This is a genomic window from Sphingomonas hylomeconis (assembly GCF_025370105.1).
Classification (GTDB): Bacteria; Pseudomonadota; Alphaproteobacteria; order Sphingomonadales; family Sphingomonadaceae; genus Sphingomonas; species Sphingomonas hylomeconis.
The window spans coordinates 1-56,453 of record NZ_JANQBK010000006.1 but is presented as its reverse complement, the minus strand read 5'-3'; the positions used below and the strand labels follow the sequence as shown (position 1 = coordinate 56,453).

54 protein-coding genes, 2 tRNA genes and 1 pseudogene (1 of these 57 running past the window's edge) are annotated in these 56,453 nt (G+C 67.0%); 42 read left to right on the top strand and 15 right to left on the bottom strand.

Annotated elements, in window-relative coordinates; all coding sequences use genetic code 11:
* The 6 genes from gspL to NV401_RS10525 all read left to right on the top strand — a co-directional run.
* On the top strand, positions 1-412 hold the 3' portion of the coding sequence (gspL, locus tag NV401_RS10550) for a type II secretion system protein GspL (protein WP_261294385.1). The gene continues 683 nt to the left of window position 1, outside the view; 412 of the gene's 1,095 nt are visible here — the last part of the coding sequence; its start codon lies beyond the left edge, outside the window; it ends in the stop codon at positions 410-412.
* Complete coding sequence (locus NV401_RS10545) at positions 409-888, top strand: type II secretion system protein M (protein WP_261294384.1); 480 nt, start codon at positions 409-411, stop codon at positions 886-888. The genes gspL and NV401_RS10545 overlap by 4 nt, the downstream gene beginning before the upstream one ends.
* Positions 889-899: 11 nt before the next feature.
* Entirely contained in the window at positions 900-1,604 is a 705-nt protein-coding gene (gene gspN / locus NV401_RS10540; protein ID WP_261294383.1) for a type II secretion system protein N, read from the top strand.
* 139 nt (positions 1,605-1,743) lie between these two features.
* Entirely contained in the window at positions 1,744-2,283 is a 540-nt protein-coding gene (locus NV401_RS10535) for a phosphatase PAP2 family protein (RefSeq protein ID WP_261294382.1), read from the top strand.
* 74 nt (positions 2,284-2,357) lie between these two features.
* Positions 2,358-2,434, top strand: a tRNA-His gene (locus NV401_RS10530).
* Between the two features lie 22 nt (positions 2,435-2,456).
* Entirely contained in the window at positions 2,457-3,509 is a 1,053-nt protein-coding gene (locus tag NV401_RS10525) for a Leu/Phe/Val dehydrogenase (protein WP_261294381.1), read from the top strand.
* Between the two features lie 118 nt (positions 3,510-3,627).
* Here the strand turns inward: NV401_RS10525 and NV401_RS10520 are convergent, their stop codons facing one another.
* Complete coding sequence (locus NV401_RS10520; protein ID WP_261294380.1) at positions 3,628-4,374, bottom strand: HAD-IIB family hydrolase; 747 nt, start codon at positions 4,372-4,374, stop codon at positions 3,628-3,630.
* Positions 4,375-4,490: 116 nt separating this feature from the next.
* Between NV401_RS10520 and ccmC the strand changes: the two genes are divergently transcribed.
* The 6 genes from ccmC to NV401_RS10490 all read left to right on the top strand — a co-directional run bounded on the left by ccmC (position 4,491) and on the right by NV401_RS10490 (position 9,392).
* Entirely contained in the window at positions 4,491-5,213 is a 723-nt protein-coding gene (gene ccmC, locus NV401_RS10515) for a heme ABC transporter permease CcmC (protein ID WP_261294379.1), read from the top strand.
* A gap of 100 nt (positions 5,214-5,313) precedes the next feature.
* Positions 5,314-5,760, top strand: coding sequence for a cytochrome c maturation protein CcmE (gene ccmE / locus NV401_RS10510; RefSeq protein WP_261294378.1), 447 nt, complete (start codon positions 5,314-5,316; stop codon positions 5,758-5,760).
* A complete protein-coding gene (locus tag NV401_RS10505; protein WP_261294377.1) occupies positions 5,757-7,721 on the top strand; it encodes a heme lyase CcmF/NrfE family subunit in 1,965 nt (654 codons plus the stop codon). The genes ccmE and NV401_RS10505 overlap by 4 nt, the downstream gene beginning before the upstream one ends.
* Positions 7,718-8,245 carry a redoxin family protein gene (locus tag NV401_RS10500; protein ID WP_261294376.1) on the top strand — a complete coding sequence of 176 codons (528 nt, stop codon included), beginning with the start codon at positions 7,718-7,720 and terminating at the stop codon, positions 8,243-8,245. Before NV401_RS10505 ends, NV401_RS10500 begins: the two co-directional genes overlap by 4 nt.
* Positions 8,246-8,349: 104 nt before the next feature.
* Positions 8,350-8,751, top strand: a complete 402-nt coding sequence (locus tag NV401_RS10495) for a cytochrome c-type biogenesis protein (RefSeq protein WP_261294375.1) — start codon at positions 8,350-8,352, stop codon at positions 8,749-8,751.
* The gene (locus NV401_RS10490) at positions 8,751-9,392 is read left to right on the top strand and encodes a tetratricopeptide repeat protein (protein WP_261294374.1); all 642 of its coding nucleotides are present in this window, start codon (positions 8,751-8,753) and stop codon (positions 9,390-9,392) included. Before NV401_RS10495 ends, NV401_RS10490 begins: the two co-directional genes overlap by 1 nt.
* A 127-nt stretch (positions 9,393-9,519) precedes the next feature.
* On the opposite strand, the gene NV401_RS10485 is transcribed toward NV401_RS10490, so the two are convergent.
* Both NV401_RS10485 and ald read right to left on the bottom strand, forming a co-directional pair.
* Positions 9,520-9,738, bottom strand: coding sequence for a DUF3072 domain-containing protein (locus NV401_RS10485; protein WP_261294373.1), 219 nt, complete (start codon positions 9,736-9,738; stop codon positions 9,520-9,522).
* 168 nt (positions 9,739-9,906) lie between these two features.
* Positions 9,907-11,019, bottom strand: a complete 1,113-nt coding sequence (ald, locus tag NV401_RS10480) for an alanine dehydrogenase (protein ID WP_261294372.1) — start codon at positions 11,017-11,019, stop codon at positions 9,907-9,909.
* Between the two features lie 181 nt (positions 11,020-11,200).
* On the opposite strand from ald, the gene NV401_RS10475 reads away from it, so the two are divergent.
* From NV401_RS10475 to NV401_RS10465, 3 genes are all read left to right on the top strand, one after another.
* Positions 11,201-13,102 (top strand): potassium transporter Kup, encoded by a 1,902-nt coding sequence (locus NV401_RS10475; RefSeq protein WP_261294426.1) that lies wholly within the window; start codon positions 11,201-11,203, stop codon positions 13,100-13,102.
* Positions 13,099-13,620, top strand: a complete 522-nt coding sequence (locus tag NV401_RS10470) for a 2'-5' RNA ligase family protein (protein WP_261294371.1) — start codon at positions 13,099-13,101, stop codon at positions 13,618-13,620. Before NV401_RS10475 ends, NV401_RS10470 begins: the two co-directional genes overlap by 4 nt.
* Positions 13,621-13,676: 56 nt before the next feature.
* A tRNA-Met gene (locus NV401_RS10465) sits at positions 13,677-13,753 on the top strand.
* A 38-nt stretch (positions 13,754-13,791) separates the two neighbouring features.
* On the opposite strand, the gene NV401_RS10460 is transcribed toward NV401_RS10465, so the two are convergent.
* Positions 13,792-14,553 carry a FadR/GntR family transcriptional regulator gene (locus tag NV401_RS10460; RefSeq protein ID WP_261294425.1) on the bottom strand — a complete coding sequence of 254 codons (762 nt, stop codon included), beginning with the start codon at positions 14,551-14,553 and terminating at the stop codon, positions 13,792-13,794.
* Between the two features lie 107 nt (positions 14,554-14,660).
* Between NV401_RS10460 and NV401_RS10455 the strand changes: the two genes are divergently transcribed.
* From NV401_RS10455 to NV401_RS10395, 13 genes and pseudogenes are all read left to right on the top strand, one after another.
* Entirely contained in the window at positions 14,661-16,217 is a 1,557-nt protein-coding gene (locus tag NV401_RS10455) for an aldehyde dehydrogenase (NADP(+)) (protein WP_261294370.1), read from the top strand.
* Between the two features lie 52 nt (positions 16,218-16,269).
* Complete coding sequence (gene araD1, locus NV401_RS10450; protein WP_261294369.1) at positions 16,270-17,262, top strand: AraD1 family protein; 993 nt, start codon at positions 16,270-16,272, stop codon at positions 17,260-17,262.
* Positions 17,259-18,191, top strand: a complete 933-nt coding sequence (locus tag NV401_RS10445) for a Gfo/Idh/MocA family protein (RefSeq protein ID WP_261294368.1) — start codon at positions 17,259-17,261, stop codon at positions 18,189-18,191. Before araD1 ends, NV401_RS10445 begins: the two co-directional genes overlap by 4 nt.
* A 10-nt stretch (positions 18,192-18,201) precedes the next feature.
* A complete protein-coding gene (locus NV401_RS10440; RefSeq protein WP_261294367.1) occupies positions 18,202-19,761 on the top strand; it encodes an alpha-N-arabinofuranosidase in 1,560 nt (519 codons plus the stop codon).
* A 1-nt stretch (position 19,762) separates the two neighbouring features.
* Positions 19,763-20,794, top strand: coding sequence for an arabinan endo-1,5-alpha-L-arabinosidase (locus tag NV401_RS10435; protein ID WP_261294366.1), 1,032 nt, complete (start codon positions 19,763-19,765; stop codon positions 20,792-20,794).
* Positions 20,795-20,806: 12 nt separating this feature from the next.
* Positions 20,807-21,835, top strand: a pseudogene (locus NV401_RS10430) (glycoside hydrolase family 43 protein); the annotation flags it as partial.
* Positions 21,836-21,837: 2 nt separating this feature from the next.
* Positions 21,838-23,172, top strand: a complete 1,335-nt coding sequence (locus NV401_RS10425) for a glycoside hydrolase family 27 protein (RefSeq protein WP_261294365.1) — start codon at positions 21,838-21,840, stop codon at positions 23,170-23,172.
* A gap of 256 nt (positions 23,173-23,428) precedes the next feature.
* A complete protein-coding gene (locus NV401_RS10420) occupies positions 23,429-26,467 on the top strand; it encodes a TonB-dependent receptor (RefSeq protein WP_261294364.1) in 3,039 nt (1,012 codons plus the stop codon).
* 14 nt (positions 26,468-26,481) lie between these two features.
* Complete coding sequence (locus NV401_RS10415) at positions 26,482-27,051, top strand: hypothetical protein (RefSeq protein ID WP_261294363.1); 570 nt, start codon at positions 26,482-26,484, stop codon at positions 27,049-27,051.
* Positions 27,048-28,010 carry a family 43 glycosylhydrolase gene (locus tag NV401_RS10410; protein ID WP_261294362.1) on the top strand — a complete coding sequence of 321 codons (963 nt, stop codon included), beginning with the start codon at positions 27,048-27,050 and terminating at the stop codon, positions 28,008-28,010. Before NV401_RS10415 ends, NV401_RS10410 begins: the two co-directional genes overlap by 4 nt.
* Before the next feature lie 37 nt (positions 28,011-28,047).
* Positions 28,048-29,193, top strand: a complete 1,146-nt coding sequence (locus tag NV401_RS10405; RefSeq protein ID WP_261294361.1) for an aldose epimerase family protein — start codon at positions 28,048-28,050, stop codon at positions 29,191-29,193.
* 22 nt (positions 29,194-29,215) lie between these two features.
* The gene (locus tag NV401_RS10400) at positions 29,216-30,376 is read left to right on the top strand and encodes a cellulase family glycosylhydrolase (RefSeq protein ID WP_261294360.1); all 1,161 of its coding nucleotides are present in this window, start codon (positions 29,216-29,218) and stop codon (positions 30,374-30,376) included.
* 3 nt (positions 30,377-30,379) lie between these two features.
* Positions 30,380-31,393, top strand: coding sequence for a glycoside hydrolase family protein (locus NV401_RS10395; protein ID WP_261294359.1), 1,014 nt, complete (start codon positions 30,380-30,382; stop codon positions 31,391-31,393).
* A 5-nt stretch (positions 31,394-31,398) separates the two neighbouring features.
* Here the strand turns inward: NV401_RS10395 and NV401_RS10390 are convergent, their stop codons facing one another.
* Positions 31,399-32,004, bottom strand: coding sequence for a peptidylprolyl isomerase (locus NV401_RS10390; RefSeq protein ID WP_261294358.1), 606 nt, complete (start codon positions 32,002-32,004; stop codon positions 31,399-31,401).
* Positions 32,005-32,196: 192 nt separating this feature from the next.
* On the opposite strand from NV401_RS10390, the gene trxB reads away from it, so the two are divergent.
* A complete protein-coding gene (trxB, locus tag NV401_RS10385) occupies positions 32,197-33,165 on the top strand; it encodes a thioredoxin-disulfide reductase (RefSeq protein WP_261294357.1) in 969 nt (322 codons plus the stop codon).
* Here the strand turns inward: trxB and NV401_RS10380 are convergent, their stop codons facing one another.
* The 3 genes from NV401_RS10380 to NV401_RS10370 form a co-directional block, all read right to left on the bottom strand.
* Entirely contained in the window at positions 33,166-33,936 is a 771-nt protein-coding gene (locus NV401_RS10380; protein WP_261294356.1) for a hydrolase 1, exosortase A system-associated, read from the bottom strand.
* Positions 33,924-34,628: an alpha/beta hydrolase family protein gene (locus NV401_RS10375; protein WP_261294355.1), complete on the bottom strand. Its 705-nt coding sequence runs from the start codon at positions 34,626-34,628 to the stop codon at positions 33,924-33,926. The genes NV401_RS10380 and NV401_RS10375 overlap by 13 nt, the downstream gene beginning before the upstream one ends.
* A 118-nt stretch (positions 34,629-34,746) precedes the next feature.
* Positions 34,747-35,019, bottom strand: coding sequence for an acyl carrier protein (locus NV401_RS10370; RefSeq protein WP_261294354.1), 273 nt, complete (start codon positions 35,017-35,019; stop codon positions 34,747-34,749).
* Between the two features lie 165 nt (positions 35,020-35,184).
* Between NV401_RS10370 and NV401_RS10365 the strand changes: the two genes are divergently transcribed.
* The 6 genes from NV401_RS10365 (at position 35,185) to NV401_RS10340 (ending at position 40,894) form a co-directional block, all read left to right on the top strand.
* Positions 35,185-36,687 (top strand): AMP-binding protein, encoded by a 1,503-nt coding sequence (locus NV401_RS10365; protein WP_261294353.1) that lies wholly within the window; start codon positions 35,185-35,187, stop codon positions 36,685-36,687.
* A 78-nt stretch (positions 36,688-36,765) separates the two neighbouring features.
* Entirely contained in the window at positions 36,766-37,674 is a 909-nt protein-coding gene (gene chlG / locus NV401_RS10360; protein WP_261294424.1) for a chlorophyll synthase ChlG, read from the top strand.
* Positions 37,671-38,984: a BCD family MFS transporter gene (locus NV401_RS10355; protein ID WP_261294352.1), complete on the top strand. Its 1,314-nt coding sequence runs from the start codon at positions 37,671-37,673 to the stop codon at positions 38,982-38,984. The genes chlG and NV401_RS10355 overlap by 4 nt, the downstream gene beginning before the upstream one ends.
* Positions 38,981-40,168, top strand: a complete 1,188-nt coding sequence (locus NV401_RS10350) for a geranylgeranyl diphosphate reductase (protein ID WP_261294351.1) — start codon at positions 38,981-38,983, stop codon at positions 40,166-40,168. Before NV401_RS10355 ends, NV401_RS10350 begins: the two co-directional genes overlap by 4 nt.
* A gap of 4 nt (positions 40,169-40,172) precedes the next feature.
* Positions 40,173-40,655 carry a TspO/MBR family protein gene (locus NV401_RS10345; protein WP_261294350.1) on the top strand — a complete coding sequence of 161 codons (483 nt, stop codon included), beginning with the start codon at positions 40,173-40,175 and terminating at the stop codon, positions 40,653-40,655.
* A gap of 5 nt (positions 40,656-40,660) precedes the next feature.
* Positions 40,661-40,894: a hypothetical protein gene (locus NV401_RS10340; RefSeq protein WP_261294349.1), complete on the top strand. Its 234-nt coding sequence runs from the start codon at positions 40,661-40,663 to the stop codon at positions 40,892-40,894.
* Positions 40,895-40,926: 32 nt separating this feature from the next.
* Here NV401_RS10340 and NV401_RS10335 read toward each other — a convergent pair whose 3' ends face one another.
* The gene (locus tag NV401_RS10335; RefSeq protein WP_261294348.1) at positions 40,927-41,469 is read right to left on the bottom strand and encodes a c-type cytochrome; all 543 of its coding nucleotides are present in this window, start codon (positions 41,467-41,469) and stop codon (positions 40,927-40,929) included.
* Positions 41,470-41,580: 111 nt separating this feature from the next.
* On the bottom strand, positions 41,581-42,765 hold the full coding sequence (locus tag NV401_RS10330) for an MFS transporter (RefSeq protein ID WP_261294347.1): 1,185 nt from the start codon (positions 42,763-42,765) through the stop codon (positions 41,581-41,583).
* Positions 42,766-42,917: 152 nt separating this feature from the next.
* Between NV401_RS10330 and NV401_RS10325 the strand changes: the two genes are divergently transcribed.
* The 4 genes from NV401_RS10325 to NV401_RS10310 are packed head-to-tail and all read left to right on the top strand — an operon-like array spanning position 42,918 to position 47,494.
* The gene (locus NV401_RS10325; protein ID WP_261294346.1) at positions 42,918-43,592 is read left to right on the top strand and encodes a fumarylacetoacetate hydrolase family protein; all 675 of its coding nucleotides are present in this window, start codon (positions 42,918-42,920) and stop codon (positions 43,590-43,592) included.
* A complete protein-coding gene (gene otsB / locus NV401_RS10320; RefSeq protein ID WP_261294345.1) occupies positions 43,582-44,325 on the top strand; it encodes a trehalose-phosphatase in 744 nt (247 codons plus the stop codon). The genes NV401_RS10325 and otsB overlap by 11 nt, the downstream gene beginning before the upstream one ends.
* Positions 44,322-46,103, top strand: a complete 1,782-nt coding sequence (locus tag NV401_RS10315) for a glycoside hydrolase family 15 protein (protein ID WP_261294344.1) — start codon at positions 44,322-44,324, stop codon at positions 46,101-46,103. Before otsB ends, NV401_RS10315 begins: the two co-directional genes overlap by 4 nt.
* Positions 46,100-47,494, top strand: a complete 1,395-nt coding sequence (locus NV401_RS10310; protein ID WP_261294343.1) for an alpha,alpha-trehalose-phosphate synthase (UDP-forming) — start codon at positions 46,100-46,102, stop codon at positions 47,492-47,494. The genes NV401_RS10315 and NV401_RS10310 overlap by 4 nt, the downstream gene beginning before the upstream one ends.
* A 21-nt stretch (positions 47,495-47,515) precedes the next feature.
* Here NV401_RS10310 and NV401_RS10305 read toward each other — a convergent pair whose 3' ends face one another.
* From NV401_RS10305 to NV401_RS10285, 5 genes are read right to left on the bottom strand one after another with little or no spacing between them, the layout of a single operon-like run.
* On the bottom strand, positions 47,516-48,928 hold the full coding sequence (locus NV401_RS10305) for an efflux transporter outer membrane subunit (protein WP_261294342.1): 1,413 nt from the start codon (positions 48,926-48,928) through the stop codon (positions 47,516-47,518).
* Between the two features lie 11 nt (positions 48,929-48,939).
* Positions 48,940-49,815, bottom strand: coding sequence for an efflux RND transporter periplasmic adaptor subunit (locus tag NV401_RS10300; protein ID WP_261294341.1), 876 nt, complete (start codon positions 49,813-49,815; stop codon positions 48,940-48,942).
* Positions 49,812-50,027: a DUF1656 domain-containing protein gene (locus NV401_RS10295; protein WP_261294340.1), complete on the bottom strand. Its 216-nt coding sequence runs from the start codon at positions 50,025-50,027 to the stop codon at positions 49,812-49,814. The genes NV401_RS10300 and NV401_RS10295 overlap by 4 nt, the downstream gene beginning before the upstream one ends.
* A complete protein-coding gene (locus NV401_RS10290; protein ID WP_261294339.1) occupies positions 50,024-52,069 on the bottom strand; it encodes an FUSC family protein in 2,046 nt (681 codons plus the stop codon). The genes NV401_RS10295 and NV401_RS10290 overlap by 4 nt, the downstream gene beginning before the upstream one ends.
* Positions 52,066-52,518 carry a MarR family winged helix-turn-helix transcriptional regulator gene (locus tag NV401_RS10285; protein ID WP_261294338.1) on the bottom strand — a complete coding sequence of 151 codons (453 nt, stop codon included), beginning with the start codon at positions 52,516-52,518 and terminating at the stop codon, positions 52,066-52,068. The genes NV401_RS10290 and NV401_RS10285 overlap by 4 nt, the downstream gene beginning before the upstream one ends.
* A gap of 228 nt (positions 52,519-52,746) precedes the next feature.
* Between NV401_RS10285 and NV401_RS10280 the strand changes: the two genes are divergently transcribed.
* From NV401_RS10280 to NV401_RS10270, 3 genes are all read left to right on the top strand, one after another.
* On the top strand, positions 52,747-54,243 hold the full coding sequence (locus NV401_RS10280) for an MDR family MFS transporter (RefSeq protein ID WP_261294337.1): 1,497 nt from the start codon (positions 52,747-52,749) through the stop codon (positions 54,241-54,243).
* Positions 54,244-54,271: 28 nt separating this feature from the next.
* The gene (locus NV401_RS10275; protein ID WP_261294336.1) at positions 54,272-55,453 is read left to right on the top strand and encodes a DUF47 family protein; all 1,182 of its coding nucleotides are present in this window, start codon (positions 54,272-54,274) and stop codon (positions 55,451-55,453) included.
* Positions 55,454-55,466: 13 nt separating this feature from the next.
* The coding region (locus NV401_RS10270) for an inorganic phosphate transporter (RefSeq protein ID WP_261294335.1) at positions 55,467-56,453 on the top strand (987 nt) is incomplete at its 3' end.

Below are 56,453 nucleotides of genomic sequence, written 5' to 3'. Positions count from 1 at the left end.
CGTCACGCTGATCATCAGTCTGGTCTCGATCCTCAAATACAATGTCGCCGCCGATCTGCTCGAGCAGCGTGCCGAGCAGCTCGCTCGCCAGGGCCTGCCGCGCGGCGAGACGGTCAACGATGCCGATCGCCAGCTGACCGAACGGCTGGCGCGGCTGCGCGGTGGCGGCCTCGGCTTCAGCCGCACCGCCGCCGCCTTGCTTTCGGCGATCCGCGCGGTGCCGGGCAGCGAAGTGACCGCGCTGGCGTTCGACCCCAATGGCGATGTCCGCGCGACCATCTCCGCACCGGGCGAAGGCCAGGCGACCGATCTGCGTACGCGGATCGAGGCGCAGGGCTTCGTCGCCCGGCTGAGCACGCTGGAATCGGCCAATGGCCGCGTGTCGGGAACGCTGACGGTGAGCATGCCATGATCGCGCAATTCAAGACTTGGTTCGACGGCCGCTCGTTGCGCGAAAAGCGCCTGCTGCTCATCATGGCGGGGCTCGCCGCGCTGACGCTGTTGTGGGTCGCGATCATCCTGCCGGTGACCGACGGCCTGTCCTCGGCCAAAGAGCGCCATGCCGATGCGGTGGTGCGGATGGGCGAGACGCAGGCCCGGCTCAAGGTGCTGCAGGATCTGCAGCGCGATCGTCCGGCGGCACTCGGTGGTCCGCTCGACGCGATCATCCGCACCCGCGCCAACGATGCCGGCTTTCCGCTGTCGCTGGTCAATCCGGTCGGCGGCGATCGCGTCCAGATCGCCATCGGTTCGGCCCGCCCCGGCGCGTTGCTCGGCTGGATCGGTGATCTCGAACGGAGCGGCATCCTGGTCGATTCGCTGAACATCACCAATAATGGCGATCAGACGGTCGCCGCCCAGATGACCCTGAAGGCACGCGGCATATGAGGCGGATTCGCTTGACCACCGGCCCGGGGCTGCTGTTCGCCGCCGCGTTCGTCGTCGCGCTGCTGGCCTTCCTGCCGATGCGGCTGGTGCTTGGCTGGATCGGTGTCGGCGAACAGGGGCTGACGGCGCGTGCCGTCGACGGCAGCGTCTGGTGGGGCGCGCTGACCGAGGCACGGTTCGGCGAACTCGCGGTCGGCGATCTGCGCGCGCGGGTCTCGCCGCTGCACCTGCTGGTCGGCCAGGCGCGCGTCACGCTCGACGGGCGGGAAAAGACCCGCGCGTTGCACGGCGCGGTCGGCGTCAGCCGGCACAGCCTGAGCGTCGACGACATGACCGCCTCGCTCTCCGCCGGCACGGTGTTTGCGCCGGTGCCGGTCACCGCAATCGATCTCGACGATGTCAGCGTGCACTTCGCCGATGGCAATTGCGCGCGCGCCGAGGGGCGGGTCCGCGCGACGCTGGCGGGCGATGTCGCGGGCATCCCGCTCAGCCAGGGCATGAGCGGCACTGCCAAATGCGAATCGGGCGCCTTGCTGCTGCCACTGGTCAGCCAGTCGGGCAGCGAGGCTGCCACGATCCACCTGTGGCAGACGGGCCGCTTTCGTGCCGAAATCTCGGTGCGCCCGGGCGATCCGGCCGCGGGTGCCAAACTCGTACTGAGTGGCTTCCGCCCGACCGACGCCGGGTATACGCTGGCGGTCGAAGGCACATTCTGATGCACAGGCGGTGCGTATAGGCGCGTGGTTCCCCTGCGAAAGCAGGGGCCCAGAGCCCAAAGCGCCGCTTTTGCAATCCTGGACTCCTGCCTTCGCAAGAGAACGACTTGGTCATTTCCGGCGCCCGGAGACGAGGGATATGCGGCTACCGATCGGCATAGTCTGTGCAATTAGCGCGACAATCGCGCCGCCAGCGACGGCGCGCGATACCAAGGCCTGGGATACCTCCGGCAGCGTCGCGCGTGACGTGCTGGTCGTCACCGCGCTGGCGCTGCCCGCCGCCAAGGGCGACTGGAAGGGTGACCTGCAGGCGCTGGCGAGCATCGGCGGCGCCTTCGTCGTCACCACGGCGCTCAAGCAGACGATCAGGTCGCGCCGCCCCGATGGCAGCGATCAGCATAGTTTTCCCTCCGGCCATAGCTCGGCGTCGTTCGCCGCGGCGGCGACGCTGCACAACCGCTATGGCTGGAAGATCGGCCTGCCGGCGCAGGTGGTGGCGGTGTTCGTCGGCGTGTCGCGGGTCCAGGCGCGCCGGCATCGCTGGGGCGACGTGCTGGCCGGTGCGGCGATCGGCGAGGCATCGGGCCTGCTGCTCACGCGCAGATTGAACGACAATGTCCGGGTGGTCCCCTGGGGCGATACTCGGTCGGGCGGGGTTTCGGTCGCGCTGCGTTTTTGAGCGGCACTTGTAAAAGACCGTGCGCGCAATCTTGACGCCGCCACCCTGCACCCGCTAGGGGCGCTCGCTCTGCGGCGATCGTAGTTCAATTGGTTAGAGCGTCGGCTTGTGATGCCGGATGTTGCGGGTTCAAGTCCCGTCGGTCGCCCCATTCTTTTCCCCGAGATCAAATCATGACAGCCAGCTGGGGTTTCCCCGACTTCGACGCGCACGAAGGCGTGCACCTGTTCACCGACGCGGCCAGCGGCCTACAGGCGGTGATTGCGGTCCATTCGACGCATCTCGGGCCGGCAGCCGGCGGCGTGCGCTTCTGGCATTATGGCGATAGCGATCGCGCGATCACCGATGCGCTGCGCCTGTCGCGCGGCATGAGCTTCAAGAATGCGATGGCCGGTCTGCCGATGGGCGGCGGCAAGGGCGTCGTGCTCGCCGCCAATCCGGGCGACACGATCACGCAGGCGCAGCTCGAGGCGTTCGGCCGCGCGGTCGAATCGCTCGGCGGCAAATATGTCACCGCGGAAGATGTCGGCATGTCGGAAGCGCGCATGAAGGTGATCGCGACGCAGACGCGCCACGTCTCCGGCCTGCCGGTCGCGGCGGGCAGCGCTGGCGGCGATCCCGGCCCCTATACCGCGCACGGCGTCTATCTCGGCGTCAAGGCGGCGGCCAAGCGCGGTCTCGGCGCCGATTCGATGCAGGGCGTGCATGTCGCGATCCAGGGCGTCGGCAGCGTCGGCGGCGGCCTCGCCAAATTGCTGGCCAAGGATGGCGCGCGATTGACGCTGGCGGACGTCGATGCGGGCCGCGCCACGGCGCTGGCCGAACAGCTCGGCGCCCGGACCGTCGCGGCCGATGAAATCCTGGCGATCGACGCGGATGTCGTCAGCCCCAACGCGCTGGGCGCGATCTTCACCGAACAGTCGATCGACGCGCTCAACACCAAGGTCGTCGCCGGCGGCGCCAACAATCAGCTCGCGACTCGCGAGGATGGCGCCCGTCTGGCCGCGCGCGGCATCCTCTACGCGCCGGATTACGTGATCAACGCCGGCGGCATCATCAATGTCGGGCTCGAATATCTGGGGCACGGCGACGAAGCCGAGGTGATGGCGCGGATCGAGCGCATCCCGACTCGCCTGATCGAAGTGTGGGACGAAGCCGATCGCTCGGGCGCGCCGAGCTCGGATGTCGCCGACCAGATCGCGCGACGGCTGATCGGAAGGGGCTGACCTTCTCCCCTCCCTGAAAGGGAGGGGGCAGGGGGGTGGGTCGACGCCGTCGCCGACGCCTGCGTTTCGGAAAGGTCCTACCCACCCCCGCCCCCTCCCTTGCAGGGAGGGGAGTTCTTCACCCCAGGAACGCCAGCATCGCCGCGATCGCGGTCATCGTCTGCGCCGGATCGCGCACCGTCAGCGTGTCGATCCCCGCTGCCTTGACGGCATAATCGTTCCCGCCCGGATAGATCGCGTCGCCGAGGAACAGCATGTCCTGGGTGGCGATCCCCGAATGCTCGGCAAGCGCGCGCATCGCGCTCGCTTTGTCCGTGCCCTCGCGCGTGATGTCGATCGAGGTCGATCCGCCGACATTGATCGCAAAGCCTGTCAGCTGCCCCTGCACGATCGCCTGCATCCGCTTGCGCTTGGCGAAGTCCGGATCCCACGCCTTCTTGGCGTCGATCGGCGCTTCCTGGCCCAAAGCCGAGAAGGTGATCTGGCTGCCGCGATCCTCGATCTGCTGCCCCCAGGTCTTTTCCTCCGACTGCCCGGTCTGCCGGCTGGCATCGTCCAGCGCCGCGATGATGCTGTCGCGTTCCTCGGTCGTGAAGATGTCTGCATAGATCCGCGTCCAGCCGCCAGCCTGCAGCCGGTACAATTTCGTCCCCGTGGTCGGCATGATGAACAACCGGCTGAGATCGGCGTCCTGCGGCAGCCGCGCGATGATCTGCTTTTCGAACTGCGGCCAGTCCCCGCCCGAGATCACCGCGACCGCGACCTGCCCGGCAAGATCGGCCAGCAGCCCCGCCATGTCCGGCTCCAGCGCCTGCTTGCTTTCGGCGAGCGTTCCATCCAGATCAAAGGCAACCAGGCGTTTCATGACAATCCTCGGCGTATAGGGGGGAACGGCAATAACCCGCGGCGCGCGCGATGGTGCCCGCTGGCATTTCAAGCACAGTTGAGTAGCATCAAAAGTCGCTCTAGATGAGGCGCATAGTGCCCAGCATTCACGCCCTTGCCAATCCTGCGCGCTTCCTCAAGATCGCGCGACCGCTGACGCCGGTTTTGCTGCTGGCGGGGGCGGCGTTGATCCTGCTCGGCAGTTGGGCGGGCCTGACGCTCACCCCGCCCGATTACCTGCAGGGCGAGACGGTGCGGATCATGTACATCCACGTGCCGACCGCCTGGCTCGGCATGGGCGGATGGAGCGGCATCGCCATCTCCAGCATCGTCTTCCTCGTCTGGCGTCACCCGCTCGCCGCGATCGCCGCGCGCGCCATCGCGCTGCCCGGCGCGGTGTTCGCCGCTTTGTGCCTCGCCACCGGCTCGATCTGGGGCCGCCCGACTTGGGGCACCTGGTGGCAATGGGACGGGCGGCTGACCAGCATGCTGCTGCTGTTCTTCGTCTATCTCGGCTATATGGCGCTGGCCCGCGCCGACGCCGATCGCGGCGGCGATGGGCGTATCCCGGCGCTCTACGGCGTCGCCGGATCGGTGCTGCTGCCGATCATCCGCTATTCGGTCGTGTGGTGGAACACGCTACACCAGGGGCAGAGCATCGGCCTGACCAGCTCGAGCATCGACGCGTCGATCCTGTGGCCGCTCTGGCTGACGCTGATCGGCTTCACCTTGTTCTTCGCCGCGATCGTGCTGATGCGCATGCGCACGATGCTCGCTTTGGCCAAGGCCGAGGCGCGGATGCGCAGGATGGCGGCATGAACCCCTGGCCATTTGTCATCGCCGCTTATGCCGTGGTGCTCGGCGCGAGCGGGGCACTTGCACTTCTAAGCTATGCCGCGATGCGCCGGGCGGAGCGCCCGTGAAGCCCAAGCATCAACGCCTCACGCTGGCGCTGCTTGCCGTTGCCGCCGTGCTCGGCGCGAGCGGGCTGGCGCTCTCCGCGCTCAAGGATCAGGCCGCCTTCTTCTACGCGCCGGGTGACGTCGCCAAGGCCGGCCCGCCGGTCGGCCGCGCGGTGCGGCTGGGCGGGATGGTGCAGCAGGGCTCGATCGCCAAACAGCCCGATGGCGTCTCGATCCGCTTTGTCGTCACCGACGGCACGGCGACCGTGCCCGTCAGCTTTCGCGGCGTGACGCCGGATCTGTTCCGCGAGGGATCGGGCGTGGTGGCGGAAGGCATGTTCAACGCCGACCGCAGCTTCACCGCGAGCAACCTGCTCGCCAAGCATGACGAGCGCTACATGCCGCCGCAGGTCGCCAAGACCGAGGCCGGCCCGATGCACGAGACGAAGACGCTCGCGCCATGATCGCCGAAGCGGGCCTTGCCGCGCTGTGGCTGGCGGCGGCGCTGGCCGGATTGCAGCTGGTGCTGGCCGCAATCGGCCTGCGGCTCGATGCGACGCGCCCCGCTACCGGCGACGGTCCCGGTGTCGGTGCCGCGGAGATCATGGCCGCCGTGCGCCCCGTCGCGATCGTCCAGGGCCTGCTCGCCTTGCTCGCCATGGCGCTGCTGATCGCGTTGTTCGTCCGCTCCGACATGTCGGTGCAACTCGTCGTCGCGAACAGCCATTCGGACAAGCCGCTCCTGTACAAATTCTCCGGCGCCTGGGGCAATCACGAAGGCTCGATGCTGCTCTGGGTGACGATCCTCGGCCTTGCCGGCACGACGATCGCGATCGTCGAACGCCGCCTGCCGCGCGCCACATTGATCGCCACGCTTGGCGCGCAGGCGGCGATCGCGCTCGGTTTCTATGCCTTCCTGCTCTTCTCCTCCAATCCGTTCGCCCGGCTGAGCCCGGCGGCGCCAGACGGGCAGGGGCTCAATCCGCTGCTGCAGGATCCCGGCTTGGCCTTCCATCCGCCGACGTTGTACATCGGCTATGTCGGCATTTCGGTCGCTTTCTCCTTCGCGGTCGGCGCGCTGATCACCCGCGACGTCGGCCCGGCCTTCGCCCGCGCGATGCGGCCCTGGGTGCTCGGTGCGTGGATATTCCTCACGCTCGGCATCACCGCGGGCAGCTACTGGGCCTATTACGAGCTCGGCTGGGGCGGCTGGTGGTTCTGGGATCCGGTCGAGAATGCCTCGCTGATGCCCTGGCTGGCGGCCACCGCCTTGCTCCACTCGGTCAGCGTGCTGGCGACGCGTGACGGGCTGCGCGCCTGGACGGTGATGCTCGCCGTCGTCGCCTTCTCGATGTCGATGGTCGGCACGTTTCTGGTCCGCTCGGGGATCCTGACCAGCGTGCATGCCTTCGCGGTCGATCCGACGCGCGGCAGCTTCATCCTCGCGCTGCTGCTGCTGTACATCGGCGGCGCGCTGTTGCTGTTCGGGCTGCGTATCGGCACGGTGCGGCAGGGCTCGACCTTCGAACTGATCAGCCGCGAAGGCGCGCTCGTCGCCAACAATCTGCTGCTTTCGGTGATCCTCGGCATCGTGCTGATCGGCACGCTCTATCCGATCGTCGCCGCGGCGTTCGGCGTGCAGCTCTCGGTCGGCCCGCCCTTCTTCGACAAGGCGGCGGGGCCGGTCGCGCTGCTGCTCGTCGCGGTCATGGCGGTCGGCCCGCTGCTGCGCTGGCGCCGCGACGACGGCCAGGCTGCGCTGGAGCGCATGATGCTGCCGATCGCGGTCGCAGCCCTGGCCATGGCGGCGGTGTTCATCGTCACCGGGGGCATCGCGATCCTGCCGTTCCTCGGGCTGGGCTTGGCCGCCGGCCTGGCCGCGGCCAGTGTCGCGCCCTTGTGGAAGCGCAATCTGCGCCGCACGCCGTTGTTCACCTGGGGCATGGTGATCGCGCATCTCGGCATCGCGGTCAGCCTGGCCGGCATGGCGTCGGACAGTGCCTTCACCAAGGAAACCCTGGTCGCAGCGCGTGTCGGCGAACCGCACAGGGTCGGACCATACACGGTGCGGCTCGACGGCATTTCCCCGGTCATCGGCGCGAACTGGTCGGCGCTGCAAGCGCGCCTCAGCGTGCGGCGCGGCGACGACGGCGCCTGGTTCGTGCTGCGCCCGCAATCGCGCTTCTTCTCCTCGCCGCCGACCACGACGAGCGAATCCGCCATCGCTACGCGGCTCGACGGCCAGCTCTATACCGTGCTCGGCGCGCCCGACGGCGAGGGGCGCTGGCAGCTGCGGCTGTGGTGGAAACCGTTCGTCACCTTTATCTGGTTGGGCGGCGCGCTGATCGCGCTGGGCGGCGCGCTGTCGCTGCTCGGCCGGGTACGGCGCGATCGCCAGGCCGTGCTGAGGGAGGCCTATCGATGAAACGCTCTGCCGTCTGGTTGCCGCTGCTCGGCTTCGCCTTGGTCTTTGCCGTGGTGGCGATGGCGCTGGTCCGCCCCGCCGATCGCACGGTACGCTCGGCGATGATCGGCAAGCCGCTGCCGACCTTTTCGCTGGCGGCGATGGTGCCCGGCAAGCCGGGGCTGGGCAGCGCCGTCTTCACGCAGGGCCAGCCCCGGCTGCTCAACGTGTTCGCCAGCTGGTGCGTGCCGTGCATCGCCGAGGCGCCGATGCTGATGCGGCTGAAGCGGATGGGCGTGCCGATCGAGGCGGTCGCGATCCGCGACACGCCGGCGGCGGTACAGGCGTTTCTTGCGCGCAACGGCGATCCCTATGGCCGCATCGGCAATGATCGCGAGAGTTCGGTGCAACTGGCGCTCGGCTCATCAGGCGTGCCCGAGACGTTCGTGATCGACGGCAAGGGGCGGATCGTCCTGCAGCATGTCGGCGATATCCGCGACGGCGACGTGCCGGAGATCCTGGCTGCGCTCGAGAAGGCGCGGTGAGCGTCTCCTACATCCGTCATCCCGGGTTCAATCCGGGATCCAAGGTACCGCATGAGCAACCGGCGGTTGGCGTGCGGCCCGTTGGATCCCGGATCAAGTCGGGGATGACGGCGGTAATTGTGGCGCTGTTACTTGCCACCCCGGCGCTCGCCGACAGCAATCTCCCCCCTGCGCGCTACGCCAACACGCAGCTGCGCGATCCCGCCAAGGAACAGCAGGCCCGCGCGCTGATGGCCACGCTGCGCTGCCTCGTCTGCCAGGGCCAGGCGATCTCGGACAGCGATGCCGAGATGGCCGGCGACATGCGATCGCTCGTCCGCACGCGGATCGCCGCGGGCGAGAGCCCGAAGCAGATCCGCGACTCGCTGATCGCCAGCTATGGCGAATACGTGACCTATGATCCGCCGTTCAACGCGCTGACCGCGCCCTTGTGGCTGCTGCCGCTGATTCTGATCGGCATCGGCGCGTGGCTGGCGCGCGGGCTGTTCCGGCGGCAGCGCTCGTGATGGGCTGGGTCGCCCTGGCGTTGATCGGCGCCGCGAGCGCCGTGCTCCTGTGGCGGATCGGCGTGGCGCGCGGGTTGTGGTCGTTCATCGGCGCGGCGCTGATGCTCGGCGCCGCCGGCTATGCGCTGCAGGGCGAACCATCGCTCGCCGGGCATCCGGTGCGTGCCAATGCCGATCCGATCCCGGTCGATCCGGAAATGACCGCACTCCGCGATGACATGCTTGGCCGCTTCCGCGCGGACACGGCCTATCTCGTCGCTGGCGATGCGATGACCCGGATCGGCAATCCCGGTTATGCGGTGAGCGCGATCCTCGGCGGCATCCGCCATCATCCGCAATCGCTGGCCTTGTGGACCGGGCTCGGCACGGCACTGGCCACGCACGACGGCGGTCAGGTATCCCCTGCCGCGCTCTTTGCCTTCCGCCGCGCCGCGCAACTGGCGCCCAAACATCCGGCGCCGCCCTTCTTTCTCGGTCTGTCTTATGTACGATCGGGCGAGTTCGCCAAGGCGCGGCCATATTGGGCCCGCGCGCTGGCACTGACCCCGCCGGGCGTATCGTACCGCCCGCAGATCGCCATTCGGCTGGCGCTGCTCGATCGGTTCCTCGCGGAAACCGCCGGCGCCCCGCCGGGGCAGTGACAGCCAATAGCCAAATGCGTTCCCCGGCGAAGGCCGGGGCCCAGTAGCGAAACAGTACTTGCCGGGCGATGCCCGGCGTTCACCCATCCGGTATACCGAGCCCCGCGCCGCCGGGGAAAGTCGGTCGTCAGTCCGTCCCGCGCCCGGTCTTGGCCTGCAGCGCATCGATGCGCTTCGAGGCATCGGCCTTGGTCAGGCTATCATCGAACTCCTCATTGGCTTCTTCGCTCAGCGTCTTGAGATAGCTCGCCTGCGCACCGGTCATCGCTTCGTCGCCGGTGGTCCAATCATCGGGATTCTTCTCCGCGTTGCCGGTCGGATGGTCCTTGGGGTTCTGGTCGGTCATCGTTGATCTCCTTCACCGCATCGAACGTCGATGTTGCCATCTTGTTCCAAGGTCACCACCCCGGCGTACGCCGGGGCCCAGTCGGAATGGCCGCGATAACGAAGCGCTGCAGTCGCCCATCTTCAGTGTCGCAACTGGGCCCCGTTTTCTGCCGGGGTGGTGTTGAACTCAGCCCGCTGCCGCCCACGCCTCGAACGGCAGGTCGAGATCGTCCGCCACGGCCTTGAACGCGATCTTGCCCTTATAGACGTTGAGCCCGTTGGCGAGATGCGGATCCGCCGCCATCGCCGCTTCGGCGCCCTGATTGACCAGCTTGATCACGAACGGCAGCGTCGCATTGTTGAGCGCGAAGGTGCTGGTCCGCGCCACCGCGCCCGGCATGTTGGCGACGCAATAATGGATCACGCCGTCCACTTCGAACACCGGGTCCTCGTGCGTCGTCGCATGGCTGGTCTCGAAGCAGCCGCCCTGGTCGATCGCGATATCGACCAGCACGGAGCCGCGCTTCATCGTCTTGAGCATCTCGCGCGTGACGAGCTTGGGCGCTGCCGCGCCGGGCACCAGCACCGCGCCGATCACCAGATGCGCGTTCTTCACCGCCGCAGCGATCGCCGCCTTGCTGGCATAGGCGGTCTTGATCTGGCTGCCGAAGAACATGTCGAGCTCGGCCAGCCGCGCGTTCGAGATGTCGTAGATCGTGACGTCGGCGCGCATCCCGACCGCCATCTGCGCCGCGTTGACGCCGGACACGCCGCCGCCGAGGATCGCCACCCGCGCCGGCGCCACGCCGGGAACGCCGCCCAGCAGCACGCCGCGCCCGCCTTGTTCCTTCTCCAGATAATGCGCGCCGACCTGGATCGACATCCGCCCGGCCACTTCGCTCATCGGCTTGAGCAGCGGCAGCGAGCGATCGTTGGCGGTCACCGTCTCATAGGCGATGCACGTCGCGCCCGATGCCATCAGCCCTTCCGCCTGCGGCTTGTCGGCGGCGAGATGGAGGTAGGTGAACAGCAGGTGGCGCGGCTCGAGCAGCGCGATCTCGCTGGGCTGCGGCTCCTTCACCTTCACGATCATGTCGCTCGCGGCGAACACGCTGGCGGCATCGGGCAGGATCGTCGCGCCGGCGGCGATATAGTCCTGGTCCTCGAAATCGATGCCGAGCCCCGCGCCGGTCTGCACCGCCACGCTATGGCCCTGCGCGACCAGCTCGACCACCGAGGGCGGGGTCAGGCCGACGCGATATTCGTGATTCTTGATTTCCTTGGGAACGCCGACGCGCATGAGGTGTGACTCCGGTTTCGAATGTTACTATTATAGCAAAGCCTGACGCGCTTGTCCCGTTGCGGGTGCAGGGGCGCGGTGCTAGGCGCGCAAGCATGGGGCACGGAACGCGTTGCGGCTTATCCACGGGCCGGCATTTTCGATTCGCCGAAGCGATGCGCGCATCGTGAGCAGCGACAGCATAGCCTTGTCCGACGATGTCGCGCCGGACGCGCACGGCCATCATCACGACGGCGTGATCAAGCTCGCGGTCGGCGCGATCGGCGTGGTGTTCGGCGATATCGGCACCAGCCCGCTCTATGCGTTTCGCGAGACGTTCGCCGGGCACCACAAGCTCGCGCTCGATCCGCTGCACATCATGGGCGTCGTCAGTTTGATGTTCTGGTCGATGATGATCGTCGTGACCGTGAAGTATGTCAGCATCATCATGCGCGCCGACAACAAAGGCGAAGGCGGCAGCCTGGCCTTGCTCGCGCTTGTTTCGGGCAAGACCACCACCAAGCGCTGGACGCGCGGCATCATTTTGCTCGGCGTGTTCGCCACCGCCCTGTTCTACGGCGATTCGATGATCACGCCGGCGGTGACCGTGCTGTCCGCGGTTGAGGGTCTCGCCGTCGCGCAGCCGGCGCTGGCCGGGCTGGTCCTGCCGATCGCGGTGGTGATCCTGATCGGCCTGTTCTCGATCCAGCGCAGTGGCACCTCCAAGATCGGCCTGTTCTTTGGCCCCGTCATGCTGCTCTATTTCGCGGTGATCGCCACGCTCGGTGTGATCAGCGTGTGGCAAACGCCGGAGATCCTCTGGGCGCTGTCGCCGCATTACGCGGTGGAATTCTTCTACCTTGATCCGTTCCGTGCATTCCTGGCGTTGGGCTCGGTTGTGCTGGCGGTGACGGGCGCCGAGGCGTTGTATGCCGACATGGGGCATTTCGGGCGCAACCCGATCCGCATCTCCTGGCTGTTCTTCGTGCTGCCGGCGTTGATCCTGAACTATATGGGGCAGGGCGCTTTGCTCTCGCGTGTCGGTGCCCCGGCGCTGGAAAGCCCGTTTTACCTCCTGGCCCCCGAATCATTGCAGCTTCCTTTGGTGTTGCTCGCGACCGCCGCGGCGGTGATCGCCTCGCAGGCCGTCATCACCGGTGCCTTCTCGGTCACGCAGCAGGCGATCCAGTTGGGCTTCGTGCCCCGCCTGCGCATCGAACATACCAGTGCCGCGACCGCGGGGCAGATCTACATCCCGTTGGTCAATTGGCTGCTGATGGTGATGGTGCTGCTACTGGTGCTGGCCTTCCGCTCATCGTCCAACCTCACCTCGGCCTATGGCATCGCGGTGACCGGGGCGATGATGATCGACACCTGCCTGCTCGCCGTGGTGCTGTTCCGGCTGTGGAACTGGCCGACCTATTTCGCGGTGCCGCTGCTGGGCATCCTGTTCCTGGTCGACGGCGCCTATCTCGCCGCCAATCTCACCAAGGTGCCGGATGGCGGCTGGTTCCCGCTGCTCGTCGGCTTCATCATCTTCACGTTCCTGACCACCTGGTCGAAGGGGCGGCAGCTGATGATGCAGCGGATGCGGGAGGGCGCGATGCCGATCAAGGTATTCATCCAATCCGCCGCCAGCGCCGCCACGCGCGTTCCTGGCACGGCGGTGTTCATGACCTCGACCCCCGAAGGCGTGCCGCACGCGCTTCTGCACAATCTCAAGCACAACAAGGTGCTGCACGAGCGCATCATCCTGCTCACCGTCAAGATCATGGACGTGCCCTATAACCCCGATGACGGCCGCTGCTATCTCGAGGATCTCGGTCAGGGCTTTCATCGCATGGTGCTCAAATACGGCTTCATGCAGGAGCCGGACGTACCGGCTGCGCTGGCGCGGATACATCAGTGCGGCGCGGATTTCCGCATGATGGACACGAGCTTCTTCCTCTCGCGGCAGACCCTGCTCGCATCGGAGCGGCCGGGCATGATGCTGTGGCGCGAGAAATTGTTCGCCTGGATGCTGCGCAACGCGGAAAGCGCGATGGAATTCTTCCGCTTGCCGACCAACCGCGTGGTCGAGCTGGGCAGCCAGGTCGAGATTTGAGCGACGCGGCGTCGCCCCCGGCACCGATCATCGTCACCGCCTTGTTCGGCAAGGCGGACACGGCCTATTTCGATGGCCTGCGCAAAACCCACTTTCCGCCCGAGCGGAATCTGCTCGCGGCGCATCTGACGATGTTCCATCATCTGCCGCCCTCGCTCGAGGCCGAGCTGAAGCAGCGTCTGTCCGCGGAGACGCGCGGGGTGCCGGCGCCCGCGGCGCGCATCGCCGGGCTGATGTCGCTTGGCCGCGGCGTCGCCTTCCGGATCGAATCACCCGAACTCGAAGATATCCGCGATCGCTTGCGCGATTCCTTCGCCGCAATGCTGACGCCGCAGGATGCGGCTGGGTGGCGTCCGCACGTCACGATCCAGAACAAGGTCGAGCCGTATCAGGCCAAGGCGCTGCAGGCCGATCTAGAGGCAGTATTTCGTCCGCGCCCCGCGCCGATCGCCGGTCTGGCGGCATGGTGGTATCGCGGCGGCCCATGGGAAGCACTTTCCCGTCACATGTTCGCTTGACCGGCTCGGATGCGCTTCCTATAGCCCGCGCCTCGCAAGCGAAAACGGCTTGTCGTGGCGAAGTAGCTCAGCTGGTTAGAGCACGGGAATCATAATCCTGGGGTCGGGGGTTCAAGTCCCTCCTTCGCTACCATTTCCTTCCTGCCGGGCGCCCGGCCGCGGCGGGTGCGCCTAGCGCCCCATCGCCACCTTGGTATCTTCCAACGCCAGATCGACCAGGTGCCGCATCGCCGCACTGGCCTCGGCGGCATCACCCGCGGCAATCGCCTCGTAAACACGCACATGATCCGGGATTGGGTTGCGCGGCAGGGCGCGGGCGCGCTGCTTGAACTGCGTGGTCCAGCCGACCGCAGCCGCAATGCTCGCGCTCAGCACCACCAGCGTATCGTTGCGTGTCGCGCGTAGGACGGCATCGTGGAATTCGCGGTCGGCGGCGCGGCCCGCTTCGGTGGCCAGCGTGTGGCGGCGCATCGCGGCGAGCGCGTCCTTCATGATCTTCAGATCGGCGCGGTCGCGGCGTTCGGCGGCGAGCGCCGCGGCAGCCGGCTCAACGATCGCGCGCAGCTCGAACAGTCCGCGTACGAACCCGATATCCGGTTCGCCGGTGAACGCCCAGGCCAGCACATCCGGATCGAGCAGGTTCCAACGGTCGCGCGGCAACACGCGCGTGCCCGCCTTTGGCCGGCTCTCGACCAGCCCCTTGGCGGTCAGTACCTGCACCGCTTCGCGATAGGCGCTGCGCGAGACGCCCAGCGATTCGGAAAAGGCCACTTCGCCCGAAAGGATGTCGCCCGGGGCATATTCCCCCGACAAGATCGCCACGCCCAATTTGTGTGCGATTGCACCATGCAGCCGCCGGCCGGTGCCTCGTGCCGCACGCGGCGCCGGCGCTGCCGTCGCGATCTCGCTGGGTTCTGACCCGGTGTCGTCCATCATCTGCTCCCCTGTCCCAAAGGCGTAACAGCGGCCGGGCAATCGTGAAACCATAGATTGCCAGATCGCGGTGCTAGCGATATGTCGGAGTAATAAGGAATGTATTTATGACCGATACGCAATCGCCTGATTCATCGCCTGCTGCTGCCGGGTTCCATTCGATCGACGCGCATAGCGGCGCCGTCGTCGGCGCGGCGTTCCCGACGCATGGCCCGAACGACGTCGCGGCCGCCTGCGCGGCGGCCGAAGCTGCGTTCGACGTCTATCGCGCGACCGACAACGAAGCCCGCGCGACGTTCCTCGAGCGGATCGGCGAAGAGATCGTCGCGCTCGGCGACGCGCTGATCGTCACCGCGATGCGCGAAAGCGGCCTGCCGCGCGCGCGCCTTGAGGGTGAGCGCGGCCGTACCGTGGGCCAGCTCAAGCTGTTCGCGGGCGTGGTGCGTCGCGGCGGCTGGATGGGCGTACGGATCGATCCGGCGCAGCCCGATCGTGCGCCGCTGCCGCGCCCGGATCTGCGCCTGCGCATGATCCCGCTTGGTCCTGTTGCGGTGTTCGGCGCAAGCAACTTCCCGCTGGCTTTTTCGACCGCCGGTGGCGACACCGCCTCGGCGCTCGCCGCGGGCGCGACCGTGGTGGTCAAGGGCCATCCGGCGCATCCGGCAACGGGCGCATTGGTGGCGGGGGCGATCGACGCCGCGGTCGCGGCTTGCGGCCTGCCCAAGGGCCTGTTTTCGCATCTCGTCGGCCCCGGCAACGATCTGGGCAGTGCGCTGGTGCAGGATCCGCGCATCGCCGCGGTCGGCTTTACCGGCTCGCGTGCCGGCGGCCTTGCATTGGTCAAGCTTGCCCAGGCCCGTGCTGTGCCGATTCCGGTCTATGCCGAGATGTCGAGCGTCAATCCGGTCGTACTGATGCCCGAGGCGCTGAAGGCGCGCGGCGCGGCGATCGGCACCGCATTCGTCGGTTCGCTGACGATGGGGGCAGGGCAATTCTGCACCAATCCCGGGCTCGTAGTGGCGATCGACGGCGAGGGGCTCGACGCGTTCGTCGCTTCCGCGGCGACCGCAATGGCCGATGCCGCAGCGGCCACCATGCTTACCGGCGGCATCCATGCCGCGTACGAACAGGGCGTCGCCGCCCTGGCCGGCCATGCCGACGTCAAGACGATCGCGCAGGGCAAGGTCGGTGAGGGCGTCGCGCAGGGGCAGGCCGCCTTCTTCGAAACGACCGCGCAGCAGTTCCTCGCCGACAAGGCGCTTGGCCACGAAGTGTTCGGTGCCGCCTCCTTGCTGGTGCGCTGCGCCGACGAAACCGAGCTCCATGCCGTGCTGCGTGATGCCGAAGGCCAGCTTACCGCGACGATCCAGATGGACGCGGGCGATACCGATGCGGCCGCGCGTCTGATCCCGCTGCTCGAGCGGAAGGCCGGCCGCATCCTCGCCAATGGCTGGCCGACCGGCGTCGAAGTCACGCATGCGATGGTGCATGGCGGGCCGTTCCCGGCGACGTCGGACGGGCGCACCACATCGGTCGGCAGCCTGGCGATCGATCGCTTCCTGCGCCCCGTTTCCTACCAGAACCTCGCGACCGCATTGCTGCCGGCCGTGTTGCGCGACGGCACCGATGCCCCGCGCCTGATCGACGGCGTCGCCGTCCAATAATCACGACAAGGGAACGACCGTAACAACGGCGTTCGTCCAGGGAGAGAGATTGATGAACTTGCGCCTGTTGCAGCACCGCGCCGGGGATGGCACGCGATCGGTGATCGCCGCCACATCGGCCGGTGCCGCATTCGTACCGGGGATCGACAGCGTCCGCACGCTGGCCAGCAAGGCGATCGCCGCGAGCACCGACCTTGCCACCACGATCGCGGCATGCGGCGTGGGCGCTAGCGTTGATATCGCCGCGGAACTGGCGGCGGGGCGTCTGTTGGCGCCGATCGATCATGCCGATCCCGCGCATTTGATCATGTCGGGCACCGGGCTGACGCATCTCGGCTCGGCCGAGGGGCGCGACAAGATGCACCGCGATGCCGCGGCCAGCGACACGCAGACCGATTCGATGCGCATGTTCCTGGAAGGCGTCGAGGGCGGCAAGCCGGCCGCCGGGGCGATCGGCCAGCAGCCGGAATGGTTCTTCAAGGGCGACGGCAGCGGGCTGGTCGGTCCGGGCGAGCCGCTCGTCTCGCCCGCTTTTGCGCAGGACGGCAGCGAGGAGCCCGAACTGGCTGGCATCTATCTGATCGGCCCGGATGGCACGCCGTTCCGCCTCGGCCTGTGCCTGGCCAACGAATTCAGCGATCACGTTACCGAGCGGCATAATTATCTGTGGCTGGCGCATTCCAAGCTGCGCCGGGCCGCGCTCGGGCCGGAGCTGCTGGTCGGCCCGCCACCGCAGCATATCGACGGCAGCAGCCGCATCCGCCGGGATGGCGCGGTGCTGTGGGAAAAGCCGTTTCTGTCGGGCGAGGCCAACATGTCGCACACGATTGCCAATCTCGAGGCGCATCATTTCAAATACGATCTGTTCCGCCGCCCCGGTGACGTGCACGTGCATTTCTTTGGCACCGCGACACTGTCGTTCGCCGATGGCGTCACCACGCAGGAAGGCGACATCTTCGAAATCGAAGCGGCACCGTTCACGCTGCCGCTCCGCAATCCACTCGCAAGGGCGGCCGCAGCGTCGGTCGCGGTGAAGGCACTATGACCACGAACAAGATCCGCGTCGCCATCGTCGGCATGGGCAAGATCGCCGTCGACCAGCATGTCCCGTCGATCGCCGGCAACCCTGATTATGTGCTGACCGCGGTGGTGAGCTCGCGCGATCCGGCGATGCCCGGCGTCGCCTGGCACAAGACGCTGCAGTCGCTGCTCGACGACGGCCCGGCGATCGATGCCGTGGCGCTCTGCACCCCGCCGCAGGTGCGCTATGAGCTGGCGTCGCTGGCGCTGTCGCGCGGCGTGCACGTGTTTCTCGAAAAACCGCCTGGTGCCACGCTGGCCGAAGTGGGGCTGCTCGAGGCGCAAGCGACAAAGAGCGGCGCCACGCTCTTCGCCGGCTGGCATTCGCGCTTCGCCGCCGGCGTCGCGCCGGCGCGCGCCTGGCTTGCCGATCGTCGGGTCGACAGCGTGTCGATCGTATGGCGCGAGGACGTGCGTCATTGGCACCCCGGCCAGGCATGGATCTGGGAGCCGGGCGGGCTCGGCGTGTTCGATCCCGGCATCAACGCGTTGTCGATCGCCACGCATATGCTGCCCGATCCGTTCTTCCTCACCGCGGCGACGCTGTCGACGCCGGCCAACCGCGCTGCGCCGATCGCTGCCGATCTCACCTTCCGGGATTCGCGCGGTGCGCCGGTGACGATGGATCTCGATTGGCGCCAGACCGGCCCACAAAGCTGGGACATCGTCGTCGAGACCGATGCCGGTACGCTCAGCCTCGCCAAGGGCGGTGCGGTGCTGACGCTGCCGAGTGGCGTCGAGCAGCATGACGACGAGGAATATCCCGGTCTCTATGCGCGCTTCGCCACGCTGATCCGCGCCGGCGAGAGCGAGGTCGACGTCACCCCGCTGAAGCTCGTCGCCGATGCCTTCCTGCGCGGCACGCGTGTGGCTGTCGAGAATTTCGATGATTGAGGAGAAGACGATGTCCCGGACCGTACGCGGCCTCGCTGCCGCGCTGCTGCTCTCCACCGCCGCGATCGCCGGCGCCCAGACGGCGCCAGCCGCAGCGCCCGTCACCGCCACGCTGCAGGCCGACAAGCCCGGCCCGGTCTATGACAAGCGCATCTTCACGCAGTTCGCCGAGCATCTCGGCAACGGCATCTATGGGGGCCTGTGGGTCGGTAACGACAAGAAGATTCCGAACACGCGCGGCTTCCGCAACGACGTGGTCGGCGCGCTCAAGCGGCTCGGCGTACCGGTGATCCGCTGGCCCGGCGGCTGCTTTGCCGACGAATATCACTGGCGCGAAGGCATCGGCGCCAAGGCCAAGCGCCCGGTGAAGATCAACACGCACTGGGGCGGCGTGACCGAGCCCAACACCGTCGGCACGCACGAATTCATGGACCTGACCGACCAGATCGGCGCGGAGGCCTATATCGCCGGCAATGTCGGCAATGGCAGCCCGCAGGAAATGGCCGAGTGGGTCGAATACATGACCTCACCCGCCGGCACGCTGGCCGACGAGCGTGCGCGCAACGGCCACAAGGCGCCGTGGAAGGTACCGTATTTCGGCGTCGGCAACGAATTGTGGGGCTGTGGCGGCAACATGCGGCCTGAATATGCCGCCGACCTGACCAAGCGTTACGCCACCTTCATCAAGGCACCAGCCGGTACGAGAATCCTGAAGATCGCCGCCGGTGCCAATGTCGACGACTATAAGTGGACCGAGACGATGATGCGCGAGGCGATCGGGCAGATCGATGCCGTGTCGCTGCATTATTACACGATCCCCGGCAATTGGCCGCCGCGCGCCTCGCCGACCGAGTTCGACGAGGCCGCCTGGGCCGAGACGCTGGCCGGCGCGTGGAAGATGGACGAACTTATCACCAAGCACAGCGCGATCATGGATAAATACGATCCGCAGAAGCGTATCTGGCTCGCGGTCGACGAATGGGGCACATGGTTCGCTCAGGATCCGGGCACGCAGCCCGGTTTCCTGCGTCAGCAGAACACGCTGCGCGATGCGCTCGTTGCGGCGATCCATCTCAACGTGTTCGCCAAGCATGCCGAGCGCGTGAAGCTGACCGCGATCGCGCAGATGGTGAACGTGCTGCAGGCGATGATCCTGACCGACGGCAGCAAGATGGTGCTGACGCCGACCTATCATGTCTTCGAGATGTACAAGCCGTATATGGACGGCACGGTGCTGCCGCTCGAGATCAAATCGCCCTGGTACAACAAGGACCAGTGGACCATGCCACAGGTCAGCGCGAGCGCGGTGCGCGGCAAGGACGGCCTGGTGCATGTTGCTTTGGCCAATGCCGATCCCGATAAGCCGGTGACGCTCTCGGTGGCGCTTACGGGCGTGTCCGCGGGCAGCGTCGCAGGCCGCATTCTCACTGCGCCGGCGATGAACGCGCGCAACGATTTCGGCGTCGCCGAGGCAGTGACCCCGGTGGCGTTCAATGGCGCGCAGGTACAGGGCAATATGTTGACGGTCACGCTGCCGGCCAAGTCGGTCGTCATGCTTGACTTGCGCTGACATGCGTCGTCACGTGATCGGGGGAGCGCTGGCAGCAATGCTGGCGCTCGCCACCGCGCCCGCCCTTGCGCAGCAGGAACCGACCAGTCTCAATGCGCGGCTGGGAGGCGATATCGTGCCGGTGCACGATCCGGTGCTGATTCGCGAAGGGGATAGCTATCATGTCTTCTCGACCGGGATCGGGCGAGACGGGCAGGGGATCGTGTCGCATCGCACCTCGCGCGATCTCCTTCACTGGGTAAGCGCACCGCCGCCGTTCGCATCGTTGCCGGCCTGGGTGGCGGGCACGATCCCGGGGGCAACCAACCTCTGGGCGCCCGACATCTCCTACGTGAACGGTCGCTATCGGCTCTATTACTCCGCCTCGACCTTCGGATCGAACCGATCGGGGATCGGCATGGCCAGCAGCGCGACGCTCGATCCGGGGAAGCCGGGCTATGGCTGGCGCGACGAAGGTCTCGTCGTCGCATCGCAGCCGGGCGATGATTTCAACGCGATCGATCCCGCCTTCATTGCCGACAAACAGGGCCGCCACTGGCTATCGCTCGGCAGCTTCTGGACCGGGCTCAAACTTTTCGAGCTGGATCCGCGCACCGGCAAATTGCTGCACCCGGGCGCCAAGCCGGTGGCGATTGCACGCCGACCCGTGCCGGCCGGGGCACCGTCGATCGTCGAGGCGCCGTACATCTTCGAACGGGGCGGCTATTACTGGCTGCTCGCCAGCTACGACTATTGCTGCAAGGGCGTGAACAGCACTTATTATACCGTGATCGGCCGCTCGAAGACGGTCGCCGGGCCCTATCGCGGCAAGGATGGCAGTTCGCTGCTCGACGGCGGTGGCACGATCCTGCTGCGCGCCGATCTGCAGGAGAAGCAGCGCTTCCGCGGCCCCGGCCATGCCGGTCATTTCCGCGATACCGATGGAACCGATCGGATCGTCTATCACGCCTATGACAAAGACAAGAATGGCGCGCCGACCCTCCGTATCGCGACCCTGAACTGGGGCGCGGACGGCTGGCCGACCGCCCGCTAGCGGAGAACAACCATGGATACCGTATCGCGCCGCCTGTTCCTCGCCGCTTCCGCCGTGGCGACTGCCGCGCCGGCATTGGCCCGGCGTCCTGCCGGCAGCGGAATCGTCAATCCGCTGGTGCGCAATCGCGCCGACGCGCAGGTCTTCCGCCACACCGACGGCTGGTATTACATGACCGGATCCGTGCCCGAATATGACCGGCTCGTGCTGCGTCGCTCGAAGACTCTCGCTGGCCTCGCGACGGCGCAGGAGCGCGTATTGTGGCGGCACGAGAAGACTGGCCCGATGTCGGGCTTCCTGTGGGCGCCCGAGCTGCACCTGATCGACGGCAAATGGGTGATCTATTTCGCCGCCGGCCCCAGCGGCGGCGGCGAGGATGTGTTCCGCATCCGCAGCTATGCCGTGGTGTGCGACGGCAAGGATCCGATGACCGGCAAATGGTCTGCGCTGGGCCAGTTGCAGCTGCCCTGGGACAGTTTCAATCTCGATTCGACGGTCTTCACGCATCGCGGCACGCGCTACCTATGCTGGGCGCAGCGCGAGGCGGGGATCGACAGCAATTCGAACCTCTATCTCGCCCCGCTCGAAACCGCGCTGACGATCGGCGCCAAACCCGCACGGCTGACCGTCCCGACGCTCGACTGGGAAGTGCGCGGTTTCAAGGTCGCCGAGGCGCCCGCCTTCCTGGCGCGCAACGGCCAGGTGTTCATCACCTATTCGGCCAGCGCGACCGACGATCGCTATTGCCTGGGGCTGCTCAGCGCGCGCGCCGATGCGAACCTGATGGACCCGGCGGCGTGGACCAAATCGCCGCAACCGGTGTTCAAATCCTCGCCGGAGAACAAGGTGTTCGGCCCCGGCCACAACAGCTTCACGGTCGATGAGAAGGGCCGCGACATCCTGGTCTATCACGGCCGCGATTATGCGGCGATCAAGGGCGATCCGCTGTTCGATCCCAACCGTCACACGCGTATGCAGCCGTTCGGCTTCAACGCGGACGGCAGCCCGAACTTCGGCGTGCCGCGCGCCAACGGACGACTCTAATGGCGATCGGGCGGCGTGCGTTCCTGGCGGCCGGCGCGGCCGCCACCGCGCTGCCCGCCCTGGCCGCGACGCGGAAGGCGCCGGCACCGCTGCTCGCGCCGACACCGCCGATGGGCTGGAATAGCTGGAACAGCTTCGCCACGACGATCACCGAGGCGCAGGCACTGCAAACCGCCACGATCCAGGCGGAGAAGCTGCTGCCATCGGGCTTCGACATCTTTACGGTCGACATCCAATGGTATGAGCCCGGTGCCAGCAGCTACGCCTATGCCGCCAAGCCGACGCCGGTGATGGACGCTTATGGCCGGCTATTGCCCGCGCCGAACCGTTTTCCCTCGAGCGCCGGGGGCAGGGGCTTCGCGCCGCTCGCCGCCAAGATCCACGCCATGGGGCTGCGCTTCGGCATCCATCTGATGCGCGGCATTCCGCGTCTCGCCGTCGAGCGCAACCTGCCGGTATTCGGCACCAGGGTTCGCGCGCGCGATATCGCCGACACGACGAGCATCTGCGCCTGGAACCCCGACATGTATGGCGTCGACATGGGCAAGCCCGGCGCGCAGGCCTATTACGACAGTGTCTTCGCGCTGTACGCCGCATGGGGCGTCGATTTCGTCAAGATGGACGATATGAGCCGTCCCTATGACGCGCATGCCGCCGAGATCGAGGCGGCGGATCATGCGATCGTCGCCACCGGACGGCCCATCATCCTCAGCCTGTCGCCAGGCGAAACGCCGGTGCCGCGCGCCGGCCATGTGCGCAAATACGCGCAGATGTGGCGGATCAGCGACGATTTCTGGGACGACTGGGCGATGCTCGAGGCGCAGTTCGTCCGGCTGGAGAATTGGAACGATTATCGTATGCCCGGCGGCTGGCCGGACGCGGACATGCTGCCGCTTGGGCGCCTGGCGTTAGGCGCGCGCGATACGAGGTTCACGCCGGACGAGCAGCGCACGCTGATGACCTTGTGGTCGATTGCGCGATCGCCGCTGATCATGGGCGGCGACCTGCGCCATCTCGATCCCGCTACGCTGGCGCTGCTGACCAATCCCGAGGTGATCGCGGTCAATCAACACAGCCACGGCAACCAGCCGCATTTCGTCGCCGACGGCACGCGGATCTGGTCGGCGCAGGTGCCGGGGTCGGCGGGCCGCTATGTCGCCCTGTTCAACACCGATCGGATGGCCCGCACGGTGACGGTCGATCTCGCCGCACTTGGATGGCGCGGACCGGCCAAGGTGCGCGACCTCTGGGCGCGTCGGCCACTGGCGCCCGTGGTCCATGCGCTGTCTCAATCCCTCCCGCCGCACGGCGCCGGCCTGTACCGCCTATCTTGATTGTTCGACCAGTCAGGTCAGATAATTATGATATCGCTACCATTTGTCTATCCCTATGGGATGAGACAGTCCCATCACAATTCGCGACAATATCCCGTCGAGCGTCTAAATGTAACTTCTAGTCAGAGTAGAAGCTTTGCTTTCCAAGCTCTTCTCTCAGGTGCGTTCCGTATCTGTTCGCGTTATTGCAGCTCTCGTATCTGGCCGGCCTTTCCGCCATTGCGCGTCATAACCGCGCCGAGAACGGCAGATCGCCGTGGCCGGCATACGCCAGATGCTTCGGTTGATACGCCGCCTAATAGTCCAACAGGCAACCGGTAAAAATTGCCCACGCACAGCCACGGAGCGGAAAGCTGAGTTTGGCCCTGCGCTCGCGATCGAATGTGAATGTTGCCGAAATGATACAGCCGGCTTTTATCAGACAATTGCATATTGCCAGCGCGCGGTCATGCTCCTAGCAGGTCCGAACCGGTCGGAAAACCGACGAGGGACGGGTTCAGGGGAGAGGGTTATGAACGCCAAGGCGTTACTTCGTACATCAGTGGCTGCTTTCGCGCTTGTCGGGCTGTCGCCGCTCGCCGCCCAGACCGAGGCGCAGGACGCGCCCAAGCCGGAAGCCGCGTCAGACCAGAGCATCAGCGCGGCCTCGCCCGACGCCGCCGTGCAGGAAACGCCGGTCGAAGAGGGCGATATTGTCGTCACTGGGTTCCGCCGCAGCCTTCAGTCGGCGCAGAACATCAAGCGCCTGTCCGACGGCATCGTCGACGCGATCGTCGCCGAGGATATCGGCAAGCTGCCCGACACGTTCGCGTCGTCCGCGCTGCAGCGCGTTGCGGGCGTCGCGGTCACGCGCGGCGGCGGCGAATCGGCCGGCGTCACGGTGCGCGGTCTGCCCGATCTCACCACTACCTATAACGGGCGCCAGATCTTCACGGCCGAAGGTCGTTACGTCCAGATCCAGGATTTCCCCGCCGGCACCGTCGCCGCGCTGGAAGTCTATAAGTCGGGTCTCGCGCCGCAGATCGAAGGCGGCATCGCCGGTGCGATCAACGTGCGCGGGCGCAAGCCGTTCGACTTTAGCGGCTTCGAGCTGTCCGGCTCGGCCAATGCCGTGCTGTCGCAGCAGTCCGAGAAGATCGTGCCCAACGGCAACCTGCTGATCAGCAATCGCTGGGATACCGGTATCGGCGAGATGGGCCTCCTGCTCAACGCCTCCTATGTCGGCATCAACTTCATGGATTCGACGCGCGAACAGTCGCTGGTGATCGGCACAACTGATGCGAACAATGCGCCGGGCGTGCAGGCTGGCCTGCGTTTTCCAGACGCTCAGGGCAATTTCCTGGGTTATGGTGCGCGCTACCGTCCGTCGGCCAACGCCGCCTTCCAGTGGAAGCCCACGCCTGAACTCGAAGTTTACGTTGACGGTCTCTACCAGGGCTTCCGCTCGGAAGATTATAACCGGTACATGTTCGTGCCGATCTTCGGCGCGATCACGCTATCCAACGTGACGACGATCCCCGGCACCAATCAAATCTCGACGGCCACCGTCACCAACGCGGTGCGGCCCGATGGCTATAGCGGTTCGTTCAACGGCAAGACCGATACGTACCAGGCCGGCGGCGGGGTGATCTGGACGAAGGATCGTCTGAAAATCTCGGCCGACGTGGCCTATACGGACAGCAAGTACACGGCTGACCTCGTCAATGTCGATTATGCGATGGCCAGCTCGCCGGTACGCAACGTTCAGTTCGACGCCTCCAAGGATGGCGGCGCTTCACAGAGCTACGTCAATTTCAATATCTCCGACCCCGCCAACTATATCAGCCGCGGCCTCTATCAGGAGTTGCTGGTGGTGAGCGGCCAGGACTGGCAGGCGCGCACCGACCTGACCTACGATCTGGACATGGGCTTCCTGAAGCGGCTCGAGGTCGGCGTGCGATATGGCGATCGCAAAGCCGCACGCGATTTCGGTAATTTCTACGTCAATAACGAGGCGGCACGCGCTCCGCTGACCTCGCTGCCGGGGGCGATCGTTCAGGCCACGCTGCCGGGCTTCACCTACAATAATGCCCAGCCCAACAAGACCTTCGCCGCGATCACCCGGGACAGCATCCGTGACAATCTGGTGGCGCTTCGTAGCTTCTTTGGGGCGCCGGCCGGTATCCCGGCCAACAATCCGGGGGATAACTTCCGTGCCAACGAAAAATCCTATGCTGCCTACGCGCAGCTGAAGTACGGGTTCGATCTTGGCAATATCGTCGTGGATGGCGTCGCGGGGCTGCGCGCGGTCAAGACTAAGACAGACATCAGCAGCTTCGGTTTCGTGGATGGGGCTCTCACGCCGATCAGCCGTGGCAACGACTATACCGACTATCTGCCGAACGTCAGCGCGCGTGTCGCGTTGAACGACAAGCTGCAGGTGCGGCTTGCCTATACTCAAACGCGTACGCGCCCGAGCTTCTTCGATCTTCGCCCCAACTTGTCGCTCGGACAGAAATTGGATCCCGCCACGCTTCCCGACGGCGATCCCTGCAAGCCGGTGGCAAATCAGGGCTCCGAGGAATGCCTCCGGCGACTGGCCACCCCCGCTTCTGGCGGCAATCCAAATCTGAAACCGCTGACGTCGAATAACTATGATGTAAGCGCGGAATATTACTTCTCGCGAACCGGGTCATTCACCGCAGCGATCTTCCGTCATGATGCGGAAGGGTTCGTAGCGACGGTCGATAACTATTACACCGATCCGCAATTTGGGTCGCTTCGTGCTTTCCAACCGGTGAATCTCGGGAAGACCCGCCTGCAGGGGGCCGAGGTTACGTTCACCAGCTTCCTGGACATCGATAGCTTCCCCAATTGGGCGAAGGGCTTCGGCCTCCAGGCCAATGGCACATATATCGATGCCGTAGGCGATCTTGCGCCAAACATCGCGGCGACGCGCGGCAGTTCGCGTGGAGATTTTCCGGGCGTGTCGAAATGGGCGTACAACCTCGTCGCGCTGTATGAAAAGCCGATGTTCGCGGCGCGTGTTGCCTATAACTACCGCTCCGACTTCGTGTCTTACTACAGCAACGAGCCGCTCGATCCGATCGCTCGTCCGGTCATCGAAAAGGGCCGGGGCCAGGTCGATTTCTCGACCTCGATCACGCCGTTGCCGAACATCACCGTCGCGTTCGATATCATCAACCTGCTCGGCAACCCGCTGAAGCGTACGCGCGAGTTCGATGCCGGCACGTATACGCGGCAGACGGTCTATCTTGAGCGCGCCTATTCGCTCGGCGTGCGGTTCCGCTTCTGATTGGGAGTTCAGGCATGAAGCTTCTCGTTGTATTGGGTGCGGCCGTCCTGGCCGCACCCGTGATCGCCCAGGCACCGGCCGCCGCGCCAGCGCCGTCCGGCCAGTCGGCCGAGGCATTGTTCGCGCAGCGCCTGATCAACGATCCGCGGGTCGAGGTGCTCCGGCCATATGGCCAGCCGATCGGCCCGGTCCCCCGCTCGGACAAGACCGTCCAGTTCGGCAAGGCGCTGCGGGTCCAGATCGGCAGCCCGTCGCTGGAAATCGGCCGGATCGGCGTGACCACGCCGACGCTGAAACCGGTCAAGGAAGGCGATCGCATCGTCGTCGCCTTCTGGGCGCGCGCGCAGCGCACCGAAGATAAGGCGCCCGGCAAGCTCTGCCGCGTGCAGCTGGAGGCGACACCGCAGATCCGCGCGGTGTTCGATCAGCCGTTCGATGTCACGCCCGAATGGAAGATGTACAAGCTCTCCGGCAAGGCCGATCGCGCCTATCCTGCAGGCGGGCTCAACGCCGCCTTCCATCTCGCCTGCGCCAAGCAGGTGATCGATCTCGGCCCGGTGTTCATATTGGATTACGGCGCATGAAACGCTTTTTTCTCGCCGCCGGCCTGATGCTGGCGGGGACCACCGCCATCACCACCACGGTGATGGCCAAGAACCCGCAATTCCAGGGCGCCGATCCGCACGCCGTCTATATCGATGGCGAATTGTGGGTATTCCCGACCGGCGGCCCCGGCGGCAGCTGGTCCGCCGACCGGTTCGGCGCCTTCTCGTCCAAGGATCGCAAGAAATGGCGCAGCCGCGGCGAACTGATCCGTCGTGACAGTATCACGTGGATCAAGGACGATGGCGCGAAGGAGCATTTCCTCTGGGCGCCCGGCGTCGCGACCAAAGATGGCAAATGGTATCTCTATTATTCGGTCGGCCCGCAGAACCCGACGCCGAGCCGGATCGGCGTCGCAGTCGCGTCGCGCCCCGAGGGGCCTTATGTTGATAGCGGCAAGCCGCTGCTGACCGGCGAACTGGTCAAGGACGGGCGGGGGTTCGAGGCGATCGACCCGATGACGTACGTCGATGCCAAATCGGGCAAGGCGTATATGTATGCCGGCGGCAGCGCGGGCGCCAAGCTGCGCGTGTTCGAACTGACGCCGGACATGGTGACGATCGCTCGCGAGATTCCCGTCGCGACGCCGCCCGAATTTACCGAGGGCGCGTTCATGCATGAACGGAACGGCATCTATTACCTGTCGTATAGCCATGGCCGGTTCAACGGGCCGGATTATTCGGTCCATTATGGGACCGCGACGTCGCCGATCGGGCCGTGGCAATATCGCGGCGCGATCCTGACCAGCGACAAGAAGCACAAGGGGCCGGGCCATCACAGCTTCGTGCAGGATCCCAAGACCGGCGAGTGGCTGATCGTCTATCACCGCTGGGAAAATCCCAAGGGCGCAGCACCCTATCAGGGCGAGCGGCAGGTGGCGGTCGATCGGTTGCGTTATGCCGCCGATGGGTCGATCCTGCCCATCGCCATGACGGACTGAGCGCCGCGTCGCACAAAAATAATAAGAGAGGTATTCCATGAATCGCACGTTCTTCGCCGCGACCGCGCTCGCCACCCTTACGTGCGGCATTGCGGCGGCTCCTGCCGCGGCGGCCGACGCCAAGCGCGCGAGCTTCGGCACGATGCCCGACGGCCGCGACGTGCCCGCCATCACGCTGACCAACCGCCGCGGCGTCTCCGCCACGGTGATCGCGCTCGGCGCGTCGCTGCAGGCGCTGCTGATGCCCGATAAGCGCGGCAAGGTGGAAGACGTGCAAATCGGTTACGACACGCTCGACGGCTATCTCGCCAAGCCGGAATTTTTCGGCGCGACAGTCGGGCGCGTCGCCAACCGCATCGCCAAGGGCCGCTTCACGCTCGACGGCAAGACCTATCGCACGCCCGTCAATAACGGCCCCAATTCGCTGCACGGCGGCACCAAGGGCTTCGACAAGGTGCTGTGGGACGTGGTCGACGTGAAGAGTGGTCCGGCTGCGTCGGTCACGCTGCGCTATGTCAGCCCCGATGGCGACATGGGCTATCCGGGCACGGTAACGACCTACGCGACCTATGTGCTCGACGAGCAGAACCAGCTGACGATCGACTATCGCGCGACCACCGACCGCCCGACCGTCGTCAACATCTCCAACCATGCCTATTGGAACCTCGCCGGCGTCGGCAGCCCCCGTGGCGCGATGGGCCACGTCGTGACGATCCCCGCGCAGCTCTACACGCCGACCGACGCGACCTCGATCCCGACCGGCGTCAACGTGCCCGTCGCCGGCACGGTGTTCGATTTCCGCAAGCCTCGGGCGATCGGCGATCGGGTGCGCGACGCGCGCGACCCACAGATCGCTTTTGGCCGCGGTTACGATCACAATTGGGTCATCGGAAACAGCGTGACGCTGACTACGCACCTGATGGCGCGCGTCGTCGAGCCGGTGTCGGGCCGCGGTTACGAATTGTGGTCGAACCAGCCGGGGCTGCAATTCTATTCGGGCAATTTCTTCGACGGCACGATCACCGGCAAGAAGGGCCAGATCTATCGCATGGGTGATGCGATCGTGATGGAGCCGCAGCTGTTTCCCGATGCGCCCAACCAGCGCAACTTCCCGTCGGTGCGGCTCAACCCGGGCCAGACCTACAAGAACACGATCGTCTACAAGCTGACCGTGCAGCGCTGATCGACCCGACGGGAGAAGAATGATGAGATTGTTTCTTACGGCACTGCTCGCCACCGCCGCCGTCATCGCCAGCCCCGCCGAAGCGCGCGGCCGCTGGAGCGAGGCCCAGGCCAACAACTGGTACGCCAAGCAGCCTTGGCTGGTCGGCGCCAACTACACGCCCGCCAGCGCGATCAACCAGCTCGAAATGTGGCAGGAAGCGACCTGGGATCCCAAGCGGATCGATTACGAGCTGAACCTCGCGCAGGGCATCGGCATGAACACGATGCGCGTGTTCCTGCACGATCAGCTCTGGGAGCAGGACAAGGAAGGCTTCAAGCGCCGGATCGAAGAGTTTCTGACGATCGCGCAGCGCCACAATATCAAGCCGCTGTTCGTGCTGTTCGACAGCTGCTGGGATCCCGATCCCAAGCTCGGGCCGCAGCATCCGCCGATCCCCGGCGTGCACAATTCGGGCTGGGTGCAGGGGCCGGGCCTGCCGGGCCTGCGCGATCGCAGCCGCTATCCGGGCTACAAGGCCTATGTGCAGGGCGTGATCGGCGCATTTGCCAACGACGATCGCATCCTCGGCTGGGACGTATGGAACGAGCCCGACAATGGCGCCGACCAGTATAAGGGCCAGGAAGGCAAGGAGCCGCTGGTGCGCGCGATGCTGGCGCAGGTCTTTACCTGGGCGCGCGATGCCGATCCGAGCCAGCCGATCACGTCGGGCGTGTGGCTCGGCGACGATTGGACGCCGGGCGGCAAGGGCTCGCCGATGGAGAAATTGCAGCTCGCGCAATCCGACGTGATCACGTTCCACGATTATAATTGGCCCGAGACGTTCGAGGGCCGGATCAAGCAGTTGCTGCCCTATGGACGGCCGATCCTGTGCACCGAATATATGGCGCGCGGCAACGGCTCCACCTTCGATGGCTCGCTGCCAATTGCCAAGCGCTACAATGTCGCGATGATGAACTGGGGCTTCGTCGACGGCAAGACGCAGACGCGGCTGCCGTGGGACAGCTGGCAGAAGCCCTATGTCATGGCCGAGCCGACGATCTGGTTCCACGAGGTGTTCCGCGGCGACGGCACGCCCTATCGCAAGGCCGAGACCGATCTGATCCGTCGCCTCGCCGCCGCGCCCAAGGGCGTCGTGCCCCCAGGCGAGCCACCCGTGCCCGCCCCGCGCAAGCGGCGCTGATCCATGCGCCGGATCGTCCTGGGGCTCGCGCTGGCCGCGCTGGGCAGCGTTTCGTCGGCGCAGGCCCCTGGCGGGCCCGTCACGCCCTATGTCGATCCGGGCAAGGCCTATCTCTTCGCGCACATGACCAAGGAGCATTACGGCGAGCTCTATTATTCGGTCAGTCTCGACGGGTTTCACTGGACGCGGCTCAATCGCGGCAAGCCCGTCTCGGCGGATTATCACGGCCATGCCTCGATCGCGCGGGGCGGGGACGGGCGCTATTATCTTGTCGGCAACAAGAGTGACGACGATCCGCTGATCCGCTTCTGGGTGTCCGACGATCTCGTCCGCTGGGCGCCGTTCGGCACTTACCGGCCCAATCTCGAGAACATCCCGGGCCACCCGCACACGCTGCCGCGGATCGGCGCGCCCAAATTGCTCTACGACGCGCCATCGCGCCAATTCCTGCTCAGCTGGCACACACCCAATCTCGACGGCGACGCGCAGGATCCCGAACGCTATTGGGGCAGCCAGCGCACGCTCTATGTGCAGTCGCCCGATCTCAAGACTTTTGCCCAGCCGCCGCGCCGGCTGTTCACCTGGGACATGGCGACGATCGACACGATCGTGCAGCCCAACGACAAGGGCGGCTATTGCGTCATCGTCAAGGACGAACGGTACCCATCCTATGCCTGGACCACCGGCAAGACGATCCGCATCAGCTGCGCGCCGAAGCTGCTAGGGCCCTATCCGCTGCCCGGCCCGCCGCTCAGCCCGAATTTCCGCGAGGCACCAACGATCGTGCGCGCGCCGAACAAGACCGACTGGCTGCTCTATTACGAGCAATATGCCGGCACGAGCTACGGCCTGTCGACCGCGCCGACACTGAACGGGCCATGGTATCAGGTGTCGGGCAATAGCGGCGTGCCCGAATGGAACCGCTACGACATGCCCGCCGGCACGCGCCACGGATCGATGATCGCGATCAGCCGCCGGCAGTATGACGAGATCCTGGCGGCCTATCCCGAGCGATAGCGCCGTCAGGGAAGGCGGCGGGCGGTTCGAATGAGGATCGGGGGCACGATCATCTGCCCCTTCATGACGCCCTCGCCAGCGGTAGCGGACGTCGGCGCGTCGAGAATGCGCGTGATCACGTCCATCCCGTCGACGACGTGGCCGAACGCGGCATAGCCGAGATTGTCGCCGGGCGCGGCCGGGTTGGCATCGAGCGCCGGCTGGTCGCCGACCATGATGGTGAAGTCGCCGCTCGCCGTGCCTGGGGCATAGCGCGCGACCGAGATCGTGCCGCTCAGATGCTTGATCCCGGTCTGCGTGGTCGGCTCGTGCTTGATCGGCGGAAGCACGCGCTTGGGCGCGTTCTGCACGCCGAACTGCACGAAGCCGAACGCCGGCCCGCCTTTGGCGGTGCGATAGAAGCCGATGCCGTCGAGCCGCTTCTGATCGACATATTTGAGGAAATTGGCGGTGGTGATGGGCGCATGCGTCTTGTCGAGCTCGAGCACGATGCGCCCCTCGGCGGTGTCGAGCGCCACACGAACCGTGACCGGCGGCGTCGGGGCGGGCGTCGGCACGGGGGTAGGCCCGGCCTGCAGGCCCAGAAGAAGGGCGACGATCACTTTAAGCATTCTGCTGCCTCTAACCTTGCGCGGCACCCCGGATGGTGCGCTCCTCCTCAACGGCTCTGGCGAGCTTGGCGCAGCCGGCGTGCGCGTACAAGCCTGCCGCGACGGCCTTTTATCGCGTGCCGGGCATCCCATGTTGCATGCCTGCCCCTGCGCACCCTAAAAGCGCGCGCAACGCCATCACGGACCAGATCTATGACCACGCACACCACCAAGATGCTCATTCTGGGTTCCGGCCCCGCCGGCCTGTCCGCCGCCATTTATGGGGCGCGCGCCGGCATGGCGCCGATCGTCGTGCAGGGCATCCAGCCGGGCGGGCAGCTGACCACCACGACCGACGTCGAGAATTACCCCGGCTTTCGCGATGTGATCCAGGGCCCCTGGCTGATGGAGGAGATGCAGGCGCAGGCCGAGCATGTCGGCACGCGGCTGATGTGGGACACGATCGTCGAGGTCGATCTGACCAGCCGGCCGTTCCGGCTGATCGGCGACGGGGGCGATGTTTACGAAGGCGACACCTTGGTCATCGCGACGGGCGCGCAGGCCAAGTGGCTCGGGCTCGACAGCGAGGATGCGCTCAAGGGCAAAGGCGTCAGTGCCTGCGCGACGTGCGACGGTTTCTTCTATCGCGGCAAGAAGGTCGCCGTGATCGGCGGCGGCAATACCGCGGTGGAAGAGGCGCTGTACCTCACCAATCATTCGCCCGACGTCGTGCTGATCCACCGCCGTGACAGCTTCCGCGCCGAAAAGATTCTGCAGGAGCGGTTGTTCGCGCATAAGGGCGTAACGGTGCTGTGGAACAAGGAAGTGGCCGAGTTCCTCGATGGTGGCGGCACGACCGGCCTCGTCGGGCTCGACCTGCGCGATACGGTGACGGGCGAGATGTCGCGCATCGATGTCGAGGGCGGGTTCGTGGCGATCGGTCATCATCCGGCGACCGAACTGTTCCGCGGCCATGTCGCGCTGGACGACGATCATTATATTGCGGTCGAGCCGGGCAGCACGCGGACCAGCGTGCCCGGCGTCTTCGCCTGCGGCGACGTGATGGACAAGGTCTATCGCCAGGCCGTCACTGCGGCCGGCACGGGCTGCATGGCGGCGCTGGACGCCGAACGCTTCCTGGCGGCGGCGGAATTCGACCATCTTGCCGTGGCGGCAGAATAATCACGCCAAAGCGGCGCGCAGGATCGATTCCAGCGCCGCCTGATCATCTCCGCGTGCGAAACTGTGTGACGCGGTGTCGATCATGTGGGTTGGTAGCGTGGTAACGCAGGCATCGACAAAGGCGATCGCGGTGGCATCGCCTTTGGCGAGCACGATCTCGATCGGCTTGCCGGCGGTTGCCAGGGCGCTGCCGAGCCTTGCTGCAAGGCGCGTCGCGTCTTCCGATGGCGTATCGGAAATCTTCGCCAAGCCCTTGGCAAGCTTGCGCAAGTCCACACCGCCCTTGAGCAGCCGCCAATAGGTGGCGGGATCCTTCAGCCGCTCGATATAGCGCGCGCGGATCGCGGCGGCGGGCGGCAGGTCGTCGGGCTGCTCGATCGTCCAGGGATTGGCGAGGACCAAGGCGTCGATCCCGGCGGCGGCGTGGAACAAGGCGAGCGCGGTGGCGGCGTCGCAATTGCCGAACCCGACGATACGGGCGAGATGCGGCGCCTCATGGCGGAAGGCGGCGACCGCGGCGGCCATGTCGTCGCCCGCCTGCTCGAAGCCTGTATTCTCGCCGGTCGAATCACCGATGCCGCGGCGATCGTAGCGGAAGACCGGCGTTCCCTCGGCGGCGAGACGAGCGGCGAGCAGCGCCATGCCGCGATGCGCGCCAATGCGGATCTCATTGCCGCCCGAGACGATCAGCAGGCCAGTGGTATTGGCGCCCGCATCCAACGTCCCGACCAGCGTCTCGCCTGCGCAGGGAAAGGCGATTACGCTGCGCATGTTGCGATCGAGGCGGCGATATCATCGGCGATCAGCACGGCAAGGGCTGGATCGTTGCCCGGCTCGGCACGGCGCCACAGCGGCGCGCCGGGAAATTTGACGTCGCCGGGCCGTCCGTCGCTGTCGAGCCGGGCGATGCGGCACGGGCCGACTGTCGAGGGGGCGGCGACGGTGAGGTCGGCGAGCAACTGACGGCTGATACGGTTGCCGGCCAAGGTGATCGGCGGGCCGGGCGGTGCGATCGTGCCAGCATCGGCCGGCACGCCATCCTCCTTCGCCGCGGCGAGGCGCGTGCGAAGCAGGTCACGCACCACGGCATTGCCGTCGATTGGCGCGAAATGGTAGCGGCTGGCGATTGCCGCGGTGGCATCGAGCAACGTCCCGCCGCGCACGCCGAAGGCGTGAATGCGATCGCGGCCGAGCGTCATGGCGCAGCCGGAAAAGGCTTCTTGCCAATTAGATAGCGTTGCGTGTTCAGTTTCCGTGAGAGAATCACCGGTGCCGGGCAGATCGGGCAAGGCACTGCCGATGCCGCGCTCAGCCAGCGCGCGGAGGATGGCGACGATGAACGAGCGGGTGCGATTGGCTTCCTCGAACAGCGGCATGGCGGCGATCACCACCGGGCCGGTCGTCGGGCCGAAGCGCAGCATCGCCTCGCTGCCACCCGACCAGCGATAGGTCGACGGTGTCACGCGGGTGTCCACTCGCCACTTGGCCGTTCCGCCATATTAATCCCCCCGGTGCGCCACGCTGTCGCCAGCGCAGCTTGCCGCAGGCCGGGCAGGGGAACAAGTCGTGTCGGCGGCAGGCTTAACCCACCGCCTTGCCGCTGGCGAAGCGGACCAGCGCGCCGAAAGTCTCGAGCATCTCGCCATCAACCTCGTCATCCTCGATCAGCACGCCGAGCCGTTCCTCGAGCTCGGTGAGCAGCCCGGCGACGGCCATCGAATCGAGCTCGGGCAGGGCGCCGAACAGCGGCGTCTCGCTGCGAAACGCATCGACGCGCTCTTGCGACAGGCCGAGCACGTCGCGGAGAACGGCGCGTACGGTGGCGTCGATCTGATCGATATCGTCTGGCAGCACGTCACGGACCCCTGTCTTTACGCTTTTGACGACATCGCGTTAGTGAGTGGCGATAGGGATGCCAAGCGTTGTGGTTGCGGTGCAGCATGCGCGCTGCGGCGGAACGTCCCAAAAGTGACAGCGGCGATGGCTTGGCTTGTCGCGGATCGGGCTTATCAGGGAAGGATGATCAAACTCGATCCCGTTCCCCTGCCGATCGATCATCTGCCCGGCCGTGGTGCCCGCGGCGACCTCGCGCTGCTCGACAAGGCCGGCAGCCTCGATTTCGCCGCGCTGGAACGGCTTACCGGGCAGACCGCGGCGTGGCTGGCGACGCTAGGCCTGGCGGCCGGCGATCGTATCGCATCCTGGCTGCCCAAGACCCGGCTGGCCTGCGTGCTGCCGATGGCGGCGCCGCGTGCCGGGCTGGTGCATGTGCCGATCAATCCGATGCTCAAGCGCGCGCAGGTCGCGCATATCCTGGCCGATAGCGGGTCGACCGTGCTGATCACGCAGGGAGCACGGGCGGAAACGCTTCACGAAGCGGACGTGCCGGCGGGATGCCGGTGCGTGGACGAGACGGCGGTGGCCTGCGCTGATGTCATGCCGGCATCTCGCGCAGATCCCGCCGCGCTGGCCGCGATCCTCTACACGTCGGGATCGACCGGGCGGCCCAAGGGCGTCATGCTGAGCCATGCCAATCTGTGGCTCGGTGCGATTTCGGTCGCTCATTATCTCGGGATCGCGGCAAGCGACCGCGTTCTCGGCGTGCTGCCGCTCAGCTTCGATTACGGCCAGAACCAGCTCTTTTCGACTTGGGCGGCCGGGGCCTGTTACGCCCCGCTCGATTATCTCACCGCGCGGGACGTGGTGAAGGCGGTCGAGCGGGTCGAGGCGACGACCCTGGCGGGGGTGCCGCCGCTCTGGGTGCAATTGCTGGAGGCGGATTGGCCCGCGGCGACGGCAGCACGGCTGCGGCGGTTGACCAATTCGGGCGGCGCGCTGACACCCCGGCTGATCCGTGGCCTGCGCGAACGCTTTCCCGCCGCCGATCTCTATCCGATGTATGGGCTGACCGAGGCGTTCCGCTCGACCTATCTCGCGCCTCATCTGGTCGATGCCCATCCCGATGCGATGGGGCGCGCGATCCCCTTTGCCGAGGTGATGGTGTCGAGGGCGGATGGTTCGCAGGCCGATCCCGGCGAGGCCGGCGAACTGGTCCATGCCGGGCCGCTCGTCGCACAGGGCTATTGGCGTGATGCCGAGCGCACCGCGTTGCGCTTCCGCGATGCACCGGCCTGGGCCGCGTCGGGCGGCAAGGCGGTATGGTCGGGCGACACGGTGGTAAAGGGCGCGGACGGGCTGTTCCGATTTGTCGGGCGCGATGACGAAATGATCAAATCGGCCGGCAATAGGATCAGCCCGACAGAGATCGAGGAGGCAGTACTGGCCGGCGGTGAAGTGCCCGAAGCGGTCGCGCTGGGCGTCGCGGATGCGCGGCTGGGACAGGCGATCGTGGTCGTCGCGCGCGGCGATGGTGCCGCCGAGCCGGCGTTGCGCGCGCGGCTGCGCCGCGACCTGCCGAGCTTCATGCAGCCCAGTCGCTACGTCTGGCTGGAGACACTGCCACGGAACTCCAATGGCAAGTTGGATCGCGCTGGGTTAAAGGCGGCCGTCGCCGATCTTTGATCGTATCCGCGAATAACTGGAACAAGAAGCGTCAATTCTATTTGACGCTTACCAGTGTCCTATCATAGCCTGCGCGATATGGACCGGTCGAACGCCTTTGGCATCGCTGCGCCGCTACCCGCCGCCCGCGACGTGCTCGAACTGCTCAAGCCGGTCACCTGGTTCCCGCCGATCTGGGCGTTCACCTGCGGGGTCGTCTCGTCGGGCGTGCCGATCGCCGAGCGCTGGCCGTTCCTGATTGCGGGGGTGCTGCTGACCGGCCCGTTGGTGTGCGGTACGAGCCAGGCGATCAACGACTGGTTCGATCGCCATGTCGACGCGATCAACGAGCCGCACCGTCCGATCCCCTCGGGGCGGATCGCCGGGTCGTGGGGGCTATGGATTGCGGTGATCGGCACCGCGCTGTCGCTGCTCGTCGCCTGGGCGACCGGGCCGCTGGTATTTGCCGCCACCTGCCTCGGCGTGGCTTGCGCCTGGGGCTACAGCGCGCCGCCGTTCCGCTTCAAGGTGAGCGGCATTTGGGGGCCGGCGGTGGTCGCGCTGACCTATGAGGGGCTGACCTGGTTTACCGGCGCCACGGTGATGGCGGGCGCCTGGCCCGGCGCCCCGGTGCTGATCGTGCTCGTGCTGTACAGCATCGGCGCGCACGGCATCATGACGCTCAACGATTTCAAGGCGGTGGAGGGGGATCGCGCGACCGGCCTGCGCTCGCTGCCGGTGCTGCTCGGCGTCGGCCCCGCCGCGCGGGTCGCCTGTGTGGTGATGGCGGTGCCGCAGATCGCGGTGATCGCCTTACTGTGGGGATGGGGGCATCACGCCGTCGCCGCAATCGTTGCCCTGCTGCTGCTCGGGCAGATCGCGCTGATGCGGCGGCTGTTGCGCGATCCGCTGGCCAATACGCCATGGTATAATGCTACCGGGACCAGCCTGTATGTGCTGGGTATGCTCGCCGCGGCGTTCGGCCTTGGCGGGGTGGCCGGGTTGTGAGCGCCGCGCCGCTCGGCTGGCCCGGCATCGTCCGCCTCGGGATGGTGCAGAGCGCGATCGGCGCGATCGTGATGCTGGCGACATCGCTGCTCAACCGCGTCATGGTGGTCGAATATGCGCTGCCCGCCGCGCTGCCGGCAGCGCTGGTGGCGTGGCATTATGCCGTGCAGCTGACCCGCCCGGCCTGGGGGCACGGCTCGGATCGCGGGCGGCGCCGCACGCCGTGGATCGTTCTGGGCATGGGCACGCTGGCGCTCGGGCCTCTGCTGGCCGTCGATGCACTGGCGTTTTTTGCAACCCGATCCGTCGCCGCTCTGCCGCTGGCGATCCTTGCCTTTGCAATGATCGGCGCCGGCGTCGGCGCGGCGGGCACGTCGCTGCTCGCCTTGCTGGCTACCAGCGTCGCGCCGGCGCGGCGCGCGGCGGCCGCGGCGATCACCTGGATCATGATGGTCGCCGGCATCGCCGTCACTGCGGGCGTCACCGGCGCGCTGATCGACCCCTTCTCGCTGCAGCGGCTGGCGATCGTCGCCAGCGGCGTCGCGGGCGTGGCGTTTAGCGTCGCGATGCTGGCGATTTGGGGTGTCGAGCGCCGCCCGCTGCTCGTCGCGCCGACCGAGGAGAGGCCGCTGCCGTCCTTCGGCGCGGCGCTGGGCGAGATGCTCACCGATGCCGAGGCGCGCCGCTTCACGCTGTTCGTGTTCCTGTCGATGCTGGCCTATGCGATGCAGGATCTGATCCTCGAGCCGTTCGCCGGCCTGCTGTTCGCATTCACTCCCGGCCAATCGACGCAGCTGTCCGGCGTGCAGCATGGCGGCGTGCTGCTCGGCATGATCCTCGTTGGGGTCGGTGGCAGCGCGTTCGGGGGTGCGCGGCGCGGTCACCTGCGGCCGTGGATCGTCGCCGGCTGCATCGGTTCGGCCGCCGCGCTGCTTGGCCTGGCGCTGGCCGCGAGCGCCGGGCCCGGCTGGCCACTTGCCGCCAATATCGCCCTGCTCGGCTTTGCCAATGGCGTGTTCGCGGTCGCTGCGATCGGCGCGATGATGGCCTTGGCCGGCGCCGGCGGCGGCGGTCGCGAAGGGATCCGTATGGGCGTGTGGGGCGCAGCGCAGGCGATCGCCTTCGCGCTTGGCGGGCTGATCGGTGCGCTGGGGGTGGATATCGGCCGCGCGCTCGGCGGCTCAGCCAGTGCGACGTTCGGCGCGGTATTCGTCGGCGAGGCGTTGTTGTTCCTGCTCGCCGCGGCGCTGGCCTTGCGCATGCCATCGCACGGCAGTCGTCCGGTTGCGGTGCGCGAGGCGACAGCGTGACGACCTATGACTGCATCGTGGTGGGCGGTGGCCCGGCCGGCGCGACGGCGGCAACCGAACTCGCCCGCGCCGGCCGCTCGGTGCTGCTGCTCGACCGCGGCGGGCGAATCAAGCCGTGTGGCGGCGCGATTCCGCCGCGCCTGATCCGCGATTTTGCCATCCCCGATCACCTGATCGTGGGCCGCGCCGTCGTCGCGCGGATGATCGCGCCGTCCGGGCGCACGATCGACATGGCGGTCGATCCGAGCGGCGCGGGCGGGCATGTCGGCATGGTCGATCGTGAAACGTTCGACGCGTGGTTGCGCGCGCGCGCAGCAGGCGCCGGCGCGGACCTGCGAGTCGGGACGGTCGATGGAATCGAGCGCGATGCCGAGGGCTCCCTCCAGGTCTGCTACACCGACGGCGGCGGGGCGGAACGGCGCGTCCGCGCCCGCAGCGTGATCGGCGCCGATGGCGCGCGGTCGCGCATTGCCCGCATCGCGCTGCCCCGACACAGACCCGGCCCTTGCGTGTTTGCCTATCACGAGGTGATCCGCACACCTGCAATCGACGATGCCGCTTTCGATCGCGGCCGCTGCGACGTCTTCTATCAGGCGGCTGTCTCGCCCGATTTCTATGCCTGGATCTTCCCGCATGGCGATACTGCGAGCATCGGGGTGGGCAGCGCGCAGAAGGGCTTCGGCCTGCGCGCCGCGACCGGGCAGCTCCGCGCGCGCGTCGGGCTGGAGCAGTGCGAGACGCTGCGCCGCGAAGGTGCGCCGATCCCGCTTCGCCCGTTGCGCCGATGGGACAATGGCCGCGACATACTGCTCGCCGGCGATGCCGCCGGGGTGGTCGCGCCGGCCTCGGGCGAAGGGATCTATTATGCCATGGTCTCCGCCCGCCATGCCGCCGTGGCCGTTGCCGAGTTTCTCGCCACCGGCAATGCCAAGGCGCTGGCCAGCGCGCGGAAGCGCTTCATGCGCGAACATGGGTTGGTGTTCCAGGTGCTCGGGATCATGCAGTATTTCTGGTACAGGAACGACCGTCGCCGCGAACGGTTCGTCGCGATGTGCGCGGATCGCGACGTCCAGCAATTGGTCTGGCAGGCCTATCGCGAAAAGCAGCTGAGCTATGCCCGGCCGCTTGCCTATACGCGGATCTTCTTCAAGGATCTGCGCCATCTGTTGCAGACCGCGAACTGAGCGGATGGGGCGGGTCTGGATCTTTCCCGTATTCATCGCCGCGATGCTGGCGGGCAGTGTCGCGCTGCTCGGCGCAACGATCACCGATACCGGCACCTGGTATCAGGCGCTGGCCAAGCCCGGCTGGGCGCCGCCCGATGCGGCGTACGGCGTGGCGTGGACCGCGATCTATGCCTGTACGGCGCTGGCCGGAGTTACCGCCTGGCTCGCCATGCCATCGTGGCGCGCGCGCGAATGGCTGCTCGGGCTGTTTGCGCTCAACGGGTTTCTCAACATCCTGTGGAGCCTGCTGTTTTTCCGCCTCCACCGCCCGGACTGGGCAGCGATCGAGGTCGTCGTCTTGTGGCTGTCCGTCGCCCTGCTGGTGGCGATCACCGGGCGGCGGTCGCGCTTCGCGGCGGCGCTGCTGCTACCCTATCTGCTGTGGGTGGGGTTTGCCGGCTACCTTAACTGGACGATCGTCCAGCTCAACGGGCCGTTCGTCTGACCTGGTTGTTCGCCAGCGGCCATGCCGTCGATATCGTGCTGCTGGTGATCGCGCTCGAGTTCGCCTGGCTGGTCGCGCGCGGCTGGCGCTGGGGCGACGCCATGCTGCGGCTCGGCCCCGGCGTGCTGATGCTGCTGGCACTGCGCGGTGCGCTGATCGGCCTCGACTGGCGCTGGATCGCGCTGCCCCTGTTGCTGTCCTTGCCCGTTCATCTCGCCGATCTCGCCCGGCGCCGCTGACCCGGCGGCATCGCCGCCGCCGGGCGCCGTGGTCAGGAATTGGCCTGGAGATAGGCGATCACGTCGGCGCGCTTCTGCGGGTCGGGGAAGCCGGGGAAGATCATCTTGGTGCCCGGCACGATGCGTTGCGGACCCTCGAGATATTGGAACAGCTTTTCGGGCGTCCAGGTGATGCCGCTATTCTTGTTGGCCGCCGAATAGTTGAACCCGGCGATCGTGCCCGCCTTGCGCCCGACCACCGCGTGCAGCGAGGGGCCGATCTTGTTGACCCCGGCCTCCACCGCATGACAGGTCTGGCAGGCGACGAAGGCCGTTTTGCCCTTCGCGGCATCGCCGGTATAGGCGGCAAGCTTCACGCCGGTCAGCGTATCGACATTGTCCGGGGCAGGGGCTGCAGCAGCGGGCGCGGCGGCAGCGGGTGCGGCCGGGGCTTCCGGCGTTGCCGCGACCTCGGCCGGCATGGTGTCGGCGCTGCTTTGCTCCGGTGCCTTTTTGGAACAGGCCGCCAGCGCCAGCGCCGATACCGCAACGCACAGCGTAAGATGGCTAAAACGAGCCGTCGATCTTGCTTTCATGTCCGCGCTCCTCACCTCGCCGCCGCTAGCGGCATGCTCTGCCACTACCGGGCTAGTGTCCAATAATATTTACGGCGGCAACTATCCAGTGCAAAAGCGAAGTATGGGTCGTCATCGCCGGCCGAGCAGCGCCGATACCGACCAGATCGCAAAGCCACCCAGCGCCAGCGCACAGCCGACCCACCCGGTCGAGGTCCAGCCATATCCCGCCGCGATCGCCATGCCGCCGAGCCATGGGCCGAGTGCGTTGGCCGTGTTGAAGGCGGAGTGGTTGAGCGCTGCGGCCAGCGTCTGCGCATCGCCGGCGACATCCATCAGTCGCGTCTGCAAGACGGTACCCAGCGCGCCACCGAGCCCGATCGCGAAGACGCACAGCGTCACCGCCCAGATATTGTGCGCGGCGACCGTGTAGAGCGCGAGCGTGGCGGCCGACCATAACAGCAATAGCCCGGCGGTCGGCATAAGCGCCTTGTCGGCAAAGCGCGGGATGAGCAGATTGCCGGCGGTCATGCCGACACCAAACACCGCCAGCACCACCGGCACCATCACCGCCGACACGCCGGTCACGGCCATCAGCGTCGAGCTGAGATAGGTATAGACCGAGAACAGCCCGCCGAAGCCGATCGCGCCGATCCCCAGCGTGAGCCAGACCTGGCCCTTCTTCAGCGCGCCCAGTTCGCGCAACGGGCTGGCATCGGCATCCGGCGTGTCGTTCGGCACGATCAGCAGCGCGAGGAGCGCGGTGATCAGCGCGAGCACGGCGACCACGCCGAAGCCCCAGCGCCAGCCGAACGCCTGGCCGAGCCAGTTTGCCGCCGGCACGCCGATGATCGTCGCGACGGTCAGCCCGAGCATCACGCGGCCGACCGCCAGCGTGCGCCGCTCGGGCGCGACGAGCGACGCGGCGACCAATGCGGCAACGCCGAAATAGGCGCCGTGCGGCAGGCCGCTCAGGAACCGGAACACCAGCATCGACGGATAGGACGGGGCCAGCGCGGACAAGCCATTGGCTAGCGCGAAGACCAGCATCAGCCCGATCAGCAGCGTGCGCCGCGCCACGCGAGCGGAGAGCACCGCGATTAGCGGCGCGCCGACCACGACGCCCAAGGCATAGGCGCTGATCACATGGCCGGCGGTCGGCTCGCTGATGTGCAGGTCCTTGGCAAAATAGGGCAGCAGGCTCATCGTCGCGAATTCCGTCGTGCCGATGGCGAAGCCGCCGACGGCAAGCGCGAAATGGACGAGGCCGACGGGCGCGGCCGGGCGTGGCGGGGCCGCGGGGGTGGGGAGGGACAAGGGGTAAGCTCCTGGATCCGCCGCCGGGCATCGGCAACGGGCCATCATGCAGCCTCTCCGGAACGTACGGGGTTGATCCGCGCGCCGGGAGCCATACAAGCCCCGGCCGAACAGGCCAGCACATTTTGCCGCCACGCTATCCGGAGACCGTTATGCGCCTGCCAGACCTGACCGTACCCAGCATCGCCATTGCCGGTAGCAGCGATCGTTTCCCCGTGCGCCGGATCTATTGTGTGGGGCAGAATTACGCCGATCACGCGCGCGAAATGGGGTCCGACCCGGCGCGGCAGGAACCGTTTTTCTTCTCCAAGCCGTCGGACGCCGTGGTCGCCAGCGGCACCAGCCTGCCATTCCCAACCTGCACCGCGGATCTGCACCATGAGGTCGAACTGGTCGTCGCGCTGGGCGCAGGCGGCAGCGATATTGCGGTGGCGGACGCCGCGGCGCTGATCTTCGGCCATGCGGTGGGCATCGATCTCACGCGGCGCGACCTGCAGGCGACGGCCAAGAAAGCGGGCCGGCCGTGGGACATGGCCAAGGGCTTTGATCGTTCGGCGCCGATCGGGCCGCTCGCGCCCGGCGCACCGCCGGCGCACGGCGCGATCGCGCTCACGGTGAACGGCGATCCACGGCAGGCGGGCGATCTTTCAGACATGATCTGGAGCGTGCCTGAAATCGTCGCCAAGCTGTCCGAATTCGTTGAACTGGCACCCGGCGACTTGATCTTCACCGGCACGCCCGCCGGCGTCGGCCCGATCGCGCGCGGCGACACGGTCCGCGCTACCATCGCCGGCATCGCGCCGGTCGAGGTGACCTTTGCCAAGTAAATCGGCCCCGCCCGCCGGCCTGCTGCGCAATGCGGCATTGTTCCTCGATTTCGACGGCACGTTGGTCGAACTCGCTGCCCGGCCCGAACTGGTGGCGGTCGATGCACGGCTCGCCAGCCTGCTGGAAAGGCTCGCGAAAACGCTGTCCGGTCGCGTCGCCATCGTCAGCGGCCGCCCGGTCGCGGGCATCGTCGGCCTGTTCGGGCCGCTGCCGCTGACCATCGCCGGCAGCCACGGCCTGGAGGTGCGCTGGCACGACGGAACGAAAACGCTGCCGGAACGTCCGGGCGCTCTCGATCGTATCCTCTCCGACATGAAACACTTCGCAACCGCAACATCCGGCCTGTTGGTCGAGGAAAAACCGTTCGGCGCGGCGCTCCATTACCGCGCGGCACCCGACATGCATGATGCCGCCCATGCGCTCGCGCGATCGCTCGCCGCGGAAACCGGCCTGCATGTGCAGACCGGCAAGATGATGGTCGAACTCAGGCTTGGCGGCGCGGACAAGGGCACGGCGCTGCACCGGTTGATGGAGCGATCGCCGATGGCGGGGCACCGCCCGATATTCCTGGGGGATGACGATACTGACGAGCCGGCAATGGTGGCGGCGGAAGCGCTTGGTGGTGCCGGCATCCTAGTCGGCGAGGCGCGGCCGAGCAGCGCAAGCTATCGCCTGCCCGGCGTCGCAGCGACGCTCGACTGGTTGGAAGCCGCCTGCGAGCACGCGGCATGAGTTCGGTGGATCTGTGGCCGATCGGCAATTGCCAGGTCAGTGCGCTCGTCGATCGCGCCGGCCGGTTCGTGTGGGGCTGCGTCCCGCGGATCGATGGCGACCCCGTCTTTTCCGCGCTGCTCGGCGGCGACGATCCGGAGCGCGGCTATTGGGGGATCGAGATCGAGGATAGCGTCAGCGTCGAGCAGCATTATGTGCGCAACACGCCGATTCTGATCAGCCGCCATACCGACGCCAGCGGCAATGCGATCGACGTGATCGATTTCTGCCCGCGCTTCGAACGGCTCGGGCGCAGCTACCGCCCGGTCGCCTATGCGAGGATCGTTCGCCCGGTGGCGGGCAGCCCGCGCATCACGGTCCGGCTCAAGCCGACCTGCGGCTGGGGCGGCGGCTGCGGCGAGAAGACGGGCGGATCGAACCATATCCGCTTCCTGATGCCCGATATGGCGCTGCGGCTCAGCACCACCGCGCCGACCGGCATGGTGGCGGAAGAGCGCACGTTCCGGCTCGAGCGGCCATTGCACTTCTTCCTTGGGCCCGACGAGAGCTTCGCCGGCGATCTCGCCGCGACACTCGACACGATGCTCGCCGATACCACGCTCCACTGGCAGGAATGGGTCCGCGGCCTGGCGATCCCGCTTGAATGGCAGGACGTGGTAATCCGCTCCGCGATCACGCTCAAACTGTGCCAGCACGAGGAAACAGGCGCGATCGTCGCGGCGATGACCACGTCGATTCCCGAACATGCCGATTCCGGGCGCAACTGGGACTATCGCTACTGCTGGATCCGCGATGCCTATTATACGGTGCAGGCGCTCAACCGGCTAGGCGCGCTCGACGTGCTGGAGGGCTATCTCGGCTATCTGCGCAACATCGTCGACGACGCCGCGGGTGGCCATATCCAGCCGCTCTACGGCGTGCTTGGCGAAGCGACGCTCGAAGAATGGGTCGCGCCCGATCTTCCGGGCTATCGCGGCATGGGGCCGGTGCGCGTCGGCAATCAGGCCTATGAGCAGATCCAGCACGATGCCTATGGCCAGATCGTGCTCTGCGCGGTCCATGCCGTGTTCGACACACGGCTGTTCCGCATGGCCGGTGTGGAGGATTTCGAAGCGCTCGAGCGCGTCGGCGAACGCGCCTGGCAGAATTACGACGAGCCCGATGCCGGTCTGTGGGAATTGCGTACGCGTCAGAGCGTGCACACGTATTCCTCGGCGATGTGCTGGGCGGCGTGCGATCGTCTGGCCAATGCCGCAGGCGCACTGGCTTTGCCCGAGCGGAAAATCTTCTGGCAGGATCGCGCCGACCGGATCCGCGCGCATATCGAAAGCGCCGCCTGGCGCCCCGATACGAAGCGCATGTCGGCGACGTTTGCCGGCGACGATCTCGACGCCAGCGTGCTGCAATTGCTCGATTTGCGTTTCCTGGAGCCGGATGATCCCCGCTTCCTGGATACGCTGAAGGCGGTCGAGGAGGGCTTGCGGCGTGGCTCGTTCATGCTGCGCTATGCGATCGAGGACGATTTCGGCCTGCCCGAAACCGCGTTCAACGTGTGCACCTTCTGGCTGATCGAGGCGCTGCACTTCACCGGCCGCACCGCCGACGCCCGCGCGCTGTTCGAGGAGATGCTCGACCGCCGCACTGCGGCCGGGCTGCTGTCCGAGGACATCGATCCGGCGACCGGGGAATTGTGGGGCAATTATCCGCAGACCTATTCGCTGGTCGGGATGATCAACTGCGCGGCATTGCTGAGCAAACCATGGAGTGCGATCCGATGAGCCGGCTGGTCATCATCTCGAACCGCGTATCCGCCCCCAAGGGATCCGAATCCGGTGCACAGGGCGGTCTCGCGGTCGCGCTCTCCTCGGCGCTGCGGCAATATAGCGGCGTATGGTTCGGCTGGTCGGGCGAACGCACCGATACGTTCACCGGCGACATCCATTTCCAGCGCGACGACGGCGTCACCACCGCGACGATGGATCTGGAGGATCAGGACATCGACGAATATTATAACGGCTACGCCAACCGCACCTTGTGGCCGCTCTTCCACTACCGCGTCGATCTCGCGGAATATGAGCGCGAATTCGCGGGCGGTTATCAGCGCGTCAACGAGCGTTTTGCCGAAACGGTGTCGCCGCTGATCGAGCCCGAGGACGTGGTGTGGATCCAGGATTACCACCTCTTCCCCTTGGGCGACGAGCTGCGCCGGCGCGGCTGCGAGAACCGCATCGGCTTCTTCCTTCACATCCCGTGGCCGCCGCGGCGGCTGCTGTCGATCCTGCCCGAGGCGCAGGAACTGGTGCGGCGGCTGTTCGCCTATGACGTGATCGGGTTCCATACCGGGGAATGGCTCGACTCCTTCCTCGATTTCGTGACGCTCGAAATGGGCGCGAGCGTCGACGGCGATGTCGTCACGCTGGGCACGCGCAGCGTGCGCGTGCTGGCCTGTCCGATCGGCATCGACACGCCCGAATTCGTCGATCTCGCGCGCAGCGTCACCGCGCGCCTGTCCTATCGCCGCACGCGCGACAGCGCGGATGGGCGCGACATGATCGTCGGGGTCGACCGGCTGGATTATTCGAAGGGGCTCGAAGAGCGTTTTCTCGGCTATGAACGCTTCCTCGTCGAGCATCCCGAGGAACGCAAGGAAGTGTTCCTGCTGCAGATCGCGCCACCGTCGCGTGGTGCCGTTGGCAGCTATCAGCGCATCCGCAACACGCTGGAAGGCCTGTCGGGGCGGATCAACGGCGCCTATGCCGATGTCGATTGGGTGCCGATCCGCTACGTCAACCAGGGCTATGGCCGCGATACACTGGCCGGCATCTATCGCGCCGCCAAGATCGGCCTCGTCACGCCGCTGCGCGACGGCATGAACTTGGTTGCCAAGGAATATGTCGCCGCGCAGGATCCGGAGGATCCCGGCGTGCTGATCCTGTCGCGTTTCGCCGGCGCGGCGGCGCAGCTGACCGAGGCGATCCTGGTCAATCCGTACAGCGCGGAGGAGGTGGCGGACGCGATCCTGATCGCGTTGCGCATGGACCGCGCCGAGCGCATCCGGCGCTGGCGCGCCTGCATGGATTCGATCGAGACGCAGGACATCAATTGGTGGCGCCAGCAATTCCTCGACGCGCTCATGCTGCCTTTGTCGGTGGCCAATCCCGAGGGGTGATCCCGGCGGCGCGGCATCGGCCTAGTCCCGCGCGATATCCTGCCAGCCGCCGCCCAGCGCCTTGAACACGTCGACCTGGCGATCGACCAGCAAGGCATCCGAGGCGGCGAGATTGGCCTGCGCCGTGGTCAACGCGGCCTGCGCGGTGAGCAACGACAGGAAATCGGTGCGCCCGAAACGATAGAGTCGGTTGGCCTGGTCGGCCGCGGTGGCGGCGCTGGCCTGGGCGCGCGACAGCGCGGCGTTGCGATCGGCTTCGCGGGCATAAGCGGAAAGGGCGGACTCGGTCTGGCGCAGCGCCTCCAGCGTAGTGGCGTCGAATTGCGCCAGTGCGGCATCCGCGGCGGCGCCGGCCTGGGCGATCTGCGCGTGCACGATCGGGCGGTTGGGGAAGCTCCAGCTGATCAGCGGGCCGAGGCCGAGATGGAAGGCATTGCCCGAGCCGAGGCTTGACACCGGGCCGCTGAAGCCGGCCGAACCGCCCAGGCTGACCTGCGGATAGAGGTTCGCGGTGGCGACCCCGATCCGCGCGGTCGCGGCGGCCAGCGTGCGCTCGGCGGCGCGGATGTCGGGGCGGCGGCGGATCAGCGCCGCGCCGTCGCCGATCGGCAGCGCGCGCCGCATCGTCGGCGGCTTGGCGCATGCGGTCATGTCCGGCGGAAAAGCGGCCGGCGCCCGGCCCATCAGCGTGGCCAGGCGATAGAGCGCGGCGGTGCGCGTCGCGATCGTCGTCGGGATCAATGCGGCGCTCTGCTCGACCGCGGAGCGCGCGCGGGTCACGTCGAAGGCGGTGCCGCGCCCGCCGCGTTGCAGGCGTTGCGTCACGTCCAGCGTGCGGCGCTGCAGCGCCAGCACGCGGTTGTTGGCGGCGAGCACCATGTTGGCGGTGCACGCGGTCGCATAGCTGCGCGCGACTTCCGCCGCGACGGTCACGCGGACATTGTCGCGCGCTGCGGCGACCGCCTCGGCGTCGCCCTGTGCCGCCTCGATCGCGCGCGCGATCCGTCCGGACAGATCGAGCGGATAGGCCAGCGCCAGGCCGAGATTGTAATCGAGCACGCCGGGCAGGCTGGCGCCGTTCGTGGCCGAACGATCCAGCGATGTCCCGCCGCTGAGCCCGGTCGATAGCGTGCGGCCGGCCGCGACTTCCGCCACCACCGCATCGGCGCGGCGCAAGTTCGCGTCCGCCGCGCGCAGATCGGCATTGGCCGCCAGCGCCTCGGTTACGAAGCCGTCGAGCCGCGCGTCGCCGTACAATTCCCACCACCGGTCGGGCAGCGGTGCATCGACGAATGCCTTCTCTCTCCCGCTGGCAAACTCCCCCTGTGCGGCAGGCAGGTTGACGACGGCACGGTCGGGCAGGGCATAGTTCGGCCCGGCGGTCGTGCAGCCCGCCAGCAGCAGCGCCAGCGCCGCAGCGCTCCGCGCGCGCATCACCCCGCGCATCACGACGCCACCTGCGGCTTGACCGTGACGGTGGCGGTGCGGCCAACGATCAGCTGCACGCCCTTGGGCACGCGCAACAGTTTCACCCGCACCGGGATGCGCTGCGCCAGCCGCACCCAGTTGAACGTCGGGTTGACGTTGGGCAGCAAGTTGCTGGTGTTGGTGCGTTCGCTGTCGTTGATCCCGGCGGCGATGCTGTCGACGCGCCCGTGCAGCGCCTGATCCTCGCCCATCAGATGGACGACCACCGGATCGCCGACATGGATGCCGCCCAGCTTGGTTTCCTCGAAATAGCCCTCGACGCGCAGCGAATCGGTATCGACCAGCGCCATCGCCTGCGTGCCGGCGGCGATATAGTCGCCGGGATGGAGATCGAGGTTGGTGACGGTGCCGTGGACGGTGGCCCGGACGGTGGTCCGCGCAAGGTTGAGCGCGGCGGTGGCGCGCGTGCTGCGCGCCTGCGCCAGCGCCGCCGCGGCGGTCGCGACGCGCGCGACATTCTGCTCGTGCGTTTCCGCCGCGACGAGATCGCCGAGCGCCAGATCGCGCTGCGACTCGCGCCGCGCCTGCAACAGCGTGGCCCGCGCGCTGGCGATCGCGGCATCGGATTGCGCCAGCGTCAGCTCGAAGCGCGGGCGATCGACCACGAACAGCACGTCGCCGGGTTTCACCGCCTGATTGTCGCGCACCGCGACCTGCGTCACCAGCCCGGCGACGTCGGGCGTCACGCGCACGATATCGGCGCGGATCCGTCCGTCGCGCGTCCAGGGATCGACCTCGTAGCGGCGCCACAGCCACAGTGCGACGACGATCGCCAGCACGACGATCAGGATGGTGGCGGCGGCGCGGCCGAGCGAAGCGTAGAGCGGTTTCATGACAGCAATCCGAAGTGGCTGGTCAGCAGCGATGCCAACCCGAGCATGAGGAAGAACAGCGCGAGATCGACCAGCGGCCGATAGGCGACGAAACGATAGAAGCCGATATGGGTCAGCAAACGCGTGACGATGAGGGTCAGCACCGTGGCGCCGATCGCGAGCAGCAACAGGGTGGGGAAATAGACCCCGCCGAGCGAGATTTCACCGGTCATGGCAGCACCTGTGCATAAGGGGCGGCGGCGGGAAACAGATTACGCCGCAGCGAAGTGAGGGCAAGCACGGCGCGGCGGCGCAGATCGGCGGTCTCGCTCTGCGCCAGCCGGGTCAGCGCATGATCGATCCCGGCGAGCAATTCGGGCTCGGGCGGCGCCGGGCGGTGCGGCAGCAGCGCGCGGTAATGCGCCGCGACGCCGCGCAGCACCGGCGTGATCGTCGCGCCGTCGGCCGGCGATCCGTCGATCCGCAACTGGCGCAGCTCGCCCACCGTCACGCCGACGCGCAGATCGGTCAGCGCGTCGAGCAGCGGCTTGCCCGGATCCTGGCCCTGTGCGGCGAGGCGCGGCGCGAGCAACCCGATCCGGTCGAGCATCCGGCTCACCCAGCCATTGGCATCGGGCGGCCCAGGCAGGTCGCTGCGCGCCGCCAGTTCGCGCCAGCCGGCACGGATCAGTCGCCGCGCGCTGCTGTCCGCGCCGATCGTCTGGAACAGCCCCACCGTCACCACCGCGAACAGCGTGCCGATCAACGTGGAAACGCCGGTATTGAGGAAGGAATCGAAACTGGCGCCGAACCGGTCGTTGAGTCCAACCGAGTTGAGCCCGGTGAGCATCGCGCCCAGCATCAGCAGCATCCAGCGCGGCCGCGCGAGGAACATGCCGCCGAGCAGGAGCGCCGGCGCCAGCAGCGCTGCCAGCGTGACGAAATCGGTCGCCCGCGGCAGGATCACGAAGGCATAGAGTCCCGCCACGACCAGCCCCAGAATCGAGCCGTAGAAAAAGGTGCGGATCATCGGCGCGGGATCATCGCTATTGCCGAACAGCGCGCAGCAGACGCCGGCGATCAGCACCGCGCCGGCGCCGTCGGGCCAGCCGGTGGCGATCCAGAAGGTCGAGCCGAGCAGGATCGTCGCGACCGTGCCCGCCGCCGCGCGCAGCGCGATGCCGCGATCGCGGTGCAGCGGCCGCCGCCGGCCGCGCGCGAGCAGCTCGCGTACCGCGTCGCTGACCGGCGTCCGCGTGGCCGACCATAATTGGTCGCGCAGGTCGCGGCAGTTGCGATGCGCCGCGATCAGGTCGGCAAGGCGCGCCAGCAGGCTTAGCCGCAGTGCGTCGCGCCATGCCAGATCGTCCGTCACGTCGGGTTCCAGCGCGCGCGCGCGATCGATCAGCGCTTGGGCGGTGGCGGCGCGGCCGTCGTCCTGCGGCACGGCGAGCCAGGCGCGGACGTCCTCGATCAGCGCGACCGCCGCGGGGCGCGGCGCATGGCCGGCACGCGCCAGTTCGACGATCCGGTCGTCGATCGCGCTGGCCAGCGGCAGCACCATCGACAATTGTTCCTGCAGCGCGCGCAGCGTGCGTACGCGCGGCAGCAGCCGGGCGGTATCGAACGGCAGGTGGATCGACAGCTGGTGCAGCTCGTTGATGTCGAGCGCCAGCCGCCGGCGATCGCGATCGAGCGTCGCATCGCCGGCAGTGGCCAGCGAATCGCGTGACCAGCGCTCGGCATCGGCGAGGATCGCATCGACCCGCGCGAGCAGGGTCGCGGTCACCGTTTGCGGAAATACCAGGCCGTGCACCAGGCTGGCGCAACCGATCCCGATGATGATCTCTTGCACGCGCAGTGTGGCGGTCAGGAATACCGAGCCGGGCGCGAGCACCGAGGGAAAGCCGATGATGCTCGCGGTATAGCCGGCGAGCAGGAAGATGTACGCGCGCGGCGTCCGATCGAGCAGCGAGATGTACAGGCACAGGCCGAGCCACAGCGCGAGCGCCGCGACCAGCAGTTCCGGCGCGTTGACCAGATTGGGCACCAGCACCACCGCCGCGACCCCGCCGAGCACCGTGCCCAGCACGCGGAACACCGCCTTTGACAGCACCGCGCCTGCCAGCGGCTGCGCGACGATATAGGCGGTGGTCACCGCCCAGAACGGGCGAGTCAGGCCGATCCGCAGCGCGACATAATAGGCCAGCATCGCGGCAACGAAGCATTTGAGGGAGAACAGCGCCTCGCGCGTGCCGAACCGTTCGAGGATCATTTGACACGCTCCTGCATGAAGCGGGCGCCAAGCCGCTCGGCCACGCTGAGTGCGGTTGCAAGATCGCGATCGGTGACGTCGCCGAGCATTTCCTGGCGCAGCGCGGCGAAGCGCGCTTCGATCGTCTCGACCAGCGCCCGGCCACGATCGGTCAGCCGGATCCGGCTGACCCGGGCATCGTTCGCGTCGCGCAGGCGTTCGACCAATTGCGCGGCGACCATCTGGTCGGCCAGCCGCACCAACGATGCCGCGCTGATCTCGAGCGCGGCGGCAAGGTCGGTCTGCCGGATCGCGTCACCCGAGCGGCCGACCTGCACGAGCGCCCAGCCGAGCGAGGCGGACACGCCCATGTCGCTCAGCGCGCGATCCGCCGCTTGGCGCCACAGCCGGGCGAGCGGCAGCAGCGTACGGGCATAGGATGCTTCGAGCGAGAGTCGGGGTGATTTCATTAGCGTGCTAAGTAATGTCCCGGTCGTGTGCTGCAATGCACCATTGGAACGATCGCCGAATTGCAATGTTTCCATCTTGTTGCCAAACGATGGCCGGCACGTGATTGCCTCGGCGCTGTCCGGGGTTCAGTAGAACCGCCGACCGCCGGTCGAACGACCGGGGCAGCAGATCCGGAGAGGCCCACCAGGCCGGGCGCGCGCGTCGCCCGACGCTTCGGAAAGACAGTAATGAGATTGCGTCGACGGGGCCTGGCCTCGATCAACAGCGAAGTCCGCGATGGTATCCTGCCCGCGGCCGATGGCATCGCCCGCGTTCCCGCCGATCCCCGGGCGGAGGGTCACACGCCGCGCAGCTACCGCGTGACCGCTTTGATCATCGCCTGCGCGCTGTTCATGGAGCAGATGGACGCGACGATCCTGTCGACTGCCTTGCCCACCATGGCGCGCGATTTCGGCGTGCCAGCGACCAATATGAGCGCGGCGCTGACCTCCTATCTGCTCGCGCTGGCGATCTTCATCCCGGCCAGTGGCCGGCTGGCCGACCGGTTCGGATCCCGCACCGTGTTCCGCGCGGCGATCCTGATCTTCGTCGCGGGATCGGCGCTGTGCGGGATCGCCACCAGTCTGCCGCTGATGATGGGCGCGCGCTTCGTCCAGGGGTTGGGCGGGGCGATGATGATCCCGATCGGGCGTCTCGTGCTGCTGCGCAGCGTGGCCAAGGAGGATATGGTCTCGGCGATGTCGTGGCTGATCATGCCGGCGCTGATCGGGCCGATCCTGGGACCGCCGGTCGGCGGCGCGATCGTCACCTATCTCGACTGGCGCTGGATCTTCTACCTCAACCTGCCGATCGGCCTGCTCGGCATCGTGTTGGTCACGCGCTATATCGAGGACGTCCGCGCCGACGGGCCGGTGCGGTTCGATGCCTGGGGCTTCGTGCTGTCCGGCATCGCGCTCGGCTGCCTGCTGTTCGGCTTCGAAATGACCAGCCGCACGGGCGAATTGCCCGCGGCGCTTTTGCTGATCGCGATCGGTGCGCTCGCCGGCTGGGCCTATCTGCGCCATGCGCGGCGGCGGCCGGATCCGATCCTCGATCTCACGCTGATGGCGATACCGACCTTCCGCCTTTCGTTGATCGCCGGCTCGCTGACGCGCATCACGCAGGGCGCGCAGCCCTTCCTGCTGCCGATGATGCTGCAATTGGGCTTCGGCATGACCGCTGCGGCGAGCGGGCTGATCACCATCGCCGGTGCGATCGGATCGCTGATGATGAAGGGGCTGGCGCCGCGCATCCTGCGCAAATGGGGGTTCCGGCGCAGCCTGATCGTCGGCGGGCTGGGCGGCAGCGCCGGTTATGCGGTGTGCGGTCTGTTTCGCCCCGATTGGCCGATCGCGCTGATCTTCGCGATCCTGATGATCTCGGGCTTCTTCATGTCGTTCCAATTCTCGGCCTATAACACGATCGCCTATGACGAGGTGCCGAGCAGCCGGATGAGCGCGGCGACCAGCTTTTACGCGACGTTCCAGCAACTGATGCTGTCACTCGGCATCTGCGTCGGCGCGGCGGCGCTGCACGTCGGCATGCTCGGCTCGGGCCATGCGCGCCCAAGCCTGGCCGATTTCACGCTGGCATTCATGGTCGTGACCCTTGTCTCGGCGGCGGCGACGATCTGGAACCGGCGGTTTGCCGCCGATGCCGGCGCTGAGCTCAGCGGGCACCGCTAGCGCGAGCGGACAACGCGGCGCGGGCGCTATGCAGCGCCGCTGCTTTGCTGCAATAGACGCCACCGATTCCAACTGGACCCGCCCCATTCGTCAGATCGCCGCCCTTCCGTACCGCACCGCCGGCACCGCCACCGACGCGACCGTCCGCGTCATGCTCGTCACCTCGCGCGGCACCGGCCGCTGGGTGATTCCCAAGGGCAATATCGATGCCGGGATGGCGCCGCACGCCGCCGCGGCGGGCGAGGCGGAGGAGGAGGCTGGCGTGTGCGGCGCGGTATGCCCGACCCGGCTCGGCAGCTATCGCTATCGCAAGCGGCGCAGCAACGGCGCGTCGCTGATGGTCGATGTCGATGTCTTTCCACTCGCCGTGACGCGCGAACTGGACAGCTGGAAAGAGCAGGAACAGCGCGAGCGGCGCTGGTTTTCGCTGGCCGAAGCCGCTGCGGCGGTCGACGAGCCCGACCTGCGCGATCTGATCCGCTCGTTTGCCACCGCCGAATTCACTGCCGCTGCGCGGCGCACCACCATGCTCGGCACCGTCGCCGAGCGATCGAAAGTAGGATCCATGTTCGCCTGGTTTCAGCGTCTGCTCCCCAAGACGGGGAATTTCTTCGAGATGTTCGAGGCGCATGCCCGCACGATCGTCGCCGCCGCCGATGCTACCGCGCGGATGCTCGAAGGCGGCGCGGCCGCGCCTGATCATATCCGCGAGATCATCGAGCGCGAGCATGATGCCGACGAGATCACCCGCAATGTGCTGCAGACGGTGCGCAAGACCTTCCTCACGCCGTTCGATCGTGCCGCGATCACCAGCTTGATCGGCGCGATGGACGATACGGTAGACGAGATGCAGGCCGCCGCGCAGGCGATCGATCTGTACGACGTGACCGACATTTCCCCCGAGATGAAGGACATGGCGGCGATTATCGTCGATGCCGCCCGCGTCGCGTCCGAGGCGATGCCACTGCTGCGCGATGTCGCGCGCAACGGCGAGCGGCTGCACGAGCTGACCGAGCGGCTGGTGCGGATGGAGAGCCATGCCGACGAGATTCACGCTGCCGGGCTCAAGCGCTCGCTGCAGGAACATGGCACGAGCGATACGCTGCGCTTCGTGATCGACCGCGAGATCTACAAGCATCTCGAACGGATCGTCGACGCGTTCGAGGATGTCGCCGACGAGATCGACGGCATCGTCATCGATCATTCCTGACCCGCATTAAGCCATGCATCAACTCGCCTTTCCGCTGCTCGTCGGGCTGATCATCGTCGCGCTGGCGTTCGATTATCTCAACGGCCTGCACGACGCGGCCAATTCGATCGCCACCGTCGTCGCGACGCGCCTGCTCTCGCCGGTCAAGGCGGTGCTGTTCGCCGCGGTGTTCAATTTCGCGGCCTATTTCCTGACCATCGCCTTTCCGAGCCTGCACGCGGTCGCCGATACGATCGGCAAGGGTCTGATCGACAAGGATCTGATCACTCCGGCGGTGATCTTCGGCGCGCTCGGCGGGGCGATGTTCTGGAACGTGGTGACCTGGATCAGGGGCATCCCCTCGTCGAGTAGCCACGCTTTGGTCGGCGGAATGATCGGATCAGGCGTCGCGCATGCCGGGATTAGCGGCATCCAATGGGCCGGGCTCAACAAGACGCTGATCGCGATCGTGCTGTCGCCGACGATCGGCATGTTCCTCGCAATGCTGGTGATGCTGGCGTCGAGCTGGGCGCTGCACCGCGTGAGCGCCAGCCAGGCCGAACGCAGCTTCCGCGTGCTGCACTTGGTCTCTTCGGCCGCCTATTCGCTCAGCCATGGGCTCAACGATGCGCAGAAGACGATGGGGATCATCACCGTCCTGCTCTATTCCACCGGATATCTTACCGGGCCGTTCGCGGTGCCGCACTGGGTCGCGATCAGCTGCTACGTTGCGATCGCGCTGGGCACGATGACCGGCGGCTGGAAGATCATCGAGACGATGGGCTCGCGCATCACCAAACTGTCGCAGCATCAGGGCTTCAGCGCGTCGCTGGCCGGATCGATCGTGCTGTTCATCGCCTCCGCGCTGGGCATCCCGGTATCGACCACGCACACCATCACCGGTGCGATCATCGGCGCCGGGACCGCGCGCCGCGCGTCGGCGGTGCGCTGGGGCGTGGCGCGCGGCGTGGTGGTTGCGTGGCTGATCACGATCCCCGCCTCCGCCGCGGTCGGCGCGCTG

Excerpts from the sequence above, each read along its gene's own strand:
- NV401_RS10545 (WP_261294384.1), top strand. The coding sequence starts at position 409 with ATGATCGCGCAATTCAAGACTTGGTTCGACGGCCGCTCGTTGCGCGAA.
- NV401_RS10535 (WP_261294382.1), top strand. The coding sequence starts at position 1,744 with ATGCGGCTACCGATCGGCATAGTCTGTGCAATTAGCGCGACAATCGCG.
- NV401_RS10525 (WP_261294381.1), top strand. The coding sequence starts at position 2,457 with ATGACAGCCAGCTGGGGTTTCCCCGACTTCGACGCGCACGAAGGCGTG.
- NV401_RS10520 (WP_261294380.1), bottom strand. The coding sequence starts at position 4,374 with ATGAAACGCCTGGTTGCCTTTGATCTGGATGGAACGCTCGCCGAAAGC.
- NV401_RS10505 (WP_261294377.1), top strand. The coding sequence starts at position 5,757 with ATGATCGCCGAAGCGGGCCTTGCCGCGCTGTGGCTGGCGGCGGCGCTG.
- NV401_RS10500 (WP_261294376.1), top strand. The coding sequence starts at position 7,718 with ATGAAACGCTCTGCCGTCTGGTTGCCGCTGCTCGGCTTCGCCTTGGTC.
- NV401_RS10495 (WP_261294375.1), top strand. The coding sequence starts at position 8,350 with ATGACGGCGGTAATTGTGGCGCTGTTACTTGCCACCCCGGCGCTCGCC.
- NV401_RS10490 (WP_261294374.1), top strand. The coding sequence starts at position 8,751 with ATGGGCTGGGTCGCCCTGGCGTTGATCGGCGCCGCGAGCGCCGTGCTC.
- NV401_RS10485 (WP_261294373.1), bottom strand. The coding sequence starts at position 9,738 with ATGACCGACCAGAACCCCAAGGACCATCCGACCGGCAACGCGGAGAAG.
- ald (WP_261294372.1), bottom strand. The coding sequence starts at position 11,019 with ATGCGCGTCGGCGTTCCCAAGGAAATCAAGAATCACGAATATCGCGTC.
- NV401_RS10460 (WP_261294425.1), bottom strand. The coding sequence starts at position 14,553 with ATGGACGACACCGGGTCAGAACCCAGCGAGATCGCGACGGCAGCGCCG.
- NV401_RS10455 (WP_261294370.1), top strand. The coding sequence starts at position 14,661 with ATGACCGATACGCAATCGCCTGATTCATCGCCTGCTGCTGCCGGGTTC.
- araD1 (WP_261294369.1), top strand. The coding sequence starts at position 16,270 with ATGAACTTGCGCCTGTTGCAGCACCGCGCCGGGGATGGCACGCGATCG.
- NV401_RS10445 (WP_261294368.1), top strand. The coding sequence starts at position 17,259 with ATGACCACGAACAAGATCCGCGTCGCCATCGTCGGCATGGGCAAGATC.
- NV401_RS10440 (WP_261294367.1), top strand. The coding sequence starts at position 18,202 with ATGTCCCGGACCGTACGCGGCCTCGCTGCCGCGCTGCTGCTCTCCACC.
- NV401_RS10435 (WP_261294366.1), top strand. The coding sequence starts at position 19,763 with ATGCGTCGTCACGTGATCGGGGGAGCGCTGGCAGCAATGCTGGCGCTC.
- NV401_RS10425 (WP_261294365.1), top strand. The coding sequence starts at position 21,838 with ATGGCGATCGGGCGGCGTGCGTTCCTGGCGGCCGGCGCGGCCGCCACC.
- NV401_RS10415 (WP_261294363.1), top strand. The coding sequence starts at position 26,482 with ATGAAGCTTCTCGTTGTATTGGGTGCGGCCGTCCTGGCCGCACCCGTG.
- NV401_RS10410 (WP_261294362.1), top strand. The coding sequence starts at position 27,048 with ATGAAACGCTTTTTTCTCGCCGCCGGCCTGATGCTGGCGGGGACCACC.
- NV401_RS10405 (WP_261294361.1), top strand. The coding sequence starts at position 28,048 with ATGAATCGCACGTTCTTCGCCGCGACCGCGCTCGCCACCCTTACGTGC.
- NV401_RS10400 (WP_261294360.1), top strand. The coding sequence starts at position 29,216 with ATGAGATTGTTTCTTACGGCACTGCTCGCCACCGCCGCCGTCATCGCC.
- NV401_RS10395 (WP_261294359.1), top strand. The coding sequence starts at position 30,380 with ATGCGCCGGATCGTCCTGGGGCTCGCGCTGGCCGCGCTGGGCAGCGTT.
- NV401_RS10390 (WP_261294358.1), bottom strand. The coding sequence starts at position 32,004 with ATGCTTAAAGTGATCGTCGCCCTTCTTCTGGGCCTGCAGGCCGGGCCT.
- trxB (WP_261294357.1), top strand. The coding sequence starts at position 32,197 with ATGACCACGCACACCACCAAGATGCTCATTCTGGGTTCCGGCCCCGCC.
- NV401_RS10380 (WP_261294356.1), bottom strand. The coding sequence starts at position 33,936 with ATGCGCAGCGTAATCGCCTTTCCCTGCGCAGGCGAGACGCTGGTCGGG.
- NV401_RS10365 (WP_261294353.1), top strand. The coding sequence starts at position 35,185 with ATGATCAAACTCGATCCCGTTCCCCTGCCGATCGATCATCTGCCCGGC.
- chlG (WP_261294424.1), top strand. The coding sequence starts at position 36,766 with ATGGACCGGTCGAACGCCTTTGGCATCGCTGCGCCGCTACCCGCCGCC.
- NV401_RS10345 (WP_261294350.1), top strand. The coding sequence starts at position 40,173 with ATGGGGCGGGTCTGGATCTTTCCCGTATTCATCGCCGCGATGCTGGCG.
- NV401_RS10335 (WP_261294348.1), bottom strand. The coding sequence starts at position 41,469 with ATGAAAGCAAGATCGACGGCTCGTTTTAGCCATCTTACGCTGTGCGTT.
- NV401_RS10325 (WP_261294346.1), top strand. The coding sequence starts at position 42,918 with ATGCGCCTGCCAGACCTGACCGTACCCAGCATCGCCATTGCCGGTAGC.
- NV401_RS10315 (WP_261294344.1), top strand. The coding sequence starts at position 44,322 with ATGAGTTCGGTGGATCTGTGGCCGATCGGCAATTGCCAGGTCAGTGCG.
- NV401_RS10310 (WP_261294343.1), top strand. The coding sequence starts at position 46,100 with ATGAGCCGGCTGGTCATCATCTCGAACCGCGTATCCGCCCCCAAGGGA.
- NV401_RS10305 (WP_261294342.1), bottom strand. The coding sequence starts at position 48,928 with ATGCGCGCGCGGAGCGCTGCGGCGCTGGCGCTGCTGCTGGCGGGCTGC.
- NV401_RS10300 (WP_261294341.1), bottom strand. The coding sequence starts at position 49,815 with ATGAAACCGCTCTACGCTTCGCTCGGCCGCGCCGCCGCCACCATCCTG.
- NV401_RS10295 (WP_261294340.1), bottom strand. The coding sequence starts at position 50,027 with ATGACCGGTGAAATCTCGCTCGGCGGGGTCTATTTCCCCACCCTGTTG.
- NV401_RS10290 (WP_261294339.1), bottom strand. The coding sequence starts at position 52,069 with ATGATCCTCGAACGGTTCGGCACGCGCGAGGCGCTGTTCTCCCTCAAA.
- NV401_RS10285 (WP_261294338.1), bottom strand. The coding sequence starts at position 52,518 with ATGAAATCACCCCGACTCTCGCTCGAAGCATCCTATGCCCGTACGCTG.
- NV401_RS10280 (WP_261294337.1), top strand. The coding sequence starts at position 52,747 with ATGAGATTGCGTCGACGGGGCCTGGCCTCGATCAACAGCGAAGTCCGC.
- NV401_RS10275 (WP_261294336.1), top strand. The coding sequence starts at position 54,272 with ATGCAGCGCCGCTGCTTTGCTGCAATAGACGCCACCGATTCCAACTGG.